Annotated in this window: 57 protein-coding genes (2 of these 57 running past the window's edge); 29 read left to right on the top strand and 28 right to left on the bottom strand. The window is 65.1% G+C overall.

The window, feature by feature from the left end; all coding sequences use genetic code 11:
- The 6 genes from HCO70_RS23870 to rpsD form a co-directional block, all read left to right on the top strand.
- A protein-coding gene (locus HCO70_RS23870) for a glycosyl transferase family protein (protein WP_172300420.1) crosses the window boundary here: on the top strand, positions 1–262 show its final stretch. It extends 701 nt beyond the left edge of the window; 262 of the gene's 963 nt are visible here — the last part of the coding sequence; its start codon lies off the left edge, out of view; it ends in the stop codon at positions 260–262.
- 12 nt (positions 263–274) lie between these two features.
- Complete coding sequence (gene cysG / locus HCO70_RS23875) at positions 275–1,657, top strand: siroheme synthase CysG (protein WP_172300421.1); 1,383 nt, start codon at positions 275–277, stop codon at positions 1,655–1,657.
- A 195-nt stretch (positions 1,658–1,852) separates the two neighbouring features.
- The gene (locus HCO70_RS23880; RefSeq protein ID WP_172300422.1) at positions 1,853–3,196 is read left to right on the top strand and encodes an FAD-binding oxidoreductase; all 1,344 of its coding nucleotides are present in this window, start codon (positions 1,853–1,855) and stop codon (positions 3,194–3,196) included.
- Between the two features lie 215 nt (positions 3,197–3,411).
- Positions 3,412–4,320 carry a lipid A-modifier LpxR family protein gene (locus HCO70_RS23885; RefSeq protein ID WP_172300423.1) on the top strand — a complete coding sequence of 303 codons (909 nt, stop codon included), beginning with the start codon at positions 3,412–3,414 and terminating at the stop codon, positions 4,318–4,320.
- Positions 4,321–4,408: 88 nt separating this feature from the next.
- Positions 4,409–5,479, top strand: coding sequence for a Hint domain-containing protein (locus tag HCO70_RS23890; RefSeq protein WP_172300424.1), 1,071 nt, complete (start codon positions 4,409–4,411; stop codon positions 5,477–5,479).
- 186 nt (positions 5,480–5,665) lie between these two features.
- Positions 5,666–6,286: a 30S ribosomal protein S4 gene (rpsD, locus tag HCO70_RS23895; protein ID WP_172300425.1), complete on the top strand. Its 621-nt coding sequence runs from the start codon at positions 5,666–5,668 to the stop codon at positions 6,284–6,286.
- A 132-nt stretch (positions 6,287–6,418) separates the two neighbouring features.
- Here the strand turns inward: rpsD and HCO70_RS23900 are convergent, their stop codons facing one another.
- The 3 genes from HCO70_RS23900 to HCO70_RS23910 form a co-directional block, all read right to left on the bottom strand.
- Positions 6,419–7,171: an AraC family transcriptional regulator gene (locus HCO70_RS23900; RefSeq protein WP_172300426.1), complete on the bottom strand. Its 753-nt coding sequence runs from the start codon at positions 7,169–7,171 to the stop codon at positions 6,419–6,421.
- A gap of 95 nt (positions 7,172–7,266) precedes the next feature.
- On the bottom strand, positions 7,267–7,569 hold the full coding sequence (locus tag HCO70_RS23905; RefSeq protein ID WP_172300427.1) for a putative quinol monooxygenase: 303 nt from the start codon (positions 7,567–7,569) through the stop codon (positions 7,267–7,269).
- 13 nt (positions 7,570–7,582) lie between these two features.
- Positions 7,583–8,188, bottom strand: a complete 606-nt coding sequence (locus HCO70_RS23910; RefSeq protein ID WP_172300428.1) for a bifunctional 2-polyprenyl-6-hydroxyphenol methylase/3-demethylubiquinol 3-O-methyltransferase UbiG — start codon at positions 8,186–8,188, stop codon at positions 7,583–7,585.
- Between the two features lie 148 nt (positions 8,189–8,336).
- On the opposite strand from HCO70_RS23910, the gene hisC reads away from it, so the two are divergent.
- Genes hisC through HCO70_RS23925 form a run of 3 tightly spaced genes read left to right on the top strand, consistent with a single transcriptional unit; the run spans position 8,337 to position 11,352 of the window.
- A complete protein-coding gene (gene hisC, locus HCO70_RS23915) occupies positions 8,337–9,422 on the top strand; it encodes a histidinol-phosphate transaminase (RefSeq protein WP_172300429.1) in 1,086 nt (361 codons plus the stop codon).
- A complete protein-coding gene (locus HCO70_RS23920) occupies positions 9,419–10,339 on the top strand; it encodes a prephenate/arogenate dehydrogenase family protein (RefSeq protein WP_172300430.1) in 921 nt (306 codons plus the stop codon). Before hisC ends, HCO70_RS23920 begins: the two co-directional genes overlap by 4 nt.
- Entirely contained in the window at positions 10,336–11,352 is a 1,017-nt protein-coding gene (locus HCO70_RS23925; RefSeq protein WP_253913462.1) for an extensin family protein, read from the top strand. The genes HCO70_RS23920 and HCO70_RS23925 overlap by 4 nt, the downstream gene beginning before the upstream one ends.
- Before the next feature lie 30 nt (positions 11,353–11,382).
- Here HCO70_RS23925 and HCO70_RS23930 read toward each other — a convergent pair whose 3' ends face one another.
- Complete coding sequence (locus tag HCO70_RS23930; RefSeq protein ID WP_172300431.1) at positions 11,383–11,961, bottom strand: L,D-transpeptidase; 579 nt, start codon at positions 11,959–11,961, stop codon at positions 11,383–11,385.
- A gap of 162 nt (positions 11,962–12,123) precedes the next feature.
- On the opposite strand from HCO70_RS23930, the gene HCO70_RS23935 reads away from it, so the two are divergent.
- Together HCO70_RS23935 and HCO70_RS23940 are read left to right on the top strand one after the other, a co-directional pair.
- Positions 12,124–12,705, top strand: a complete 582-nt coding sequence (locus HCO70_RS23935) for a TetR/AcrR family transcriptional regulator (protein ID WP_172300432.1) — start codon at positions 12,124–12,126, stop codon at positions 12,703–12,705.
- Entirely contained in the window at positions 12,702–13,151 is a 450-nt protein-coding gene (locus HCO70_RS23940) for a hypothetical protein (protein ID WP_172300433.1), read from the top strand. The genes HCO70_RS23935 and HCO70_RS23940 overlap by 4 nt, the downstream gene beginning before the upstream one ends.
- Positions 13,152–13,350: 199 nt before the next feature.
- On the opposite strand, the gene pnp is transcribed toward HCO70_RS23940, so the two are convergent.
- Positions 13,351–15,492, bottom strand: a complete 2,142-nt coding sequence (pnp, locus tag HCO70_RS23945; RefSeq protein ID WP_172300434.1) for a polyribonucleotide nucleotidyltransferase — start codon at positions 15,490–15,492, stop codon at positions 13,351–13,353.
- 319 nt (positions 15,493–15,811) lie between these two features.
- On the opposite strand from pnp, the gene HCO70_RS23950 reads away from it, so the two are divergent.
- Positions 15,812–17,674 carry a phosphatase PAP2 family protein gene (locus HCO70_RS23950; protein WP_172300435.1) on the top strand — a complete coding sequence of 621 codons (1,863 nt, stop codon included), beginning with the start codon at positions 15,812–15,814 and terminating at the stop codon, positions 17,672–17,674.
- Between the two features lie 71 nt (positions 17,675–17,745).
- On the opposite strand, the gene rpsO is transcribed toward HCO70_RS23950, so the two are convergent.
- Positions 17,746–18,015, bottom strand: coding sequence for a 30S ribosomal protein S15 (gene rpsO, locus HCO70_RS23955; RefSeq protein ID WP_172300436.1), 270 nt, complete (start codon positions 18,013–18,015; stop codon positions 17,746–17,748).
- Positions 18,016–18,400: 385 nt separating this feature from the next.
- On the opposite strand from rpsO, the gene HCO70_RS23960 reads away from it, so the two are divergent.
- A complete protein-coding gene (locus tag HCO70_RS23960; RefSeq protein WP_172300437.1) occupies positions 18,401–18,973 on the top strand; it encodes a hypothetical protein in 573 nt (190 codons plus the stop codon).
- On the opposite strand, the gene HCO70_RS23965 is transcribed toward HCO70_RS23960, so the two are convergent.
- Genes HCO70_RS23965 through rbfA form a run of 4 tightly spaced genes read right to left on the bottom strand, consistent with a single transcriptional unit; the run spans position 18,970 to position 21,615 of the window.
- Complete coding sequence (locus tag HCO70_RS23965) at positions 18,970–19,479, bottom strand: DUF1643 domain-containing protein (protein WP_172300438.1); 510 nt, start codon at positions 19,477–19,479, stop codon at positions 18,970–18,972. The two genes, HCO70_RS23960 and HCO70_RS23965, sit on opposite strands and share 4 nt — an antisense overlap.
- A 40-nt stretch (positions 19,480–19,519) precedes the next feature.
- Positions 19,520–20,425 carry a tRNA pseudouridine(55) synthase TruB gene (truB, locus tag HCO70_RS23970; protein WP_172300439.1) on the bottom strand — a complete coding sequence of 302 codons (906 nt, stop codon included), beginning with the start codon at positions 20,423–20,425 and terminating at the stop codon, positions 19,520–19,522.
- A 53-nt stretch (positions 20,426–20,478) separates the two neighbouring features.
- On the bottom strand, positions 20,479–21,213 hold the full coding sequence (locus HCO70_RS23975) for a phosphodiester glycosidase family protein (protein WP_172300440.1): 735 nt from the start codon (positions 21,211–21,213) through the stop codon (positions 20,479–20,481).
- Positions 21,214–21,216: 3 nt separating this feature from the next.
- Complete coding sequence (gene rbfA, locus HCO70_RS23980) at positions 21,217–21,615, bottom strand: 30S ribosome-binding factor RbfA (RefSeq protein WP_172300441.1); 399 nt, start codon at positions 21,613–21,615, stop codon at positions 21,217–21,219.
- 101 nt (positions 21,616–21,716) lie between these two features.
- On the opposite strand from rbfA, the gene dapB reads away from it, so the two are divergent.
- Positions 21,717–22,529, top strand: coding sequence for a 4-hydroxy-tetrahydrodipicolinate reductase (gene dapB / locus HCO70_RS23985; protein WP_172300442.1), 813 nt, complete (start codon positions 21,717–21,719; stop codon positions 22,527–22,529).
- Positions 22,530–22,576: 47 nt separating this feature from the next.
- Here dapB and HCO70_RS23990 read toward each other — a convergent pair whose 3' ends face one another.
- Positions 22,577–22,756: a DUF1674 domain-containing protein gene (locus HCO70_RS23990; protein WP_172300443.1), complete on the bottom strand. Its 180-nt coding sequence runs from the start codon at positions 22,754–22,756 to the stop codon at positions 22,577–22,579.
- A gap of 76 nt (positions 22,757–22,832) precedes the next feature.
- Here HCO70_RS23990 and HCO70_RS23995 point away from each other — a divergent pair, with 76 nt between their 5' ends.
- The 6 genes from HCO70_RS23995 (at position 22,833) to HCO70_RS24020 (ending at position 29,623) form a co-directional block, all read left to right on the top strand.
- Positions 22,833–24,101, top strand: a complete 1,269-nt coding sequence (locus HCO70_RS23995) for an RsmB/NOP family class I SAM-dependent RNA methyltransferase (RefSeq protein ID WP_172300444.1) — start codon at positions 22,833–22,835, stop codon at positions 24,099–24,101.
- Between the two features lie 127 nt (positions 24,102–24,228).
- Positions 24,229–25,941: a heparinase II/III family protein gene (locus HCO70_RS24000; RefSeq protein ID WP_172300480.1), complete on the top strand. Its 1,713-nt coding sequence runs from the start codon at positions 24,229–24,231 to the stop codon at positions 25,939–25,941.
- Between the two features lie 10 nt (positions 25,942–25,951).
- Entirely contained in the window at positions 25,952–27,541 is a 1,590-nt protein-coding gene (gene purH / locus HCO70_RS24005) for a bifunctional phosphoribosylaminoimidazolecarboxamide formyltransferase/IMP cyclohydrolase (protein ID WP_172300445.1), read from the top strand.
- Between the two features lie 228 nt (positions 27,542–27,769).
- Positions 27,770–28,240: a signal peptidase II gene (lspA, locus tag HCO70_RS24010; RefSeq protein WP_172300446.1), complete on the top strand. Its 471-nt coding sequence runs from the start codon at positions 27,770–27,772 to the stop codon at positions 28,238–28,240.
- A 54-nt stretch (positions 28,241–28,294) separates the two neighbouring features.
- On the top strand, positions 28,295–28,819 hold the full coding sequence (locus HCO70_RS24015; RefSeq protein WP_172300447.1) for a DUF3035 domain-containing protein: 525 nt from the start codon (positions 28,295–28,297) through the stop codon (positions 28,817–28,819).
- 57 nt (positions 28,820–28,876) lie between these two features.
- The gene (locus HCO70_RS24020) at positions 28,877–29,623 is read left to right on the top strand and encodes an alpha/beta fold hydrolase (protein WP_172300448.1); all 747 of its coding nucleotides are present in this window, start codon (positions 28,877–28,879) and stop codon (positions 29,621–29,623) included.
- Positions 29,624–29,698: 75 nt separating this feature from the next.
- Here HCO70_RS24020 and HCO70_RS24025 read toward each other — a convergent pair whose 3' ends face one another.
- From HCO70_RS24025 to HCO70_RS24040, 4 genes are all read right to left on the bottom strand, one after another.
- Positions 29,699–30,775, bottom strand: coding sequence for a 5-(carboxyamino)imidazole ribonucleotide synthase (locus HCO70_RS24025; RefSeq protein ID WP_172300449.1), 1,077 nt, complete (start codon positions 30,773–30,775; stop codon positions 29,699–29,701).
- Positions 30,772–31,530 carry an NAD(P)-binding domain-containing protein gene (locus HCO70_RS24030; RefSeq protein ID WP_172300450.1) on the bottom strand — a complete coding sequence of 253 codons (759 nt, stop codon included), beginning with the start codon at positions 31,528–31,530 and terminating at the stop codon, positions 30,772–30,774. The genes HCO70_RS24025 and HCO70_RS24030 overlap by 4 nt, the downstream gene beginning before the upstream one ends.
- Positions 31,530–32,003 (bottom strand): 5-(carboxyamino)imidazole ribonucleotide mutase, encoded by a 474-nt coding sequence (purE, locus tag HCO70_RS24035; RefSeq protein WP_172300451.1) that lies wholly within the window; start codon positions 32,001–32,003, stop codon positions 31,530–31,532. Before purE ends, HCO70_RS24030 begins: the two co-directional genes overlap by 1 nt.
- A 67-nt stretch (positions 32,004–32,070) precedes the next feature.
- Positions 32,071–32,907, bottom strand: a complete 837-nt coding sequence (locus HCO70_RS24040) for a DMT family transporter (RefSeq protein WP_253913463.1) — start codon at positions 32,905–32,907, stop codon at positions 32,071–32,073.
- A gap of 126 nt (positions 32,908–33,033) precedes the next feature.
- Here HCO70_RS24040 and HCO70_RS24045 point away from each other — a divergent pair, with 126 nt between their 5' ends.
- Positions 33,034–33,507 carry an Lrp/AsnC family transcriptional regulator gene (locus HCO70_RS24045; RefSeq protein WP_172300453.1) on the top strand — a complete coding sequence of 158 codons (474 nt, stop codon included), beginning with the start codon at positions 33,034–33,036 and terminating at the stop codon, positions 33,505–33,507.
- A gap of 5 nt (positions 33,508–33,512) precedes the next feature.
- Here HCO70_RS24045 and HCO70_RS24050 read toward each other — a convergent pair whose 3' ends face one another.
- Positions 33,513–33,731: a YdcH family protein gene (locus tag HCO70_RS24050; protein WP_371742324.1), complete on the bottom strand. Its 219-nt coding sequence runs from the start codon at positions 33,729–33,731 to the stop codon at positions 33,513–33,515.
- Positions 33,732–33,906: 175 nt separating this feature from the next.
- Between HCO70_RS24050 and HCO70_RS24055 the strand changes: the two genes are divergently transcribed.
- From HCO70_RS24055 to HCO70_RS24065, 3 genes are read left to right on the top strand one after another with little or no spacing between them, the layout of a single operon-like run.
- On the top strand, positions 33,907–34,320 hold the full coding sequence (locus tag HCO70_RS24055; protein WP_172300454.1) for an Hsp20 family protein: 414 nt from the start codon (positions 33,907–33,909) through the stop codon (positions 34,318–34,320).
- Between the two features lie 15 nt (positions 34,321–34,335).
- Entirely contained in the window at positions 34,336–34,563 is a 228-nt protein-coding gene (locus tag HCO70_RS24060) for a DUF1150 family protein (RefSeq protein WP_172300455.1), read from the top strand.
- Positions 34,564–35,433: a PhzF family phenazine biosynthesis protein gene (locus HCO70_RS24065; protein ID WP_172300456.1), complete on the top strand. Its 870-nt coding sequence runs from the start codon at positions 34,564–34,566 to the stop codon at positions 35,431–35,433.
- 12 nt (positions 35,434–35,445) lie between these two features.
- Here the strand turns inward: HCO70_RS24065 and HCO70_RS24070 are convergent, their stop codons facing one another.
- From HCO70_RS24070 to HCO70_RS24080, 3 genes are all read right to left on the bottom strand, one after another.
- Positions 35,446–36,408, bottom strand: a complete 963-nt coding sequence (locus HCO70_RS24070; RefSeq protein WP_172300482.1) for a phosphoribosylaminoimidazolesuccinocarboxamide synthase — start codon at positions 36,406–36,408, stop codon at positions 35,446–35,448.
- 105 nt (positions 36,409–36,513) lie between these two features.
- Positions 36,514–37,101 (bottom strand): glutathione S-transferase family protein, encoded by a 588-nt coding sequence (locus HCO70_RS24075; protein ID WP_216665603.1) that lies wholly within the window; start codon positions 37,099–37,101, stop codon positions 36,514–36,516.
- A 210-nt stretch (positions 37,102–37,311) separates the two neighbouring features.
- Positions 37,312–39,018 (bottom strand): bifunctional sulfate adenylyltransferase/adenylylsulfate kinase, encoded by a 1,707-nt coding sequence (locus tag HCO70_RS24080; RefSeq protein ID WP_172300457.1) that lies wholly within the window; start codon positions 39,016–39,018, stop codon positions 37,312–37,314.
- Positions 39,019–39,275: 257 nt separating this feature from the next.
- On the opposite strand from HCO70_RS24080, the gene HCO70_RS24085 reads away from it, so the two are divergent.
- Positions 39,276–39,854, top strand: coding sequence for a GNAT family N-acetyltransferase (locus tag HCO70_RS24085; protein WP_172300458.1), 579 nt, complete (start codon positions 39,276–39,278; stop codon positions 39,852–39,854).
- Here the strand turns inward: HCO70_RS24085 and trxB are convergent, their stop codons facing one another.
- The gene (gene trxB, locus HCO70_RS24090) at positions 39,855–40,850 is read right to left on the bottom strand and encodes a thioredoxin-disulfide reductase (RefSeq protein ID WP_172300459.1); all 996 of its coding nucleotides are present in this window, start codon (positions 40,848–40,850) and stop codon (positions 39,855–39,857) included.
- A 191-nt stretch (positions 40,851–41,041) separates the two neighbouring features.
- On the opposite strand from trxB, the gene HCO70_RS24095 reads away from it, so the two are divergent.
- Positions 41,042–41,542: an Lrp/AsnC family transcriptional regulator gene (locus HCO70_RS24095; protein WP_172300460.1), complete on the top strand. Its 501-nt coding sequence runs from the start codon at positions 41,042–41,044 to the stop codon at positions 41,540–41,542.
- Between the two features lie 8 nt (positions 41,543–41,550).
- Here HCO70_RS24095 and HCO70_RS24100 read toward each other — a convergent pair whose 3' ends face one another.
- From HCO70_RS24100 to lgt, 7 genes are all read right to left on the bottom strand, one after another.
- Positions 41,551–42,894 (bottom strand): TrkH family potassium uptake protein, encoded by a 1,344-nt coding sequence (locus HCO70_RS24100; RefSeq protein ID WP_172300461.1) that lies wholly within the window; start codon positions 42,892–42,894, stop codon positions 41,551–41,553.
- A gap of 13 nt (positions 42,895–42,907) precedes the next feature.
- Complete coding sequence (locus tag HCO70_RS24105; protein WP_172300462.1) at positions 42,908–43,570, bottom strand: TrkA family potassium uptake protein; 663 nt, start codon at positions 43,568–43,570, stop codon at positions 42,908–42,910.
- A gap of 110 nt (positions 43,571–43,680) precedes the next feature.
- On the bottom strand, positions 43,681–44,475 hold the full coding sequence (locus tag HCO70_RS24110; RefSeq protein ID WP_172300463.1) for a Hint domain-containing protein: 795 nt from the start codon (positions 44,473–44,475) through the stop codon (positions 43,681–43,683).
- 172 nt (positions 44,476–44,647) lie between these two features.
- Complete coding sequence (locus HCO70_RS25030) at positions 44,648–44,773, bottom strand: hypothetical protein (protein ID WP_256373029.1); 126 nt, start codon at positions 44,771–44,773, stop codon at positions 44,648–44,650.
- A gap of 201 nt (positions 44,774–44,974) precedes the next feature.
- The gene (pgeF, locus tag HCO70_RS24115) at positions 44,975–45,733 is read right to left on the bottom strand and encodes a peptidoglycan editing factor PgeF (RefSeq protein ID WP_172300464.1); all 759 of its coding nucleotides are present in this window, start codon (positions 45,731–45,733) and stop codon (positions 44,975–44,977) included.
- The gene (locus HCO70_RS24120; protein WP_172300465.1) at positions 45,730–46,794 is read right to left on the bottom strand and encodes a class I SAM-dependent methyltransferase; all 1,065 of its coding nucleotides are present in this window, start codon (positions 46,792–46,794) and stop codon (positions 45,730–45,732) included. Before HCO70_RS24120 ends, pgeF begins: the two co-directional genes overlap by 4 nt.
- Complete coding sequence (gene lgt, locus HCO70_RS24125) at positions 46,791–47,675, bottom strand: prolipoprotein diacylglyceryl transferase (protein WP_172300466.1); 885 nt, start codon at positions 47,673–47,675, stop codon at positions 46,791–46,793. Before lgt ends, HCO70_RS24120 begins: the two co-directional genes overlap by 4 nt.
- 93 nt (positions 47,676–47,768) lie before the next feature.
- On the opposite strand from lgt, the gene HCO70_RS24130 reads away from it, so the two are divergent.
- On the top strand, positions 47,769–48,017 hold the full coding sequence (locus HCO70_RS24130) for an accessory factor UbiK family protein (protein ID WP_172300467.1): 249 nt from the start codon (positions 47,769–47,771) through the stop codon (positions 48,015–48,017).
- A gap of 725 nt (positions 48,018–48,742) precedes the next feature.
- The gene (locus HCO70_RS24135) at positions 48,743–49,882 is read left to right on the top strand and encodes a type II secretion system protein GspD (RefSeq protein WP_216665604.1); all 1,140 of its coding nucleotides are present in this window, start codon (positions 48,743–48,745) and stop codon (positions 49,880–49,882) included.
- A 224-nt stretch (positions 49,883–50,106) separates the two neighbouring features.
- Here the strand turns inward: HCO70_RS24135 and HCO70_RS24140 are convergent, their stop codons facing one another.
- A complete protein-coding gene (locus HCO70_RS24140) occupies positions 50,107–52,170 on the bottom strand; it encodes an ATP-binding protein (RefSeq protein ID WP_172300469.1) in 2,064 nt (687 codons plus the stop codon).
- A gap of 1,047 nt (positions 52,171–53,217) precedes the next feature.
- Between HCO70_RS24140 and HCO70_RS24145 the strand changes: the two genes are divergently transcribed.
- On the top strand, positions 53,218–54,878 hold the 5' portion of the coding sequence (locus HCO70_RS24145) for an amidohydrolase family protein (RefSeq protein ID WP_172300470.1). 13 nt of this gene lie beyond the right edge of the window; 1,661 of the gene's 1,674 nt are visible here — the first part of the coding sequence; its start codon is at positions 53,218–53,220; its stop codon lies beyond the right edge, outside the window.

Raw genomic sequence — 54,878 nt, forward strand, 5'->3', positions numbered from 1 at the left:
ACATGCCTCCGCCTTCGGCCTGCGCAACGGCACGCCGTGGGAAGACAGCTTCGCCGACCTCATCGACGAAACCCGCCGTCTCAACGACGGCGAAACCGACCCCGCGCGCCTGACGGCCCTCTGGTCCGGCGCCCTGACCGACCCCTTCGCCGAAACCGTCGTCACCGGCACCGCCGCGCTCGCCCTCGCGACCCTCGGCGCCGGCAACCCGGACGAACTCGCCACCCACCTCTGGACCAGCCGCAACCGCGCCGCCGCCTGAAGGAGACCGCCGATGCACGCCTTCCCGATGTTCCTCCGCACCTCCGGTCGCACCGTCGTCATCGCCGGCGGTGGCGAGCAGGCCGCGCAGAAGGCGCGGCTGATCCTGAAGACCGATGCGCGCCTGATCCTCGCCGCCCCGCGTCTCGACCCCGAACTCGCGGCACTGGTCGCCGGGGGCCGCGTCGCGCACCTGCCGGGTGATATCGGGGCAGAGGTCTTTGCCACCGCGGCCTTCGCCTTCATCGCAACCGGCGACCCGGCCGAAGACGAACGCCTCCACGCCCTCGCCCAATCCGTCCGCTGCCCCGTCAATGTCGTGGACCGCCCCGACCTCTGCGACCTGACCACGCCCTCCATCGTCGACCGCGATCCGGTGGTCGTCGCCATCGGCACGGAAGGTACCGCACCGGTCCTCGCGCGGCAGATCAAGACGCGAGTCGAGACGATGCTGCCGCCGGGCATCGGCGGGCTAGCCGCTCTGGCAGGAAGGCTTCGCTGCGCGGTCGCGGAACAACTCCCTGCATCCACGCGCCGCGCCTTCTGGGCCTGGGTGTTCAACGGTGCCCCGGCCCGGCATCATGCCGCCGGGGCAGAGCGCGAGGCGGCTCAGCTGATCAAGTCCGCCATCACCGAGGCGCGCGTGCCCGAAGGTGCAGGCGAGGGGCATATCGCGCTGGTCGGCGCCGGGCCCGGCGCGCGCGATCTGCTGACCCTGCGCGCCGTGCAGCGCCTGCAGGAAGCGGACGTGATCTTTTACGACCGGCTCGTCGATCCGGATGTGCTGGAGCTCGCCCGGCGCGATGCCGAACGCGTCTATGTCGGCAAGCAGGTCGGCGCATGCGCCTGGCCGCAGGAACGGATCTGCCGCCTGATCGTCGCCGAAGCGCGGAAAGGCCGCCGCGTCGTGCGGCTGAAATCCGGCGACCCGTCGATCTTCGGCCGCGCGACGGAAGAGCTGGAGGCGGCCCGCTCCGCCGGCATCCCGGTGGAAATTGTCCCCGGCATCACAGCGGCCAGCGCCGCGGCGGCCAGCCTCGGGCGCAGCCTCTCCGAACGGGGAGAGACCGATGCGGTGGTGCTGGTGACCGGCACCTGCCGTCCCGGCGATCCGCCGCCGGACTGGGCGCATCACATGCGCCCCGGAACGACGCTTGCGATCTACATGGGTGTCCGGTCCGCGGCCCGGATATCAGCCGAGCTGCAGGCACGCGGCGCGGCGGCGGGCACACCCGTAGACGCGGCGGTCGAGGTGTCGACAGCTCGGGAACGTGTGATCCGGTGCGACCTGGCCGGGCTGCCGGGTGCTCTGAAGCAGAACGTGGTGACCGGTGCGGCGCTGATCATGGTGCGGCTTCCGAAGAACGGAGCGGGCCAGGCCGAATTGGCCGCCTGATCTGAACGCGGCCGCTTTGTCTGGCGGGTTGTGTACTCACTTTTTTGCTGAAGGAAGTTCCAGCGCCCAATTATTGGCCAGTGCCAGGGTGTCCTCGGGACCGATGGTCGCGCCCCCTGTCGCTCGCTCCGCCGTCACGCTACGGAGGGTGGCCCAGCCCTCCGCCCGGCGATTCCCTCCAGCAGAGCGACTTCCATGCAATTCCCGATCCATATCGCCACGCCCGTTGCCCATCCCGGGCCGCATCCCGACAGCGCCGATGTGGTGGTGATCGGCGCCGGTGTGGCCGGTGTGTCGGCTGCGCTGTTCCTGAACCGGCGCGGGCTGAAGGTGGTGCTGCTCGAAAAGGGCCGGGTCGCGGGCGAGCAATCCTCGCGCAACTGGGGCTGGATCCGGCAGCAGGGGCGCGACCCCGACGAACTGCCGATCATGGTCGAGGCGCGGCGGTTGTGGCTGCAGCTGGCCGAGGAAAGCGGCGAGGACATGGGGCTGGCGCCGGGTGGCGTCACCTATCTCGCGACATCCGACAAGGAGATGGCCCAGTTCGAGGACTGGATCCAGTACGCCCGCGCCAACGATGTCGACAGCCACATGATGACCACCGCCGAGGTGGACGACTTGGTTCCCGGCATGGCGACCCGCTACAAGGGGGCGCTGCGGACACCGTCCGACATGCGGGGCGAGCCATGGCTGGCCGTCCCGGCGCTGGCGCGGCTGGCCGCGCGCGAGGGCGTGACGGTGGTCGAGCACTGCGCGGCGCGGACCCTCGATATCTCGGGCGGCAAGGTCGCTGGCGTGGTGACCGAGCAGGGGCGCATCGCCGCGCCGCAGGTGCTTCTGACCGGCGGGGCGTGGTCCTCGCTGTTCCTGCGGGCGCATGGGGTGGCGATGCCGCAGCTCTCCGTGCGGGCAACCGTGGCCGCGACGGAACAGTTGCCCACCGTGCATGAAGGTGGCGTCGCGGACGACAAGATCGCCTTCCGCCGCCGCAACGACGGCGGCTATTCCATCGCGGCCGGTGGATTCCACGACCTCTATATCGGGCCGGATGCGTTCCGGAACGTGTTCAAATATCTTCATGTCCTGGGTGAACATCCGTTCAGCACCCGGTATCACCTGAAATCGCCTGCCGCCTACCCGGATGCCTGGGGTACGCCGCGGCGCTGGGACGGCGACAGGGAAAGTCCATTCGAGCGGATGCGCATCCTGAACCCGGCGCCCAGCAAGGTTGCGCTGAAGAAGTTCACCGGCGGGTTCTCGCGTCTGTTCCCCGAGTTCGGCGAGATCCGGCTGCGGACCGCCTGGGCCGGGATGATCGACCTGATGCCCGATACGGTTCCGGTCCTCGACCGGGCCGAGGCGCTTCCGGGCCTCTGGATCGGGACTGGTCTGTCGGGCCACGGCTTCGGCATCGGTCCCGGTATCGGCCGGGTACTGGCCGACCTGATCGCGGGCAATGCGCCGGGCCACGACCTGACGCGGTTCCGGCTGGCGCGCTTCAGCGACGGCACGCCGATCCGCCCCGGCCCGGCCCTTTGACGCGCCAGCCTTGCAGGCGTCCCCGACCATAGGTTAGCGCTAACACTCCTGAAATCAATGACTTGACCCCCCGTCCCCATGGGGACGCCCTCCCAGTTGCCCGAATGTGTCCCCCCGGACACGACCGAAGAATGTGCCGTCCCCCACCTATGGCCTGCCCGCTTTTCCCCCTATAACCAGTCCTTGGGGCGACTATTTTCATTTTCGGGGGACCTATGTTCCGAGCCATACTCGTGGCCCTTCTCGCCATTCACCTGCTGCCGCAACCCACCCTTGCCGGCGACCGAGTCTCCATCGGCTGGGGCCGCCTGTTCAACAACGACTTCCTCGGCGACGGCAAGGACCGCTGGCGCTCCGGCTCCTACTCCATCAGCAAGGTCTACGGCCCCGGCTGGACCGGCGAGCTGCCGACCGGCATCGGCCAGATGATCGAGCTTCGTTTCCGCGGCCAGACCATCCAGCCCGCCAACCTGTCCTCGCCCGATCCCGACGACCGCCGTTACGCCGGCACCCTGTCCTTCGGGCTGCATACCCATTTCAGCTATGAAGCCCTCGAAATCAGCCTCGGCGGCGATCTCGTCTTCACCGGCCCGCAGACCGGCGTCGGCCGGTTCCACGACAACGCCCACGAATTCTTCGGCACGACCCGGCTGGAAGTCCTGGACGACCAGATCCCCAACCATCTGTATCCGACCGCCCTGGCGGAAGTCGGGCGCACGTTCGACGTATCGCCGACCGTTACCTTCCGCCCCTTCATCGAAGCCCAAGGCGGCGTCGAAAGCCTGGTGCGCATCGGCGCCGACTGGCATTTCGGCGCCGTTGGCCTGAACGATTTCTACATGCGCGACGTCGCGACCGGCCATCGCTATCGCGCGACGCGAGGGTCCGAGACCGGCTTTGCCGCTGTGCTCGGCGCGGATATTGCCTATGTCGATTACTCCGCGTTCCTGCCCGCCTCTGATGGTTACGAATTGACCGATGCACGTTACCGGCTTCGCGCGGGCGTTCAGTGGCAGGGCAAGCGGGCCGGGATCTTCTATGGCCTGACCTATCTGAGCGAAGAGTTCGAGGCGCAGCCAGAAGGCCAGGTGGTGGGCTCGCTGCGTCTGAACTACAGCTTCTGACTGGATTTCGAACCGCCTCACCGCTTAACAGCCTGTGGATAAGCTGCTAGTCTGCCGCCAATAACAAAAGAAACGGCAGGCGGTGGGCATGAAAACGGGCATTCGCGGTACGTTCGTACTTTCCTGGACTCAGACCGAGTTGGACGGTCTGGCGGCTGCACCGCCGGATGCACTGGCCGTGGGAGCGAGTTGGCTCTGGCATGGTTCGCCGGCGCGGGTGGACGGGCCTGACGACATCCTTGTCCTTGGCCTGGCAGAAGAGACAGAGGAACTACGCCGTCATGCGGGCAAGGCAGTGCGGCGCTTTCTGGGACGCAACATGGAACTGTCCCGAGCGGACAGACCGGCCGCGCCGAAAGAACCGGGGCTGGAACGAAGCTTCTCCGTCACCGATGGGCGGCGGCGCTACACTACCGCGTTGATCGAGCGTGACGAGGGGTTGCCACTGTGCCTTTTTCTGGATGACCTGCCGCCGAGCGGACGTGAGTTGTGGGTGACAGATGTTACCGGTGGCGCAAGTACCCCGCACTTTCGTGGCGACCTGTCGCCGTCAGTGATTTGCTTCACTCCCGATACGGTAATCGCCACGCCGGGTGGTCCGCGGCTGGTGGCGGAACTGGCCGAAGGCGACCTCGTGCAGACGAAGGACGACGGTGCGCAGCCTGTGCGCTGGGTTGGCCGTCGGCGCGTGAGTGGCGCGCGGCTGTATACGATGCCGGAGCTGCGACCGGTTCGGATTCGGGCCGGTGCCGTGGGGATGGATGTGCCGGATGCGGATCTGATCGTCTCACCGCAGCACCGGATGCTGATCCGCGGGGCGGTGGCGCGCGACCTGTTCAGTGCCGACGAGGTGCTTGTTGCGGCTAAGGACATGGTCAACGACCATTCGATCCTTGTTGATCGGCAATTGCGCGAGGTGACCTATGTGCACCTGTTGCTCGACCGGCATTCGATCCTGTTCGCGAACGGGCTGGAAACCGAGAGCTTTCATCCGGCGACGATGGATCTGACGGCGATGGATGCACTTCAGCGGGACGAACTGGCGGACCGGGTTCCCGGGGTGGCGACGGACCCCAGCGTTTATGGTGCCTATGCGCGGCGGATGCTGAGCCGGTCCGAGGCGGCGATCCTGGACTACGCGGTTCGCGGTCCCCATTGACTCCCGCAGATCAGGCAGTATAAGCGCCGCTCGTCCCGGCCCGAAGGCCGGGTCATTCATTTGGTGTTGGTGGCCCCCGCGAGGGGATGCCTGTCTCCCGCCGGGGTCCGGAGGATCGTCGATACGGGAAAGGACAACGCCCTTCATAGTCTCCGCCAGGGGACGCTTTGAGAAGGAGATCAGACGGTGACCAAACGCACCTCTGCCAAGTACAAGATCGACCGCCGTATGGGCGAAAACATCTGGGGCCGTCCCAAGTCGCCGGTGAACCGCCGCGAATACGGCCCGGGCCAGCACGGCCAGCGCCGCAAGGGCAAGCTTTCGGATTTCGGCACGCAGCTGCGGGCCAAGCAGAAGCTGAAGGGCTATTACGGCGACCTCACCGAGAAGCAGTTCCGCCGCATCTACGCCGAGGCCGAGCGGGTCAAGGGCGACACCGGTGAGAACCTCATCGGCCTGCTGGAGCGCCGCCTGGATGCGGTGATCTACCGCGCCAAGTTCGTGCCGACCGTTTTCGCCGCCCGTCAGTTCGTGAACCACGGCCATATCCTGGTGAACGGCAAGCGGGTGAACATCCCGTCCTACCGCGTCAAGGAAGGCGACGTGATCGAGGTGCGGGAGAAGTCGAAGCAGCTGGCCATCGTGCTTGAGGCCGTGCAGCTGCCGGAGCGTGACGTGCCGGACTATATCGAGGCCGACCATTCCAAGATGACCGCCACCTTCGTGCGGACCCCGGGGCTGGGCGATGTGCCTTACCCGGTGCTGATGGAACCGAACCTCGTCATCGAATTCTACGCGCAGAACTGATCGGTTCTGGAGCCGGAGATTTGTGGCCGTCCCGGGTGGGGCGGCCCTTTGTTTTTGGGGCGTCCCCATGGGGACGAGGGGCTAAGTCATTGATTTAAAGCATGTTAGCGCAAACGTAGGTCTGCGGACAGGTCACGGGCGGAACGAGGCGCGGTAGTCGCTGGGGCTTTGCCCGGTGAAGTCCCGGAAGGCGGTATTGAACGCCGAGAGCGAGCCGTAGCCGACGGCATAGGCGATCTCGGCGATCTGCGCGTCGGAGCCGGCCAGCGCCTCGATGGCGCGGATCATCCGGAGGCGGCGCAGGGCCATGCGCCAGGGCATGCCGAGTTCCTCGGCGAAGCGGCGGGACAGGGTGCGCGGCGTCAGCGCGACCTCGCGGGCGATTGCATCGAAGGACGGGTCGTCGGCGATCCGCGCCTCTGTCAGTTCCAGGGCGCTGGTCAGGGCGGCCGAGGATGGGGCGGGCATCGCCGTCGGGCTGGGCATTCGCGCCAGCCGCCAGGCGACCGTTGCGAGAGTGGTGAAGATCTGCGCCGCGTAGGGCGGCAGCGCCGCATCCGCATCGTCCCATGCGCGGCATTCGAGGATCAGTTCGCGGGCCAGCGGCGTCATCTCGAAGACCGACAGCGGCGCTGGCGGTGGCTCGGTAAAGCCCGGGTCGAACAGGACGGAACAGGCGGTAAGCGGCTGCGGCAGGGACACGGTGATCGGGTGGTCCGCCGCAATCAGCGCTGCGCGGGCCGGGGGCAACGACCAGCGCTTGCCCTCCGCCTCGAGCCGCATCGCGCCCGCCGAGGCGTAAAGCAGGTAATGCCGGGCGACGCGGAATTCCTGCGGCGGGGCCGGATCGAATTGCTGGGCGAGGCAGTAGGCTTCGGCGGGCATGATATTAGAAGATACGTTCGGTGTGCCAAAGTGAGAAGGGCGGTGCCGGCCCGACGAGACATGCCGCCGGGCGGGCGCGATGGCGCGGATGAGCGCTATTTCACATCCTCGATCAATTCCGCGCTGTAGCGACGTGACGAGGGTGGCTGCGTCATCATCGGGCGCAGCAGTTTGCCGGAGTCGGCGAAGCCGGGCGAGGCGACGTATGCGCCGAAGGCATCGGCGCTGTCCCATTCGTGGACGACACCGACATGGGTTCCGCTGTCCGGGTCGCAATGCGGGCGGAAGGTGCGGCAGCCCGGCATGGCACGGACAGTGGTAGCTTCGCCTTGCAGGGCAGAGAGCGCCGTGTCGCGGTTTTCCGGCGCGACGTGGAAATCGACGAGTGCGATGAACATGGGAAGGGTCCTTTCAGAGAGGTTTGTGGAAGATGAAACCGAGGCTGGTGCGCGACGGCGGGCCAGCCGGAAACCGGTAGAGGGTTTGGAGGATCAGCCCGGCCGAGGCGGCCCAGGCTGTTATGCGGCCCGATGCGTACCAGCGATGGTTCCAGCGCAGCCGGATCAGCCACTGGCACCAGTGCGGGCGGCTGGCGACAAGGTATAGTCGGCCCCCGGGCAGGAGGTGGGCCGCGAGCTGGCGGAACGCTTGGGCAGGGTCCGCGCAGTGTTCGATCAGGTGGCCGGCGAGGAGCGTGTCGAAAGGATGTGCCGGGTTCAGGTGTTCCAGAGGCTGAGCAATTGACTCTGTGGGGCCGGGGAACCGCAACGCGGCGCGGTCCAGCATTTCGTGCGACGGATCGGCAATCGTCAGGCTGCGCGGGACGTGACCGGCGGCGAGGAAGGCCGCCGCCATGTCGCCGCAGCCGCAGCCGATATCGGCGACGTGGCCGGGGTCGGGCGCCGGATGCGCCGCAAAGAATCGCCGGTAGGCCGCCGGATATCCCAGCGCGTGAATGCGGCCCTGCCACCAGGGCGCGGCGGCATCGTATCGGGCGGTGAGGGCGATCTGTTCCATGGCCGGAAATCTGCCTGACCGGGCCGCGTCCGTCCCCCGACGGTCCGCCAAAAACCTGCGACGACAGGACATTCCGAGAGGGCCGCTTTACGTCTGGTCCTCTCGCCCCCGCCCCGCTAAGACGGCCGGAGCCAAGGAGACCTGACCCATGACCGGCATTGTGCCGCAGCCCGGCATTATGGATATCGAGCTTTATGTCGGTGGCGCGTCCTCCATCGCCGGACGCGAAGACATCGTGAAGCTGTCCTCGAACGAAAACCCGTTCGGGCCAAGCCCCGCAGCCATCGAGGCGCTGCGGAAGGCCGCGCACCGCATGCATCGTTATCCTTCGACCGATCACGCAAGCCTGCGGCAGGCCATCGGCGAGGTGCACGGGCTGAGGCCGGACCTGATCGTCTGCGGCGTCGGGTCGGACGAGATCATCTATCTGCTGTGCCAGGCCTATGCCGGGCCGGGGGACGAAGTGCTGTATTCCGAGCACGGTTTCTCGATGTACAAGATTTCCGCGCTGTCCGCGGGCGCGACACCGGTTGTCGCAAAGGAGCGCGAGCGGCGGGTCGACGTGGATGCGCTGCTGGCGGCCTGCACGGAGAAGACGCGGCTGATCTTCATCACGAATCCGGGCAATCCGACCTCGACCTTGTTGAGCAGCGCGGAGCTGAAACGGCTGGCGGAGGGCGTGCCGGACACGGCGCTGCTGGTCCTCGACAGCGCCTATTCGGAATTCGCGGACGGCTATGACGGCGGCGTCTCTGTCGTCGATGCCCATGCGAACGCGGTGATGATGCGTACGTTTTCCAAGGCCTATGGGCTGGGCGGGATGCGGGTCGGCTGGGCCTATGCGCAGCGCGCGGTGATCGACGTGCTGAACCGCGTGCGCGGGCCGTTCAACCTGTCGGTTCCGGCGCTGGAGGCAGCGGAGGCCGCTGTGCACGACCGCGAGTTCGTGGACAAGTACATCGCCGAGAACGCACGCCTGCGGACCTGGCTGCGCGAGGCGCTGGAGTTGCGCGGCGTGCCGTCCGACCCGGCCCATGCGAATTTCATCCTTGCCCGGTTCGCCGACGAGGAAGAAGCCGCCGCCTGCGATGCCTGGCTGAAGGAGGCGGGGATCATCGTGCGGCGCGTGGCCGGCTACGGGTTTCCGGAGTGCCTGCGGATCACCGTGGGAGACGAGGCGTCCTGCCGCCGGGTGGCGCATGCGATCGGCGAGTTCAAGGAAAGCCGGGCATGAGCGCGGTCTATGACCGCGTCGCCCTGATCGGGCTGGGGCTGATCGCGGGCTCGATGGGGCTGGCGATGCGCCAGCACGGGCTGGCCGGAGAGATCGTCGGCACCGCGCGGTCGGCGGAGACGCGGGACGTGGCCGTGGGTCTGGGCCTGTGCGACCGGGTGACGGAGACGGCGGCCGAGGCGGTGAAAGATGCCGATCTGGTCGTGCTGGCGGTGCCGGTGGGCGCGATGGAAGATGTCGCCCGCGAGATCGGCCCGTATCTAAAGCCGGGGGCGACGGTGACCGACGTCGGCTCGGTCAAAAAGCACGTGATCGACGCGGTGTCGCCGTATCTGCCCGAGGGGGTGGATTTCGTGGCCGGGCACCCGCTGGCCGGGACCGAGCATTCGGGGCCGCATGCCGGGTTCGCGACGCTGTTCGTGAACCGCTGGTGCCTGCTGATCCCGACTGAAGGCGCGCGGCCCGAGGCGGTGGCGCGGCTGCGCGCGCTGTGGGAAGGCATGGGCGCGAAGGTCGACGAGATGGACCCGGAGCACCACGATCTGGTGCTTGCGGTGACCAGCCACGCGCCGCACCTGATCGCCTATACGATGGTCGGCGTGGCCGACGATCTGCGGCGGGTGACGGATACCGAGGTGATCAACTATTCGGCCGCGGGGTTCCGGGATTTCACCCGGATCGCGGCGTCGGATCCGACGATGTGGCGCGACGTTTTCCTGACGAACAAGGACGCGACGCTGGAGATTCTGGGGCGTTTCACCGAAGAGTTGTTCGCGCTGCAGCGGGCGATTCGCACGGGTGACGGGCAGCAGCTTTTCGACTACTTTACACGTACCCGCGCGATACGACGCGGGATTATCGAAGCGGGGCAGGACACCGAAGCCCCAGATTTCGGACGAGGGACAACGCGGGAATGAAATTCGGACAGCTGTCGATATTCGTGATTTTCCAGGCACTTGCCGTGCCTGCGATGGCCGAGGCCCCACAGATTTCGATACTGCCGGAGACGCGACCAGGGCCCGAAACGGAGGCCGTTTCGGTTGAGGTGGTCGTCGAGGAACCCGCTGAAACGGTGGATCTGGCGCAGGTGGTTCCGATGCTCCGGCCGGAGGTTCCCGAGTTGGAAGCGCCGGTCGAGGTGACGATGAGCAACAAATCGCCGCTTGCGATCACGGCGCTGGCCGTTTCGATGGTGCCGATGCCTCGTCCGCATCTGGTTCGGCGGGTCGTGACGCGGCCGCCGCAGCAGGCCGCGCCGGAGCCGGAAGCACCTGAGAAGATCGTTCCTGCCTCGGCCAGCGTGCGCCGTGTCGCGCCGCCTCCGGCGGTACCGGCCCCTGCCGAGCGGCCCAAAGGGCTGAAGGCGCTGTTCCGGGCGCCGGACAAGCCGGCGGGCTATCCGAAGAAGGGATCCGTTTGCGGCGATCCGGCTATTCGCGGGCAGGAACTGCCGCCGATCCCGGCGAAGCTGCGCGGCTGCGGGTTGCAGAACCCGGTGCAGATTACCTCTGTCGACGGCATTGCGCTGTCCACGCCGGCAACTGTCAGTTGCCACACCGCCGTCGCGTTGCGCAGTTGGGTGACGCGCACCGTCAAGCCGGCTGTCGGAAACACCGGTGGCGGTCTGACCGGGCTGCGGGTGGCGGCGAGCTATTCCTGCCGGACCCGGAATAACGTGCCGGGGGCCAAGATCTCGGAGCATGGGCGCGGGAACGCGATCGACATCTCGGGCCTGATCCTGAAGGACGGGACCGTGATGAGCATTTTGCGAGGCTGGCGCGACAATGTCGGTGGTCCGATCCTGCGGAAGATCCACGCGCAGGCTTGTGGGACCTTCGGGACAGTCCTTGGCCCGCAATCTGACCGATATCACCAGGATCACCTGCACCTCGACGTGGCAAAGCACGGTTACGGGCCCTACTGCCGGTAACCGCGCCTTTACCGAGTCTGCGTTTTCCCGTCAGGCCGACGGCAGTTTCGGATGCAGTACGACGCGGCTGCCCGTCGGCACACGCTCGTACAGATGCGCGACGTGCGAATTGATCAGCCGCACGCAGCCGTTGGAGATCGACTGCATCACCGTCCAGGGCTCCGGCGTGCCATGGATGCGCAGCGCGGTGTCATAACCGTTCTCGTTGTAGAGATAGAGTGCGCGGGCGCCGAGCGGATTGGTCGGCCCGCCGGGCATGCCGTCTTCGAAACTGGCATATGACGGATTGCGCTCGATCATCGAGGGCGTGGGCTTCCATGTTGGCCATTCGACCTTGCGGCCGACGGTGAACTCGCCCGGTTCGTAGAGGTTGTCCTTTGCGACGCCGACGACATAGCGGATCGCCTTGCCCTTCTCCTGCATCAGGTAGAGGTGATAGGTGTTCGGGTCGACATGCACCTCGCCCGGCGCCCAGTCATTGGACACGCGGATGATGACCGGCATGTGTTCCTGCGGCATCGTGTAGGTGCGCTGCGCGATGGCCGGTGCGGCGGCCATGCCGGTGATCGTGGCGGCGCCTGTGGCAATGAAATGTCGTCTGGTCAGCATGTCGTTCCCTTCCGTTTTTTCCAGTCTGGCGGATCCGGCTTTCCCCGCGCCGGAACCGACCTTCCGACTGTCTGAACGCGGAACGTCGCGATCCGGTTCAATTTTTCCGGTGAAGACTGTGCGAGCTTGTAGCAGAATGATCATTCTGGTATCGTGTGCGACATGCCCAGACCGAAGTCGCATACGCAAGAAGACCTGACCGAACGCGCGCTGAAAACGTTCTGGCGCGCGGGCTACGAGGCGACGTCGATGGACGATCTGGTGACAGCGACGGGCGTCAGCCGGCACGGGATTTATTCCGCTTTCGGCGGCAAGAGAGAGCTCTTTCTGGCCTGCTTCCCGCGCTACCGGGAACTGGTCGTCCGCCCGGCCTTTTCTGCCGTCGAGGAACCGGGTGCGGGGCTGGCAGAGATCGCCGGGTATTTCGAGCACCAGATCTCGGCGGCGGAGGCGCAGGGACTGCCGGGGCCGGGTTGCTTCGTCGCCAACTCGGCGACGGAAGTGGCGCCGCATGACGCGGAGGTACTGGCAGCGGTGGCCGCGCATAACGGACGGCTGCAGCGCGGGTTTGCAGAGGCGCTGCGGACCGCGGGCGAGCCGGAGGGCGAGGTGGAGGCGGTGGCAGCGACCGTCGTGACCTTCGCAACGGGGCTCTGGAGCCTGTCCCGTGTGGTGGAGGATGCAGACGTGCTGCGCCGGTCGGTGGCAACCTTCATGGATATGCTAAAAGGAAGAGTTCGATGAGCCTGCAGGCGACAGATCCGGTACCGGCGGTTTACCGACCGCTATGGCTGGCGATGGCTCTGAACTTCGTCTGGATCAATGTTTCGGAGGTGTTCCGGTATTTCGTCTTCGTCATGCCGATGATGCGGGAGGCGTTTCCTTCGGTGCCGGATGTGGCGCCGATGAGCGTGCCTGTGTTCCTGGTCTGGGGGCTGTGGGATGCGCTGCTGGTGGCGGTAGTGACGTTTCTGATCTGGGTCGTACTCATGCGGTTCGGGACCGGGCTGCGCGTGGCGCTGGCAGCGGCGACTGTGGTCTGGGCGGCGATCTTCGAAATCTTCTGGCTGGCGGCATTCAACATGAACATGGCGACGGTTCAGGTGATGGCGGTGGCGCTGCCGCTCGCCTGGGTGGAACTGGCTGTGGCGGCATTGATCGTGCGGTGGAGTTTGCGGCGGGGAGAGTGACAGAGGGCGAAGCGGCGTCGCCATCGTCTCTCGGACCGATGGCGCGACGATGGCAACCTCTGCCCGGGCCGCTACGCGGCTGTTCCAGGCTGGCGCGCTCTGTTCGGAAATCTGTGCGCTTGCCCCTCAAAATTGGAAACAAACAAAAAGGCCCCGGCATCGCTGCCGGGGCCTTTCCGATACCCGAAGGCAAAGCGGCTTAGTCTGCCGCTTCTTCCTTCTTCTCTTCCTTGAGCTCTTCGCCGGTCGACTGGTCGACCATCTTCATGGCGAGACGGACCTTGCCGCGGTCGTCGAAGCCGAGCAGCTTCACGTAGACTTCCTGGCCTTCCTTCAGAACGTCCGAAGGATGGTTCAGGCGGCGGTTCTCGATCTGGCTGACATGTACCAGGCCGTCGCGCTTGCCGAAGAAGTTCACGAAGGCGCCGAAGTCGACGATCTTCACGACCTTGCCCTTGTAGATCTTGCCTTCCTCGGGCTCCGCCACGATCGAGTAGATCATGTCGTAGGCCTTCTGGATGCTCTCGCCGTTCGGCGAGGCGATCTTGATCACGCCGTCGTCGTTGATGTCGACCTTGGCACCGGAGACTTCCACGATCTCGCGGATCACCTTGCCGCCCGAGCCGATCACTTCGCGGATCTTGTCGGTGGGCACGGTCATGGTCTCGATGCGTGGGGCATGGACGGAGAATTCACCGGCCTCGGTCAGGGCCTTGCCCATTTCGCCGAGGATGTGCATCCGGCCGTCTTTCGCCTGCGCGAGAGCCTGTTTCATGATCTCGGGCGTGATGCCCGCGACCTTGATGTCCATCTGCAGCGAGGTGATGCCGTTCTCGGTACCTGCGACCTTGAAGTCCATGTCGCCGAGGTGATCCTCGTCACCGAGGATGTCGGTGAGAACGGCGTACTGGCCGTCATCCTCGAGGATCAGGCCCATGGCGACGCCGGCAACCGGCGATTTCAGCGGAACGCCCGCGTCCATCATCGACAGCGAGGAGCCGCAGACCGTGGCCATGGAGGACGAGCCGTTGGACTCGGTGATCTCCGACACCAGGCGGATCGTGTAGGGGAAGTCGGTGGCGGCGGGCAGGACAGCCTGCAGCGCGCGCCAGGCGAGCTTGCCGTGGCCGATTTCACGGCGGCCCGGGCTGCCGACACGACCGACTTCACCGACCGAGTAGGGCGGGAAATTGTAGTGCAGCAGGAAGTTCGAGCGGAAGTTGCCGTGCAGGGCGTCGATGATCTGCTCGTCCTCGCCGGTGCCGAGGGTGGTCACGACGAGGCCCTGGGTTTCACCGCGGGTGAACAGGGCGGACCCGTGGGTCCGCGGCAGCAGGCCGGTTTCGCAGACGATCGGGCGGACGGTTTCCTTGTCGCGCCCGTCGATGCGGGCACCGCCCTTGATGATGTCGCCGCGCAGGATCGAGCTTTCCAGCTTCTTGAAGGCGGAGCCGAGGTTGGCGTCTTCCTTCTCTTCGTCGCTGAGCGACGCCAGCACGGCCTCGCGGGCCGCGTCGATGGCGTTGGTGCGTTCCTGCTTGTCGCGGATCGCGAAGGCGGCGCGCATCTGTTCTTCACCGGCGGATTTCACCTTGTCGTACAGCGCCGAGTAGTCGGGCGGCTGGAAGTCGAAGGGTTCCTTGGCAGAGTCCTCGGCAAGCGAGATGATCAGGTCGATCACCGGCTGGATCTGCTCGTGCGCGAAGACAACGGCGCCCAGCATTTCGTCTTCCGACAGCTCGTAGGCTTCGGATTCGACCATCATCACGGCGTCCTTGGTGCCGGCGACGACGAGGTCGAGGCGCTGGTCGGGGTTGTTGCGCAGCTCCTGCATATCCTCGACCTCGGGGTTGAGGATGTATTCGCCGTCCTCGAAACCGACGCGGCAGCCGGCGATCGGGCCCATGAAGGGCGCGCCGGAGATGGTGAGCGCGGCCGAGGCGGCGATCATCGCGACGATGTCGGGGTCGTTGACGAGGTCATGGGACAGAACGGTGCACATGACGAGCACTTCGTTCTTGAAGCCCGGAACGAACAGCGGCCGGATCGGCCGGTCGATCAGGCGGGCGGTCAGGGTTTCCTTTTCGGTCGGCCGCGCCTCGCGCTTGAAGAAGCCGCCCGGAACCTTGCCGGCCGCGTAGTATTTTTCCTGGTAGTGGACGGTGAGCGGGAAGAAATCCTGCCCTTCCTTGGCCTTCTTCGCGAAGGTCACGTTGGCCATGACGGAGGTTTCGCCCAGAGTGGCGATGACCGAGCCGTCGGCCTGGCGGGCAACCTTGCCCGTTTCCAGTGTGAGCGTCTCCTCGCCCCACTGCATGCTTTTCTTCGTAATGTTGAACATATTCGTATCCTGTGAGGGAGCGCTCCCGGGCGTATCCCGGGTCTCCCGATTGATTGGCGGCCCCATGCCGCCGACCCCTTTCATCCTTTTCGCGTGCCGGGGTCCGGTGCACGCCGTCTCAGATTGGGGGGCCTTACACGGGATTGGCCGGTTTTGGAAACGGTTTTTCGTGTGTTTCACTTGTTATCCGCATCGATCCGCAGGCCAAAAGCGCGGTGACCGCGCGTCGCGTCACATTCTCTTCGCAAAAGGTTTGTGTGGGCGATAACCGGGAACCTGACTCTGGGCTGGACCGATACTTCCCGCAGATGAGGATGACATGTCCCGGACCCTGAAGACCCGCGCCGCCGCCGCGCTAAGCCTGTCACTTTTAGCCACCACCGCATTGTCCGCGCCCGAGGGCGTTGGTGCGTTCACCGTGCCGCTGCCCGAAGTGGCCTATCCGCTACCGGTGGTCGACAATTACATGCATCAGACCGGCAAGACCGCCGATGGCGCCGAACTGAACAAGTATGACCGGTCCGAGAACCCGATCATCGCAATCCTGTCCGGGTTCGACGAGATCTGGAACCTGGGCGACGAGGCCTGGCGCAGCGGCGGGGCCAACGGGTCGGGGACCAAGGAATACGGCATGGCGCATATCGTCGACCCCGAGGTCTGGGCGGCGAACATGGCCTATGTGGTGAAGGTCACCAACGAGCGCGACTCGATCCAGGCGCTGCGCGCCTATCTGGACGACCGCCGCCACAAGGGAGTGTCGGTACTGGACGGGTTCGGTCCGCTTCAGGCGCTGTACGTGGCGAATTCGGGGGCCTCGACCTCTATCAATCTGGCCAGCGACCCGATGGAGGTGCTGCCCGGCAAGATCGACGAGGCCGGAAAGGGCCCGGGGCTGGAGACTTCGCCGCTGGGCGATTTCGTGCGGTTCATGGATGCGATGCGCGGGCCGGAGGGAACGACGTCGCCGTCCAAGTATTTCTACTCTTCGCCGCGCCCTTGGCGGATGACCGATACCGGCGAGGTGGTGGTGACCGGTACCGAAACGGTACGCGGAACCGAGATCAACGCATATGAGTCGAATGTCGTGATCGTGCCCGCCCTGCTGAACGCGCGGGAAACGCGGGGGCGGCACAAGGATGCGGGCTATCCGTCCGGGCATACCAATGCCGGGTATATCTCGGCCATCGCCTATGCCTATGCGGCCCCGGAGCGGTTTTCCGAGATGCTGACGCGGGCGTCGGAGCTGGGCGAAAGCCGGATCCTTGCCGGGATGCACTCGCCGCTGGACGTGATCGGTGGCCGGGTGATGGCGACGGCGGTGATGGCGGCTTATCTCAACGACCCGCGTTTTGCCGAGCTGAAGGCCGCAGCCTATGACAACGTGCATGACGTGTTCGAGGCGGGTCTGCCGGAGGGCGAGACGCTGATCGGTTTCGCGCAGTCGGGCGAGAATGACTCCTGGGCGGACGATGGCGCGAACAAGGCGATGTATCGGTTCCGGATGACTTATGGCCTGCCGCAGGATGCCGACAATGCGGGCGCTGAGATGATCGTGCCGAAAGGCGCCGAGGTGCTTCTGGAAACGCGGCTGCCCTATCTGGATACAGAGCAGCGGCGCGTGGTTCTTTTCACCACGGGGATCGACAGCGGTTATCCGGTGCTGGATGCCTCGAACGGCTGGGGACGGATCGACCTGGTCAGTGCTGCCGATGGATATGGCGCGTTTCCGGGCGACGTGATGGTGACGATGGATGCGGCCAAGGGCGGTTTCCATGCGGCCGACAGCTGGGACAACAATATCTCGGGGCCCGGCATGCTGACCAAGGCGGGGTCGGGTTCGCTGACGCTTAGCGGCGAGAACAGATTTGCCGGGGGCGTGATGCTGCAGGAAGGCGAGCTGTTCGCGGCGGTACCTGCGGCCCTGGCGGGCGGCGACCTTACCATCGAGGGCGGCACGCTGAAGGTATCCGCGGAGGGTGTCGATCTGGACGAGCTGAAAATGGTTTCTAGCACGCTGATCGTCGATCTGAGCGGTGCCGAGGAAGGTGCGTTGATCGAGGCGGTGCGCGCCGGGTCGATCGATGGTGCCTTTGACAACGTGACCGATGCCGAGGGCAATGTGCTGAATGCCACGGTGGATGGCGGCGTGGTGTCGGTGACGGTTCCGGCCCAGGCCGGGTGAACCGGTAGCACCCCCCGGAATGACAAAGGGCCGCGAGAGCGGCCCTTTTCGTTGACGAATGCGCGTGACGCTTAGCGGCGAATGCCGAGGCGCTGGATCAGGTCCTGGTAGCGCTTCTCGTCCTTTTGCTTGACGTAGTCGAGCAGCTTCCGGCGCTGGGCGACGAGCTTCAGGAGGCCACGGCGGGAGTGGTTGTCCTTCTTGTGGGTCTTGAAGTGCTCGGTCAGCGTGGAAATGCGGCTGGTCAGGATGGCAACCTGGACTTCCGGCGAACCGGTGTCGCCGTCCTTGGTGCCGTATTCCTTCATCAGCGCGGTTTTTTCTTCCTGCGTGATCGACATCGGGGTCTCCTTTTCAGGTTGATGGCGCAAGCCGGGATGTCGTCCAGCAGGGCCCGTGGAGATGTGCCGCCCCGGACCGTCCGGGGCAGAGCGCGCCGTATAGGCGATTGCAGCGCGGAAGAAAAGCCTGATTCCGCGGGGCGGATTGCAGGGGTTTACCTAAAGACGTACAGGATTTTTCCAGCTTCCGTTCAGAAATCGCTGGTAAGACACCCGGCGGGGGTTTCGAGTAGGGACGATTCAGGGTGCAGTCATGCTGATGGGGCTTCTGCCGCTTGCGGCGGTGCCGCTATTTATGCGGAAGCGGATTGGTGCGGAAACGACGGGCGGGCCGGTTGCAGCCACATGCCCTGACATATCCAGTGCAGAGGTAACGGACGGCACGATGCACCGTTTCCGCGCGGAATCGGGCGAGGCGGAGCTTGCGGGATTCCGGGTCGGCCGGGATAGGGTGACAATCGACCTGTCCACCGCTGACGGCGAGATCGTGTTCGACACAATGGCGGACGACGGGCGCGCGACACTGGCTTTCTCCATGGGCGAGGAGGAGGTGCTGACGCTACATTTCCCGGGGCTGGACGAGGTGCCTGCAGCGGATATCACGCTGATCCTCGCGGATGACACGACGGGCGGCAGCTATCGGCTGTCGCTGACGGATGCGCTGGAGCAGTTCGGCGATCCGGCGGAGGAGCCGGAGGAGTCCACGGCGGACGATCCTGCACCGATCGGGCCGCTGGCGGAGGAGGTGACGGATTTCGCCGCCGGGCGTGACATCCTTTGCCTGACGCTGACAGCGGCGGACCTGGCGAAGGGCCCGCCGTGGGTCGAGGTGGCTGCACTGGCGAATGGGGCGGGTGCAATGGTTCGGGTCAACAACCGGGTGGTCGCGGTTCTGCGCGATGCGCCGTGTGCTACAGCGGCGGATGTGCGGCTCGCCCCGGACGAACCGGTGGCCTAGACCGCCCAGAGCTCCGGCTGGACCGAATAGCCGATGTAGAGCGGGTGCTTCGGCTGCCCTGCCTTGGTCAGCCCGAGGTGATAGAGCGGCAGGTTCGTATCGCGAAGCAGCGCCTCGACCCGGTGGCCGCGATCCAGATGCGCGCCGTGGCTGCCCCAGGCGCAGACGATCTGATCGGCCCAGGGGGCGCTTTCGGCGATGGCCCGATCGTTGGCGGGACCGACGGGATCGGGCGCGGCGCGCATCACCTTGGGGTCGGTGGCGCGGTAGGCGAAGATGTTGGTTACCCGGAACGCGCCGAAGCCCAGCGCGCGGGCGCGGCGTTCGCAGCGTTCGACCGTCGGGTCGTTCTGGATCTCGGTCGCGGTCGAGGGGTTCAGCATCACGAACAGAGCCTTGCGCCCTGCCGGGTCCCATGTGCGGGTCAGCAGGTAGCGGAACTGCTCGCAATCGGAATAGACGGCGGTGGAGGCGGCGTCGCCCTTCTGGTGGTCCCGTGTGATCATGTCCGGGTTCTGGCCGCTGGCGTCGCCGGGCGCAAGGCGGTCACTGGTTGAAGACACGGCTGGGGTGCAGTTCACCGGCGCGGTAGATGCCGACAGCGACGGCGCGGCCTTCGTAGGAGGCCCAGGCCTCGTCGCCATATTCCGCGTCGGAGGTCAGGACCATGCCGGGGTTGCCGTTCCGGAGCTTTGCCGCGCCCTCGGGCGTGCAGCGCAGTTCGGGCAGGTCGGCGAGGCCCTCCTCGAGCGGGCGCAGGTACTGGTCAAGCTCTTCAGATTTCGCGAGTTCGTCCAGCAGGTCGAGCGATACGCCTTCCTCTGCCTCGAACGGGCCGGACCAGACGCGGCGGAGTTCGACGACATGGCCGTGGCAGCCCAGCGCCGCGCCAAGGTCGCGGGCGATGGAGCGGACATAGCCGCCCTTGCCGCAGGTCATTTCCAGCACGGCGTGGTCGGCATCGGGGCGTTCCACCAGTTCCAGTTCTTCGACAAAGAGGGGGCGGGCGGCGAGTTCCATTTCCTCGCCATCGCGGGCGCGCTTGTAGGCACGTTCGCCGTCGATCTTCACGGCGGAGAATTGAGGCGGGACCTGCATGATGTCGCCGGTGAAGGACGGCAGGGCGGCGCGGATCTGGTCATCGGTCGGACGTTCGCCGGATTCCGCGATGACCTCGCCCTCGGCATCGTCGGTATTGGTCGCCTGGCCGAGGCGGACGGTGAAGCGATAGGCTTTCATCGCGTCGGTGATATAGGGCACGGTCTTTGTCGCTTCGCCCAGAGCTACGGCGAGGACGCCGGTCGCCTCGGGATCCAGCGTGCCGGCATGGCCGGCCTTCTTCGCGTCGAAGGCCCAGCGGACCTTGTTGACAACGGCGGTCGAGGTGATGCCAGCCGGCTTGTCCACCACCAGCCAGCCGGAAATGTCGCGGCCCTTGCGTCTGCGTCCCATGTCGGTCTCCGGAAAATTTAGGCGCGGGGGCTAGCCCGGGCACGGGGTGCCTGTCAACCGGCGGGTTCTACGGTGCCGAGGATAGGACCCATCGGGACGCCCATGTCCCAGCGGTCGAGCTGCGGCGCGTAAAGGCGCGAGACGTCGCCGTCGAGGAACAGCGCGTTCGGCGTGCCGGCCACGTCGCGGAAGAAGCGGGCGAAGTGGTGAAAATTCACCGGCACGTCGGAGATGGCGAGGATCGCCTCGGTCCCGCCGGGGCGAACGCCGACGCCGTTGCGGATGTAGAAGCTGTCGCTGTCGGCGCGGAATTTCGGGTGCAGCTTGCCGTCGATCACCAGCATCGGACCCGATTGCGTGGCGTAGCGGCAGGGTGGCGGGTTGTCGGCGTAGGCGTGGCTTTCGATCACCTGCGCGGTGCCGTCGCCGACACAGAACACGCCGTTCGGGAGCAGGCCGAAATTGCCGGGGCCGTCGGAGGTGACGAGCCGACCTTCCTGCATACCGTTCTCGACATAGAGACCGACAGGGGACCGGTCATGGTGGAACATGCCAGCGTTCATCGCGATGCCGACGTGCTTGCCTTCGCGACCAAGTGCTTCCTCAACGCGGCCGAAGGTGCCGAAGGGAGCGGCGTCGGGGTCGCGGAGCCAGAGGCGCAGTTCCTCTGACGCAAGGTCGACGCGGCACCAGGTGATGGGCGCGCCGTCGAAATCGGTGGTTTCGCAGGTGGCGGCCGCTGCCGGACTCGCGGCGAGCAGCAACAGCGCGATCAGCAAGGCCCGCACGTGTCAGTCCTCGTCGAGATCGCGGCGCACGTCGTCCTGATTCAGCAGGCGGCGTGTTTCGTCCATTCGGTCGAAGCTTTCGTCGATGACGAAGCGCAGCTCCGGCGAGAATTTCAGGGTCAGGCCCTTGTTCACGGCGCGGCGCAGTTCGCTGCGGTTGCGGCGCAGGGCATCGAGCGCCTCGTCGCGGTGACCGCCGCCGAGCGGCATCACATAGGCGGTGGCGACGCGCAGGTCGGGGGAGGTGCGGACCTCTCCCACCGTGATCGACATGCGGTTGAGGTCGGGATCGTGGATCTCGCCCCGGTTCAGCACATCGGAAAGCGTGCGGCGGATCAGTTCGCCCACGCGCAGCTGGCGCTGAGAGGGCTCTCGCCCGTGATCTGTCGCATGTCGTGCCATGGCCGCCGAAATAGGCCTGAAACGGGCGCCATGCAACCGGGGCTTTGCGTTGTGCGTGCCGGTTCTGTATGGCGATGGGGCTTTGGCACAGGAGAAATCGGATGAGCAACACGCCGGGGATCGTTATCACGGGGGCATCGGGCCGGATGGGGCAGATGCTGGCGAAGACGGTTCTGGCCTCGGACGGCGCGCGGCTTGTCGGAGCGGTCGAGCGCGAGGGGCATGACTGGGTCGGTCAGGACCTGGGTACCGCGATGGGCGGCGCGCCCTGCGGCATCACGGTGACGGACGATCCGCTGGAGGCTTTTGCCAAGGCGCAGGGCGTGCTGGATTTCACCGCGCCGGAGGCGAGCGTGCGATTTGCCGGGATCGCGGCGCAGGCGCGGGCGGTGCATGTGATCGGGACGACCGGGTTCGAGGCGACACATCTGGAGAAGATCCGGGCCGCCGCGCGGCATGCGGTGATCGTGCGGGCGGGAAACATGTCGCTGGGCGTGAACCTGCTGACCAAGCTGACGCGGATGGTGGCGGCGGCGCTGGACGAGGATTTCGACATCGAGATCGTCGAGGCGCATCATGGCCGCAAGGTCGATGCGCCGTCGGGGACGGCGCTGATGCTGGGCGAGGCGGCCGCCGAGGGGCGCGGCGTATCGCTTGAGGATGTGGCCGACCGCGGGCGCGACGGGATCACCGGCGCGCGGAAGCGTGGGGATATCGGATTTGCTGCGATCCGGGGCGGGGACATCGTGGGCGAGCACGATGTGATTTTCGCCGGGGCCGGGGAGCGGATCGTGCTGCGGCACGTGGCGAGCGACCGGTCGCTGTTCGCCAAGGGGGCGCTGAAGGCGGTGCTTTGGGGGCAGGACAAGAAGCCAGGCGAATACGACATGCTGGACGTTCTGGGGCTGTCCTGAGCCCGCGTCCTGCGGTTTCCTGACGTATAAGCGCTGGCGCGACCGCATCAGAAGTCGATCGCGAGGCCCTTCTTTTCCCAGTCGCCATAACGCACTGGTTCCGGGCCATCACGGCCGCCGAGTTCGGTGGGCATGTCCAGCGCCTTGGCTTTCCTGCGCCGCTCTTCCGCCTCGGCGAGGGCGCGCTGCGCTTCGGGCGGAAGCTCTGGTTTAGGGTCGTCGGGCATCGCGGGCACTCCTTGCCGGGGCTTGTCCGTTGATATACGGCGCGCGGATGATTGTGCAATGTCAGGGAGCCACGTGATGGCGAAACCGGGACTGGCGCCGCGCCGCTCGGCGCTCTGGCTGATCGGGCGGGTGACGGAGGATGGCAAGCTTCTGTCGGAACTGCTGCCCGGCGCGGTGGAGCGGCTGGCGCCGGAGGACCGGGCGCGGGCGCAGCGGCTGGCGATTGAGACGCTGCGCTGGATGGACCGGGCCGACCGGCTTCTGGGGCCGCATTTGCGGCGGAAGCCGAAGCCCGCGGCGATGAATGCCCTGCGGATGGCCGTGGTGGAGATGGCCGTGGACGGTGCCGCCGCGCATGGCGTGGTTGATGCCGCCGTCAGCCTGATGCGCGCGGACCGCAAGACCGAGGGTATGGCCGGGCTGGTCAATGCCGTTCTGCGCAAGGTGGATGTGGAGAAGTGGGCGTCATTGCCGGTGCCACGGCTGCCGAAATGGCTGCGCGGGCCGCTGATCGACGGCTACGGCAAAGCCGCGGTCGAGGGGTTCGAGGCGGCGCATGCGGCGGGAGCGCCGCTGGACCTGACGCCGAAGGGTGACGATGCGGATGCTCTGGCCACGGCCGTTTGCGGCACCGTGCTGCCGACCGGCAGCGTTCGGGTCGCGGGCCGCGTGCAGGTGACGGCCCTTCCGGGATACGAAAGCGGCGACTGGTGGGTGCAGGACGCGGCAGCGGCGGTGCCTGCGAAGGTGCTGGCGGCGCAATCGGGCGAGCGGGTGCTGGACCTGTGCGCGGCGCCGGGGGGCAAGACGCTGCAGCTTGCGGCGGCGGGCGCGCAGGTGACGGCGCTGGATATTTCCGAAGGACGGATGGCGCGGGTGTCGGAGAACCTTGCGCGCACCGGGCTGAGCGCGGAGGTGGTGGTCGCCGACGCGCTGACATGGGAGGCGCCAGAGCCGTTCGACGCGGTTCTGCTGGACGCGCCCTGTTCGGCGACGGGCACGATCCGGCGGCACCCGGACCTGCCCCATGCCAAGGACGGGTCGGAGTTTCCCGGGCTTTTCGATCTGCAGGCGCGGATGATCGACCGGGCGCTGGCGATGCTGAAGCCGGGCGGGCGGCTGATCTACTGCACCTGTTCGCTGCTGCCCGACGAGGGCGAGGTGCAGGTGGAGGAGGCGCTGGCGCGCCATGACGGGCTGTCGCTCGACCCCGGGGCGCTGGTGCTGCCCGGTATCGAGCCGGGCTGGATCGACGAGATCGGCCTGCGTCTGCGCCCGGATTTCTGGCCGGAGGCGGGCGGCATGGATGGCTTCTTTGTCGCGGCGCTGCGGAAAGCCGCCTGAGCCCTTTTTTGCCGCATGACAGGCCGTGGCCGGCCCCCTATGATCCGGCCAAAGCAATAAGCGGCCGTGTGGGGCGGAGCGGGCCTTGTCGGAAAAAACCAGCCTGTCCGAGCGCTGGGTGCTCTGGATGAACCGGTACGAGGCGCGCCGGGCTGCTTTCGCGCGCCCGGCGGCAGGATTTGTTTCGCAACCCGAACCCCGCTCTATCGGGCGCTATGCGCGGGGCAAGCAGCTTTGCGCCGGCAACTTCCTGATCGCGGGGCGCGTGGCCGAATCGCCGGGCGGGTCGATCTGGGACCTGGGCGAGCACGGCGCGGAATTCGACGACGAGATTCACGGATTTGCCTGGCTCGACGATCTGGCGGCGCTGGGCGATGCGCGGGCGCGGGTTCTTGCGCAGACCTGGACCCGGGAGTGGCTTGAGCGGTACGGGCGCGGCAAGGGTCCGGGCTGGACCCCGGACACAACGGGCCGGCGGCTTATCCGCTGGATCAATCACGCGATCTTTCTGCTGCAGGGCGAGGGGAGCGCGATATCCGACGCGTTCTACCGCTCTCTTGGGCAGCAGACGATCTTTCTCAGCCGCCGCTGGAAGGCGACGCGGCATGGCGTGCCACGGTTCGAGGCGCTGACCGGGCTGGTCTATGCCGGGCTGTCGCTGATCGGGATGGAGCGGCTGGTGGAGCCGGCGGTGAAGGCGCTGGCGAAGGAGTGCAAGGCCAATATCGACCGTGACGGTGGTATCCGGACGCGCAATCCCGAAGAACTGCTGGAGGTGTTCACGCTGCTGACCTGGGCGGCGCATGCGCTGTCGGAGGCGGGGATGCTGCCCTCTGCGGATCATATCGATGCGATCGAGCGGATCGCGCCGACGCTGCGGGCGCTGCGTCATGCCGATGGCGGTCTGGCGAGATTCCATGGCGGCGGTCGTGGCCTGGAAGGGAGGCTAGACGCGGCGCTTGCGGGTTCTGGCGTGCGCGCCGCGCCGCGGCCGGGGCTGGCAATGGGGTTCCTGCGCCTGCAGGCAGCGCGCACGACGCTGATCCTCGATGCGGCGGTGCCGCCGGAGGGTGCGGCCTCGATCCACGCGCATGCCTCGACGCTGGCCTTCGAGCTGACTTCGGGACGGAGACCACTGATCGTGAGCTGCGGTGACGGTCGCCAGTTCGGGCCGGAATGGGCGCGGGCGGGGCGGGCCTCCGCCTCGCATTCCGACCTGTCGATCCAGGGCTATTCCTCGTCGCGTTTCGGGCGGCCCGGCAAATCCGAGGAGCCGGGGCGCGAGCAGCTGACCGACCGGCCGCATTCGGTGAAGCTGCAGATCGGGACCGAAACGACGCGTGCCGGTGTGGTGGCGGGGCATGACGGCTATGTGGCGACGCACGGGCTGACCCATATCCGGCAGCTTGAACTGTCCGACGACGGGCGCGGTGTTGCGGGCGAGGACATGCTCGCCGCCATCGAGGAAGGTCACAAGCGCGCCTTCGACCAGGTGATGAACAAGGTGATGCTGAAGGGCATTCCATTCCAGATCCGGTTCCACCTGCATCCGGACGCCGACGCCGAGGTGGACCTTGGCGGATCGGCGGTGTCGCTGGTGCTGAAAAGCGGCGAGGTCTGGATCTTCCGCCACGACGGGCGGGCCGAAATGACGGTGGAACCCAGCGTTTATCTGGAAAAGGGCCGCCTGAAGCCGCGCGCGACAAAACAGATTGTTCTATCTTCCCGGGCGATACGTTATGCGAGCCGCGTTCGCTGGACGCTCGCCAAGGCGCAGGATACGCCGACGCATCTTCGCGACTTCGAGCGCGACGACAGCGAAATGGTGGAAGAACTCTGAGGAGACCTGCATGACCGACCTTTCTCCCGTGCGCCGCGCGCTGATTTCCGTTTCCGACAAGTCCGGGCTGCTGGAGCTGGCCCAGGGGCTGGCGCGTCATGGGGTCGAGCTTCTGTCGACCGGCGGAACCGCCGGGATGCTGCGCGACGCGGGGCTGACGGTGGTGGACGTGGCCGAGGTCACCGGGTTTCCCGAGATGATGGACGGGCGGGTCAAGACGCTGCATCCGAAGGTGCATGGCGGGCTTCTGGCGCTGCGTGACAAGGATGATCATGTCGCGGCGATGGAGGAGCACGGGATTCCGGCGATCGATCTGCTGGTGTCGAACCTCTATCCGTTCGAGGCGACGCTGGCGAAGACCGACGACTATGACACGCTGGTCGAGAATATCGACATCGGCGGGCCGGCGATGACGCGGGCAGCGGCGAAGAACCATGCGTTCGTGACAGTACTGACCGATCCGGCGGATTACGCGGCGATGCTGGCCGAACTGGACGCGACCGGCGGGCAGACGCGGCTGGCCTTCCGGCAGAAGCTGGCGCAGGCGGCCTTTGCGCGGACGGCGGCTTATGACGCGGCGGTGTCGAACTGGATGGCCGGGGCGGTGGGCGTCGCCGTGCCGCGCAGCCGCGCGTTCGGCGGCACGCTGGCGCAGACGCTGCGCTATGGCGAGAACCCGCATCAGGAGGCGGCGTTCTACCGCGATGGCTCCGGCCGGCCCGGTGTGGCGACGGCGAAGCAGTGGCAGGGCAAGGAGCTGTCCTACAACAACATCAACGACACCGATGCGGCGTTCGAGCTGGTCAGTGAGTTCGCGCCCGAGGACGGGCCGGCCTGCGCGATCATCAAGCACGCGAACCCCTGCGGCGTGGCGCTGGGCGGGACGCTGGTGGAGGCATACCGGAAAGCGTTCGACTGCGACCGGACCTCTGCCTTCGGCGGGATCGTGGCGCTGAACCAGCGGCTCGACAAGGCGACGGCGGAGGAGATCGTGAAGATCTTCACCGAAGTGGTGATCGCGCCCGGTGCGGACGAGGACGCGATCGAGGTCTTCGCGGCGAAAAAGAACCTGCGGCTGCTGACCACCGAGGGGCTGGCCGATCCGCGCGCGGCGATCACCGCGTTCAAGCAGGTCGCCGGCGGGTTCCTGGTGCAGGACAAGGATCACGGCCAGATCGACGCTCATTCCCTGCGGGTGGTGACCGAAGTGGCGCCGACCGAGGCGCAGGTGGCCGACATGCGTTTTGCCTGGAAGGTGGCCAAGCACGTGAAATCGAATGCCATCGTCTACGTTAAGGACGGCGCAACGGTCGGCGTCGGCGCCGGGCAGATGAGCCGGGTCGATTCGGCGCTGATCGCGGCGAAGAAGGCCGAGCGCATGGCCGAGGTGCTGGGGCTGGCCGAGACGCCGACCAAGGGATCGGTCGTGGCATCGGATGCGTTCTTTCCCTTTGCCGACGGGCTGATGGAAGCCGCCGGCGCCGGGGCCGCGGCGGTGATCCAGCCGGGCGGATCGGTGCGAGACGACGAGGTGATCGCGGCGGCGGACGAGGCCGGGCTGGCGATGGTCTTTACCGGGATGCGGCATTTCCGGCACTGAGCGGGTCTGGGGGCTCTGCCCCCGTCGCCTGCGGCGACTCCCCCGGGATATTTCCGACCAGAAGAAGCGGGTGGACCGGGGGATGCGGCAAGGGCCTTTCGCCGTGACCAGGGTCACGGTGGCGGGAAGGCTGGCCGCGCCGAAGGCTGCCGATGCCCGCGGTGACGGGTTTCGTTCCGGCGGATACCGGGCTAGAGCCTGCGGCAACGACAAAGCGAGCGGGGTTGGATGCGCAGTTTCTGGATCACGGCGGCGATCGTCTTCGTTCTCGACCAGGCGACGAAGATGCTGGTGCTGTACGGCCTGCATCTGGACGACCGCCAGGTTGTCGAGGTGTTGCCGCCGCTGCTGACATTCCAGATGGCGTGGAATTACGGGATCAATTTCGGCCTGTTTTCGGGCAGCGGCGCCGTGATGCGCTGGGTCCTGATCGCGGTCGCGCTGGCGATCTCGGCCTGGGTGGTCTGGTGGATGCGGCGCGAAAGCCGGATGGCAGCGCGGATCTCGGGCGGGCTGTTGGTGGGCGGGGCGCTGGGCAACGTGATCGACCGGCTGGTTTATGGAGCGGTGGCGGATTTCCTGAACATGTCCTGCTGCGGCATCGACAACCCGTTCAGCTTTAACGTGGCCGATGTCGCGATTTTCCTTGGCGCGGTTGGGCTTATCCTGTTCACAGCTGAAAAGAAGAAGACCCCGTGACCTTGCGCGCCCGATGCGATACACAAGCCGAAAGACTGGGTTGAGGTGCAGTTGATGCGGGGCATGTCTGGCAAAATCGTGCTGGTTCTGGCGGTGGCGCTGGCCCTGTCGGCCTGCAGCAGCGACAAGTCGCCCAAGCTTCTGAACATCAAGTCCACGACCGACGGTCCGGACGAGTTCGCCATCGTTCCTCCGAAGCCGCTGCAGGCGCCGGAGAGCTTTGCCGCGCTGCCGCCGCCGACGCCGGGCGGGACTAACCGCACCGATGTGTTTCCGGAAGCGGATGCGATCGTGGCGCTGGGCGGACGGCCCGAGGCGCTGCAGGCGATCCCGGCGGCGGATGCCGGGCTGGTCAATGTCGCGCGGCGTTACGGCACCGACCCGGTGATCCGGTCGCGGCTGGCGCAAGAAGACCTGAACTTCCGGCGCCGCAAGGATGGTCGCATCCTTGAGCGGCTGTTCAACGTGAACGTCTATTTCCGCGCTTACGAGCGCCAGTCGCTGGACCAGTACGCCGAGCTTGAGCGGTTCCGCCGGATCGGCGTTCGCACGCCGGCGGCGCCGCCGGCAGGGTACTGACGCGAAGTCACGAAATCCTGCATGGAAGGCCACGAGCGCGCCGGTTAGCCTGAGCGCATGCGCTGGGTGCTTGTCCTGCTATGCCTTGTCGCGCCGCTGCGGGCGGCGGCACAGGAGTGCGTCGTGCTGATCCACGGGCTGGCGCGGAGTGCCAACAGCATGCTGGCCATGCAGGAGGCGCTGGCGGCAAACGGCTATCGCGTGGTCAACCTGGACTATCCGTCGACGGAGAAGCGGGTCGAGGCGCTGGCAGAGTCCGCCGTCGCCCCGGCAGTAGCGGCCTGCGGCGACGCGCGAGTCAATTTTGTCACCCATTCGATGGGGGGCATCCTGCTGCGGCTCTGGCTGGAAGAGAACAGCATCGAGAACATGGGCCGCGCGGTGATGCTGGCGCCGCCGAACCAGGGGTCGGAACTGGTCGATGCGTTCGGGGAACTGCCGCCCTTCGAATGGATCAACGGGCCTGCCGGGCAGGAGCTGGGTACCGATGACGACAGCCTGCCAAACCGGCTGGCGCGGCCGGATTTCGAGCTGGGGATCATCGCGGGGACGCGGTCGCTGAACCCGATCTATTCAAGCGTGATCGAGGGGCGGGACGATGGCAAGGTTTCGGTCGCGTCGACTCGGGTGGCGGGGATGGCCGATCACCTGACGCTGCCGGTGACGCATACCTTCATGATGATGAACCCGCTGGTGATCGCGCAGACCGTCGCGTTTCTGGAGACCGGGGCATTCCGGGCGGAGATGGGCTTTGGAGAAGCGCTGGAGGTGGTCATGGGCAACGGGATGCTGCCCGGGCAGTAGAGCGGGTCGGCGTTGCGCGGGTGGCGGGTGCGGAAGCCTCCGGCGGGGATATTTCAGACCAGAAGAAGGACCGGATCAGGCACTGTGCCCGATGTAGTGGTTCACGTGGCCCATCTTGCGGCCGGGGCGGGATTCCGCCTTGCCGTAGAGGTGGATCGCGGCCCTCGGGTCCTTCGCCAGCTCGGGGATGCGGGCGATGTCGTCACCGATCAGGTTTTCCATGCGGATGTCGGAATGGCGGCTGCCGTCGCCCAGCGGCCAGCCGGCAACGGCGCGGATATGCTGTTCGAACTGGTCGACCATGCAGCCGTTCTGCGTCCAGTGGCCGGAATTGTGGACGCGTGGCGCGATTTCGTTGACCAGCAGGCCGGCGCCGGTGACGAAAAGTTCGACGCCGAGGACGCCGACATAGTCGAGGGCCGTGAGGATCTTTCCGGCGAGCAGGATCGCGTCGGTGCGCTGGGCGACGGTGATCTTTGCCGGGACCTCGGTGGTGTCGAGGATGCCGTCCTTGTGGACGTTTTCGCCGGGATCGAAGGCGGCGACTTCTCCGCTCAGGCCGCGGGCGGCGATGACGCTGATCTCGGCGCCGAAGGTGACGAAGCCTTCGAGGATGGCGGGGGCGTCCTTCATCTCGGCCAGCGCGTGGTTGGCATCGGCGGGTGCGTTGAGTCGCGCCTGGCCCTTGCCGTCATAGCCGAAACGGCGGGTTTTCAGGATCGAGGGCGTGCCGATGGTGCCGATGGCGGCGGCGAGGTCGCCGGCATTGTCGACCGCCGCGAAGGGGGCGGTGGCGAGGCCAAGCTCGTGCAGGAAGGTCTTTTCGGTCAGCCGGTCCTGGCTGACGGCCAGCGCGTTGCGGCCGGGGCGGATGGGCCTGTGTTGTTCCAGGAGGTCGAGGGCGGCGGTGGGGATGTTCTCGAACTCGTAGGTGATGACGTCGACGGAGGCGGCGAAGGCTGCGAGCGCGGCCTCGTCATCGTAGGGCGCGGTTGTGACACGGTGGGCGACATCGGCCGCGGGCGGGTTGGCGCCGGGCTCGTATATGTGCGTTTTCAAGCCGAGGCGTGCGGCGGCGACGGAGAGCATGCGGCCGAGCTGGCCGCCGCCGAGGATGCCGATGGTGGCGCCGGGGGCGAGTGCCTGAGTCATTCGGGGGCGAGCCTTTTGCCGATCGCTGCGAGCGTGTCGAGCAGGGTTTCGTGGGTGCCGGCGGCGCGGAGCGCGTCGGTCATCTGCAGGCTAAGCGTGCCCTCGGTCGCGAGCGCGTCGCGTTCCGCGGCGAGGCGGCCGGCGCCGCCCTTCTGCATCGCGTCGAGGAAACCGCCGAGGAGCTGCGTGGTGTAGAACTCGGCTGCGGCGGGGTCGCCGGTTTCCTGGCCCAGCCAGTGAGACGCGGTGGACATCAGGTCGAGCACGCCGGGAACGAAGGCGCAGATGGCAAAATGGGCGTTCAGCGCGTGTTCGCTGTCGGTCTTCACCACGGGGTTTTCCGGGGCGAAGAGCGTGGCGAGCAGTTTGTCGTTGCCGAAGGCGGCGAGCGGGCAACCGCCGGACTGGAGATAGGCGAGCGGGATCGTCTGCACCATGTCGGTGGCGGGGGCGCAGAGGCGCAGCAGGTCGGCGGTGGAGATACCGGCCATGACCGAGACGATCTGCTGATCTTCGCGGAAAGTGAGCGGTTCCAGCGCTTCCTCGGCATGCTGCGGGCGGGTGCAGAGAAAGATGATCTCTGAGGCGTCGACGACCTCCTGTGCCTCGGCGACGGTGACGCCGAGTTCGGCGTGGAGTTCGGCCGAAATGTGCTCGCTGCGGCGGGTGACGGCGATCTGGTGACCCTTGGCGGCGAGATGCCGGACCATGGGCGCGGCGATGGCGCCGGTCCCGATGAAGCCGATACGGCTCATTATTCGGGGGATTCCGGGATCGAGGCGGAGAGCGCTTCGCGCCAGGCGTCGACGCGGGCGGCAATCTGCGGGTCGGATGTGGCAAGGATCTGTGCAGCCATGAGGCCCGCATTCGCGGCGCCGCCGATGGCCATTGTGGCAACCGGGAAGCCGCGCGGCATCTGGACGATGGAATAGAGCGAGTCCACGCCGGCAAGCGCCTTGGTCTGGACCGGGACGCCGATCACAGGAACGCGCGTCTTCGATGCCATCATGCCGGGGAGATGCGCGGCGCCGCCAGCGCCTGCGATGATCGCCTTGAGCCCGCGCGATGCGGCGGTCTTGCCGTAGTCCCACAGCCGGTCGGGCGTGCGATGGGCCGAGACGATGCGCGCCTCGTAAGGGATTTCCAGCTCGTCGAGGATATCGGCGGCCAGTTTCATGGTGGGCCAGTCGCTTTGACTGCCCATGATGATGCCCACCTGAATATCCATTCGCTGCCTGTCCCCTGTTGCCGGAGCGGGCACTATAACCAGCGGAGAGGCCGATGCAATCGGCGGGCTAACGCGCCGGGCGATGCAGGGCGATGCCGCCCATCACCAGCGCGATCCCGCCGAGATCGGCGGGGCCGGGGATCTGGGCGAGGACGATGACGGCGACCACGGTGGCGGTGGCGGGAAGCATCGCCAGCAGCAGGGCGAAACTGGCACGGGGCAGACGCGCCATGGCGAGCTGGTCGCAGATATAGGGGATCACCGAGGAGCAGATTCCGACGCCGATTCCGGCGGCGACAAGTACTGGGCTTTCCAGGAGCGTGCGGGCTGTGGCGATGCCAAGGGGCAGGAGCGCGAGAGCGGCGACGGCCATGGCGGCGCCGAGGCGTTCGATGCCGCCGGCGGCGCCGGACTGCGCGGCGCGGTGGCCAAGCACGACGTAGAGCGTGAAAAGCGCGGCGTTGAGAGCTGACCAGGCGAGGCCGGGCAGATTGCCGGACCATGCGGGCCCGATCAGCAGGAACACACCCGCGACTGTCAGTGCGAGGGCGGCGAGGTTGCGGCGGGTGCGTAGACCGTAGAGTGCGAGGCCGATGGTGCCGGTGAACTCCATCGCCGCGACGAGGCTCATAGGCAGGCGTTCGAGCGCCAGGTAGAAGCTGGTGTTCATCGCGGCGAGGGTAAGGCCGAGGACGATCAGCAGGCGGCGGGTGGCAATGTCGGCGCGGGCGAAGCTGCGCCGAGGTCGGGTGACGGGGGCGAAGACGGCGGCGGCGGAGGCGACGCGCAGGAAGGCGGTGCCAAGGGGACCGGCGGCGGGAAACAGCAGCACGGCGAAGGACGGGCCGAGATAGTGGAAGACGGCGCTGACGGCGAACCATGCATGCGGCGGAAGTGCATGCACGGACGGGAACTTAATGCGGTTCGTCGGGTTGATCATGAATGGTGAATTTGCAGGCGAACCGGTTTCCTGTATATGGATAAGCGTGGCTCGTTTCGCCGATTGACCTTGGCTTCGAAGGTAAGACTGATGAACAAGTTTATGATTGAAGGTCCAAGAATAGATCACCTGGATCGCGCGATTCTGACGTCGCTTGCGGAGAACGCGCGGGTGCCGACGGCCGAGCTTGCGCGCCGGGTCGGGATGTCACCGCCGAGTGTGGCGGAGCGGGTGCGGCGGCTGGAGGAATCCGGAGCGATTACAGGATATTCTGCGACGCTGGCGCCAGAGGTGCTGGGCTATCCGATTTCAGCATGGTTGCGAATCCGGCCGATGCCCGGAGAGCTGGCACGGGTGACGGAGATTCTTCGCGACACGCCGGAGATCTCTCAATGCGACCGGGTGACCGGCGAAGACTGCTTTCTGGCGCGTGCGCATCTGCAATCGGTTGCCGATCTGGAACGGGTCATCGACAGGTTCATTCCCTATGCGATGACGAATACAGCCATCATACAATCGTCCCCGGTGGAACCGCGGCTGCCGCCGCTGCCGGGGACGGACTAGGCCATTCAGGCGATGATGTCCGGCAGCAGGCGGTCTTCGAGCCTGCTGATCTTGTCCTTCAGACTGAGTTTCTGCCGTTTCAACCGGCTTAACCGCAACTGATCGGCGCGTTGCGTTTCCTGCAGGGCGGCGATGGCGTCGTCGAGGTCGCGGTGTTCGCGGCGGAGCACCTCGAGTTCGACCCTGAGCACATCACTGGTCTCCATCATACCGGAATCATTCATGTGCAGCCCCATGAGTCGTTTCGTAAAGCGGTATGGCAGATTACATCGGAATGGCTGTTTCACCAAATCCCGAAGCAATGCATGCAAGGCTTGCGGGCGGTCGCGGCTGCCCCCATATTCAAGAAGGCTGCCGATACCGGGGCCGAATGCTGTGTCGCTTATGAAGGGCAAGGCTATGACCAAAGTAACATTGGGTTCGCACCCCTTTCTTTTGGGGTTCGAGCAGCTGGAAAGACTGATGGAGCGGACTGCGAAGTCCGAGAGTAATGGGTATCCACCGTTCAACATCGAGCAGACCAGCGAAAATTCCTATCGGATCACTCTCGCCGTCGCGGGATTTGCAGAAGATGACCTGTCATTGACTGTCGAGGACCGGCAGTTGGTGATCCGTGGTCGCCAGAGCGAGGAGGAAGACGGGCGTGTCTTTCTGCATCGTGGAATCGCGGCCCGTCAGTTTCAGCGCAGCTTCGTTCTGGCCGAAGGGGTAGAGGTCAACGGGGCGGAGCTGAAAAATGGTCTTTTGCATATCGATCTGTCGAGGGCCGAGCCGGAAAAAGTAGTGAAGACCATCGCGATCAAGCGAAGCTGAGTTGGGGATGACTCGATGAATACGAAGTACGATTTTGGGCCGGAGACGGAGAATAACATCGTCTATGTCCGTCCCGTTTCCGTAGCTGACCTGCCACAGGAAGTGCGGGAGCAGGCCGGTGGCATGGAAACCCTGTTTGCCGTCCACAATGCGGAGGGAGAGCGGCTGGCACTGGTCCGCGACCGGAAGCTTGCCTTTGTCCTTGCGCGCCAGAACGACCTGGCGCCTGTGAACGTGCACTAGATGCCGCTCGAATTCGACTGGGTGGATGCGTTTTCACCCAGGCCCTTCGGCGGTAACGGGTGCGCGGTTGTGCATGGTGCCGAGGGGTTGAGCGGCGAGACCTGCATGGCATTTGTCCGTGAGACGGGGCTGGTGGAGTGTACCTTCCTTGGCCCGTCGGAGCTTGCAGATATGAAGGTTCGCTATTTCATGGCGGACCAGGAAATACCGTTCGCCGGACATCCGACCCTGGCGACCGTGGCGTCGATGGTCGATCGTGGCCTCGTTGCAGAGAAGGGCATCACGCTGGAGACCGCGGCCGGGCTAATTCCGATAGCGCTGGAATTCAGCGCCAATAGTGGGCCGACAATCACCATGACCCAGAACACGCCGGAATTCGGTGCCGGCGTGCCGCTTGCGCTGGTGGCGGATCTGGGCGGGCTGGAGATCGAGGATATCCTTGGCCTGCCGCGCGTGGTGTCGACCGGGTTGCCGTTCTGCATCGTGGTGCTGAAGGACAAGGATGCGCTGCGTAGAGTGAAGCTGAACCTGCCGCTGGTCGAGAAATTCCGCAAGGAAACCGGGGTGCTGGAACCGTTCTGGGTGACGCTGGGCGGTGCGACGGAGGCGGGCTGTACCTTTTCGCGCCTTGTGCTGGCGCCGCCGCTGCCGCCGGAGGACCCGTTCACCGGCTCGGCGACCGGTGCGATGGCTGCGTATCTCTGGTCCGAAGGGCTGATCGAGGAACCGGTCTTCGTCGCCGAGCAGGGCCACTGGATGGGCCGGCCCGGGCAGGCGCAGGTCGAGGTTCTGGGACCGCGCGACGCGATTACCGGGGTTCGCGTCGGCGGTCAGGCGCATGTCCTGATGCGGGGGTCTCTGAGCCTTTAACGGCCAGAGCTCTCAGCCGGGCGTGAAATAGGACGCCAGGTTCTGCCGGATGCGCGACAGCGGCGTTTCGCCGGACAGGTCGGGCTCGAACCCCTGCCCGGTGATGGCCTGATAGGCGTCGATATAGGTACGCGACGCCGTTTCGATAAGTTCGGCCGGGATCTCGGGGATGGGATCGTTGTACGGGTCGCAGCGGGCATCGACCCAGGCACGGATGACGTCCTTGTCGAGAGACGGCGGGCGCGCGCCACGTTCGAAGGCGTCCTGATACCCGTCGGCCAGCCAGAAGCGGGAACTGTCGGGCGTGTGGATCTCGTCGGCGAGAAGGATTTTTCCGGCGTCATCGGTCCCGAATTCGTACTTTGTGTCGACAAGTATCAGGCCGCGTTTCGCGGCCATTTCCTGCCCGCGCCGGAACAGCGCCAGGGCGGCGGTGGAGACGGTGTTCCACTGATCCTCGGTCAGCAGGCCGCGCGTGACGATTTCATCGGCGGTGAGCGGTTCGTCATGACCGCCGTCGAAGGCCTTGGTTGTCGGGGTGATGATGGCTTCGGACAGTTTCGCGTTATCGCGAAGCCCGTCGTGGAAGCTGTGGCCGTACATCACCCGCTCGCCCTTGCGATATCGCGTCAGGATCGAGGTGCTGGTGGTCCCTGCGAGGTACCCGCGCACGATGATCTCGATGGGCAGAACCTGCAGCTTGCGTCCGATCACGACGTTGGGGTCGGGGTATTCCAGCACGTGGTTCGCGCAGATGTCGGCGGTGTTCTCGAACCAGTATCGCGCCATCTGGGTCAGGACCTGCCCCTTGAACGGGATCGCGGCGAGGATGCGGTCGAAAGCCGAAACCCTGTCGGTGGTGATCAGGATGCGCCGGTTGTCGGGCAGGTCGTAGCAGTCGCGGACCTTGCCGTAATAGGGATTGGGCAGTTCGGGGATGTGGGCGTGCTCGAGGACGCGAAGGGTCGGGGTCATGTGCTGTTGTGCCGGAGAGAAGCTGCGGTTGAGACTGGCTAGCACAGTCATGAACCGATGTCCGCAGGCACCAAGCCGCGGACGGGCTGTTTGCCGCCGCGAAGATCAGGCTTGCTGGCTCGCTGTGAAGACCGCGAGCTGATCCGCGAAGGCACGTTTGAAGGCAGGCCGCGCCTCGCCGCGGGCGACATAGGCGGAGAGGTTGGGATAATCGTTCAGAAAGCCGGAACTGCCCAGCCGGCGCAGGACGCCGATCATGACGAGGTCCCCGACGCTGAAGGCTTCGTCGAGCCAGTCGGCGCCGCCGAGCCGGTCCGAGAGTTCGGTCAGACGCTTGCGGATCCGGCCCTCGAGCATCGGAAGGCGATGTTCGGTCCAGCTTTTGTCGTGTTCGAGGAGCAGGGCGGTTTCGCGCTCGAGGATCGGTGGCTCCACCGTGTTCTGTGCGGCGAACATCCAGGTGATGGCGCGTGCGCGGGCGTTCGGATCCTCCGGCAGGAGGCCGGGGTGATTTTCCGCGATGTGAAAGACGATGGCCGCGGATTCGAAGAGGACGAGATCGCCTTCTTCATAGGTCGGGATCTGGCCGAAAGGATGCAGGGCGATGTGCGCGGATTCCTTCATCTCAGCGAAGGAAACGAGGCGCACCTCGTAGGGCTGGCCAACTTCCTCCAGCGCCCAACGGACGCGCATGTCGCGGGCCTGCCCCGGCCGCGATCCGGTGACGCCTCGAAGGCGGTGATGGTTATGGTCATCCGGAGGCCCCTGCAGAGAAAGTGTTTTCCTGCGAATGTTTTATGCCGCTGGCGACGGCCGTCAAATGCGGAAGGAAGGCCGAGGCGGGTATCAATGAAGAAGGGCGGACCAGACGGCCCGCCCCTGTTCGTTCAGCTCAAGAATAGATCAGGCCGCGATCAGGCCCATCGATTCGAGCTTCAGGATCACCTGATGCGCGCAGTTGTCGACATCGGTGTTCTCTGTGTCGAGGCGCAGTTCCGGTTTTTCCGGCACGTCGTAAGGGTCGGAGATGCCGGTGAACTCCTTGATCTTGCCTTCGCGGGCAAGCTTGTAGAGGCCCTTGCGGTCGCGGCGTTCGCATTCCTCGATCGAGGTTGCGACGTGGATTTCGACGAAGGCACCATGCGCCTCGATATCCTCGCGCACTGCGCGGCGGGTGTTCGCATAGGGCGCGATGGGCGCGCAGATGGCGATGCCGCCGTTCTTGGTGATCTCGGACGCGACGAAGCCGATGCGGCGGATGTTGAGGTCGCGGTGTTCCTTCGAGAAGCCGAGTTCCGACGACAGGTTCTTCCGCACGATATCACCGTCGAGCAGCGTTACCGGACGCCCGCCCATTTCCATCAGCTTTACCATGACGGCGTTGGCGATGGTCGACTTGCCGGACCCGGAGAAGCCGGTGAAGAACACGGTGAAGCCCTGCTGCGAGCGTGGCGGGCGTGTGCGGCGCAGTTCGGTGACAACTTCGGGAAAGGAGAACCATTCCGGGATCTCCAGCCCTTCGGCCAGACGGCGGCGCAGTTCGGTGCCGGAGATGTTCAGGACGGTGACGCCATCCTCGATCTCGTCGGCGGGTTCGTACTGGGCGCGTTCCTGCACATAGACCATGTGCTTGAACGGGACCATCTCGATACCGATCTCCTGCTCGTGCTTCTTGAACAGTTCCTGCGCGTCGTAGGGGCCGTAGAAATCGTCGCCGGCCGAGTTCTTGCCGGGGCCGGCATGGTCACGGCCGACGATGAAGTGGGTGCAGCCGTGATTCTTGCGGATCAGGCCGTGCCAGACAGCCTCGCGCGGGCCGGCCATGCGCATGGCGAGGTTCAGCAGGCTCATCGAGGTGGTGGAGGACGGGTATTTGTCCAGCACAGCCTCGTAGCAGCGGACGCGGGTGAAGTGATCGACGTCGCCGGGTTTGGTCATGCCGACGATGGGGTGGATCAGCAGGTTGGCCTGAGCTTCTTTCGCGGCGCGGAACGTCAGCTCCTGGTGCGCGCGGTGCAGCGGGTTGCGCGTCTGGAACGCGACAACGCGGTGCCAGCCCAGCTTGCGGAAATAGGCACGCAGCTCGTTCGGGGTGTCGCGGCGGGCGCGGAAATCGTAATGCACCGGCTGCTGGATGCCCGTGACCGGGCCGCCGAGATAGACTGAACCGGCAGCGTTGTGCAGGTAATAGACGGCCGGGTGTGCATCGTCATCGGCGCCGAAGACCTTTTCGGCCTCTTTCGGCTTGTCGGGCGTCCACTTGTCGGTGACCGTCATCGTGCCGAGGATCACGCCTTCCTGATCGCGAAGCGCGATGTCCTGGCCCAGCTCGATGGTCTCGGCGAATTTCTCGGACACGTCGAGCGTGATCGGCATCGGCCAGAGCGTGCCGTCGGCAAGGCGCATGTCGTCGACGACGCTGTTGTAGTCTTCTTCGCTGAGGAAGCCCTTGAGCGGGTTGAACCCGCCGTTCATCAGAAGCTCCAGATCGCAGATCTGGCGCGGGGTGAGATCCCAGCTTGTCAGGTCGGCGGCTTCGACCTTGAGCTTCTGGGCGCTGTCATAGGAGACGTACAGCTCCGGAATGGGAGCCAGGTTCTTCAGTTGCATCCTGAGCCTACTCAATAATTGCAGTTCTAAGGGGCGGCGGAAATGCCGGGAGGTCGCGGGCCGTCTAGACCCGGAAGCAGGGGAAAGTCTAGGTGCTGAGCGGAAGATTGCCCGAAAAGGTCCGGCATTGCGGGAAATCCACCTCAATGGGGACTTCTGTTCGGGATTGGTGGGGAATTCCAGAACGTGCGCTATCGGGAAAAAGCCTGTTAGAAGGACAGAATTGAAAGCGCCGACGTCGCGAGGAGTATTGGGATATGAAGGATTTATCGTTCCGGCCGGCTTTGCCCGGCGATGCGGAAGCGCTGGTGGATATCGTGATGATGGCCGGTGAGGGCCTGCCGGACATGGCCTGGGCCGGGATGGCGGAGCCGGGGCAGACGGCGCGTGATGTCGGGCTGCAGCGCGCAGCGCGCGAGTCGGGCAGTTTCAGCTATCGAAATGCCTTGCTGGCAGAACGGGGCGGCCGGGTCCTTGGCGGCATGGTCGGTTACGCGCTGCCGGAGGAGGCGGTGGAGATCGGGCCGGATTTCCCGCCCGAGTTCGTGCCATTGCAGGAGCTGGAGAACCTGGCGCCGAAAACGTGGTACCTGAACATCCTAGGGGTCTATCCGGACCTGCGCGGGCAGGGGATCGGCGGCGCTTTCCTGGAACGTGCCGGCGAGATGGCACGAGAGGACGGGCTGGACGGCGTGTCGATCATCGCTTTCGCGGCGAACGAGGGGGCGGTGCGGCTTTATCGCCGGTCCGGATTCGACGAAAAAGCCCGGCGACCGATGTCGGTGCCGGGCTGGGAATTTGACGGGACCGATGCGATCCTGCTGATCAGGCGCTGATCATTCGGCCGGGGCGCCGACCTCGGCCACCGGTTCCTCGGGCGCGACCTCGACGTCTTCCTGTTCGGCCAGCCAGCGTTCCGCCTCGAGCGCGGCCATGCAGCCCATGCCAGCCGACGTGACGGCCTGCCGGTACTTGTGGTCGGTCAGATCGCCCGCGGCGAAGACGCCGGGGATCGAGGTGGCGGTCGAGTCGGGCTTGGTGACGACGTAGCCGCCCATGTGGGTTTCGAGCTGGTCCTTGACCAGTTCAGACGCGGGTGCGTGGCCAATGGCGACGAAGAAGCCGGCACAAGGAACTTCCTTGATCTCGCCGGTCTGCGTGTTCTTCACGCGCACGCCTTCGACACCGCGCGGGTTGTCGCCGCCGATGACTTCCTCGGGTGTGTGGTTCCACAGAACCTCTACCTTCGGGTTGTTGAATAGGCGGTGCTGCAGGATCTTCTCGGCGCGCAATTCGTCGCGGCGGTGGATCAGCGTGACCTTGGAGGCGAAATTGGTCAGAAACAACGCCTCTTCCACGGCGGTGTTGCCGCCGCCGATTACGACGACTTCCTTGCCGCGATAGAAGAACCCGTCGCAGGTTGCGCAGGCCGAGACGCCGAAGCCCTTGAAGGTTTCCTCGGACGGCAGGCCGAGCCATTTCGCCTGTGCGCCAGTCGCGAGGATGACGGCGTCGGCGCTGTAGACGGTGCCGCTGTCGGATTGCGCGGTGAACGGGCGTTTCGACAGGTCGATGGAGGAGATGTGGTCGGCGATGATCTCTGTTCCGACGGCGCGCGCATGCGCTTCCATGCGGACCATAAGATCGGGCCCTTGAACTTCGGTGTCGCCGGGCCAGTTTTCCACCTCGGTGGTGATGGTGAGCTGGCCACCGGGTTGGATGCCCTGGATCAGCACGGGTTCGAGCATCGCCCGCGATGCGTAGACAGCCGCAGTGTAACCTGCCGGGCCGGACCCGATGATCAGGACCTTCGAATGCTTGGTGTCAGCCATGTCTCATCCCCCTGGCACGAAATCGGATTTGTTTCCGGTCACGATATAGCTATGGGCGGGCGTGATCGAAACCCCTGCGACGACAAGGCCGGGTTTCTGCAGGTGCATTAAGGAAGTTGCGCGTTTTTGAAATAATATTGCGGATGCCACCTGCTTTCGGTACAGATTGAAAAAACGACGCTCAGGATGCTATGCCAGGATCGAAACTAGACCCCATCGACCGCCAGATTCTTGCGGAGCTTCAGAACGATGGCCGGATGACCAATGTCGAGCTGGCCAAGCGGGTGGGTATTTCCGCGCCGCCCTGCCTGCGCCGTGTGCGGACGCTGGAGGAGCAGGGCTATATCCGCGGCTACCATGCGGAGGTGGATGCGCGGCAACTGGGATTCGAGGTGCAGGTCTTTGCCTCGGTCGGATTGCAGAGCCAGGCTGAAGTCGACCTGTCGGCGTTCGAGGCGCGCTGCCGTGAATGGCCGCTGGTCCGCGAATGCCACATGCTGAACGGCGAGGTCGATTTCATCCTGAAATGCGTGGCGCCGGATCTGTCGACGTTCCAGACCTTCCTGACGGAACAGCTGACGGCGGCGGACAACGTGATCTCGGTGAAGACTTCACTGGTGATCCGTGGCGCCAAGGACGAGCCCGGAGTCCCCTTCGACGTGCTCGAAGAACGACTGAACCGGACGGCCTGAGCCCGCGTTCAGCCCAGGTGCACCTGCCCCTCGGGATAACGGACCCGGGGTGTGGTGCGGGTCGCCAGGAAGAACCCCAGTGTCAGCGGACCGACCCGGCCCAGGAACATGATCACGATGATCACGGCCCGCCCGAATTCCGTGAGCTCCCCGGTATAGCCGCGTGACAGGCCAACCGTGCCGAAGGCGGAGGCGACCTCGAAACAGATATCGAGGAAATTGCCGTCATGCGAGGCGGCCATCAGGAAGATGCCCACGAAAATCACGATGCTGCTGATCGCCGTAAGGGCCATGACCTTCAGCACCTGCTCCAGCCCGATGCTGCGCCCGAACAGGTGAAGCTGTGTCTGGCGGCGGAAGAAGGCGATCGTAGCGAGGATTCCGACGGTGATCGTCGTCACCTTGATACCGCCGGCGGTGGAGGTCGAGCCGCCGCCGATCATCATCAGAGAAATGAACATCAGCGCGGTGCTGTCGTGCAGGGCGCCGATATCGGTGGTGTTGAAGCCGGCCGTTCGGGTGGTGACGCCCTGAAACCAACTGACGGTAAGCCGGGCGGCGATGCTGTCGTACTGCGCCAGCGTGCCGGGGTTGTGCCATTCCAGCGCGGCAAAATTGGCGACCGACAGCGGGATCAGGATAGCGGTGCCAGTGATCATGATCTTTGTGTGCAGCGACCACGCGCGCCAGGGGCGGCGCATCAGCAGATCGTCCAGCACGACATAGCCGATGCCGCCGATGATGAAGAGCGCGGGGATCACGATGTTCACCACCGGGTCCGTGGCGAAGGAGACTAGGCCGTCGGGGAAGGTCGAGAATCCGGCGTTGTTGAAGGCGGAGATCGAGTGAAACACGGATTCCCACCAGCCGCGCCAGATGCCGAAGCGAGGGACGAAGCTGATGCAGAGCAGCAGCGCGCCCGCGATTTCGCAGGTCAGCACGACCTTGATGATGGTACGCACCAGTCTCGTGATCCTGTAGACGGAGCTCTGGTTCAGGTCCTCGCGCAGATAGAGCTCTCCAGTAATGCCGATGGGCAGGCCAAGGGCGGCGAGGATGACGACGGCGAAAGTCATCAGGCCGAGGCCGCCAAGCTGGATCAATATCGCGATGACGACCTGCCCGAACACGGTCAGGTCGGAGCCGGTGTCGATGACGACAAGGCCGGTCACGGTGACGGCGGAGGTGGCGGTGAACAGCGCGTCCGACAGGGTGATCGGGACGGTGCGCGAGATCGGCAACATCAGGGCGGCCGTTCCGATCAGGATCAGGGCTCCGTAGAGCAGCGCCAGGATCAGCGGCGGCGGAACCTGCGCGAATTTGCGGATCAGGAAGGGGCGCTTGCGCGGCATCGGGAAGGGGTGCCTAGAGGTCGTCGCCGAACTGGCGCAGCTCGGTCCGTTTGCCGAGCAGGATCAGCTTGTCACCGCCCTTCAGCACGGGTGCGGCGCCATCGCAGACGTGGAACTCGGTCCCGCGCATCAGGCCCAGCAATCGCACGTCGTGGTCGGTGCCAAGACCAAGCGCCTCTATGTCCTGCCCGTCCAGCCGCTCCGGCAGAACGACGTTCACCACGCTGTAGCCATTGCCGAGACTGACATAATCCTGAACTGCCGGGTTGTTCAGCATCTGCGCAGTGTGGCGACCCATTTCCTGTTCCGGCAGGATCACACGGTCGGCGCCGAGCTTGGCGAGGATGCGGTGATGGGTCCGGTTCGTCGCTTTCACCCAAATCGTCGGAATCCCCAGCATCTTGACGTTCATCGTCGTGAGTATGCTGGCCTCGATATCATGGCCTATGGCGATAAGCGCGACATCGTAGCGGTCGATCCCAGCCTCGCGCAGGGCGGCTTCGTCGGTTGTATCGAGGATCGCGGTAGAGGACAGGACCGATGCCATGTTCGCGGCCAGCCGTTCGTCCAGGTCGATGCCGATGACGTGGTTTCCGAAGCGGACAAGCTCTGCCGCGACCGTGCTGCCGAAGGCGCCGAGCCCGATGACAGCGAAGCTTCTGGTTTCCTTGGCCATGCCGGATTACCTCCTCTCGGCCAGATGCGGCGGACGCTGCATCGCGGCATCGCGGGAGTCAAGCATGCTCGTCTGAGCGGTACTTCCCGCCCCCGGGCGGGAAGAAGAAATCAGCCGCCGAAGGCGTCTTCGTATTCTTCCTTGGACAGGCGTGGGGCGACCATCGGACCGAAGTCGTTGACCGAGGTCAGATGCGGGAAGAATGACATGAACAGCCGCATCCCGTCGGCGCCGATGCGGCGCATCAGATCCGTGCCGGGGTGGAAGCTTTCCACTTCGAGGCCGTTGGTCCGGACGATGTGGTGATCGCGGAACGCCAGGTGGTAGGTGCTGACCGGCGAGGCGGGAGCGACGCGGATCACGGACTGGCCGTCCTCGAATGCGGTGATCGGGGTCAGCGCGGCCTCTGCCTGCATGATCTCACGCAGCTTGGTGTGGCGGTGCAGCAGGCGTGCATGCGGCGCCAGCATAAGGTCGGGCATCGGCCGGGCGGGGCCGAAGCTGTCCACCGGAATACGGAACAGGCGCGACGGGGTCTGGCCGGGCTGCTGGTTGGGCAGCAGTGTGATGGTGCCGATCCACAGCAGCGGCTGGTAGCCGCCGTCGCGGGTTTCGACCTTGGTGCCGGGCAGCAGGTCCTCGACGGCGACGGGTCCGTCCTCTGTCGCGATGATTGTGCCGCGGGCGAAGGCGCAGAAGGCCCCCTCGAAAATCGGGTGCGCCGGAGCGCGCTTAATGACTTCGGCCAGGGAATTGTCGGGCAGCAGGGCAAGCGCCTCGAAACGGCGCATCGGGAAGCTGACCTGCGGAGAGACCTTGGGGCGGCGTGCGGTCCAGGGTTGCTGGCCAAGCTGAGCCACAGGACGGGCGATGGCAGGAGGCCCGGGCCGGTGGGGATATGTCATTCCTTCATCCTTCGTTCGTTCCGCATCTGCCTCGGCCCCCACCGAACAAAGCATCCACGAGCGTTGACCCGTGTGCAGATCACGGGCCTGGCAGTCACGGGTTCGCTTGAACCCCTGATATTTTCAAAACCTGAGGTGCCGGCGGACGCGGATGCGCCTTGCGGTCAGCAGTTCAGGCACTCGCCGCGCGCAGAACCGGTTTGGCGTTGCGCTTGGCAATGAAGGCTTCCCGGTTCGCGCCGCGAGCCCATGGCATCTTGAATTCGGCTTTTGCCGCTTCCTTGACGACCGTGGTCATCCAACGTTTCTGACGCGCCATTCCGTTGCTCCTTCTTCCCTTCAGATGATGACGGTTCGTTTCCAAACAAGCCGCAATCACGATTGGATGAGATTACTATCGGCGCCTTTTAGGGCCGTAGAATGACCCGCAAGGGGTTTTTTGCGGCCCCTCCGGGCCCGGAATGTGGCGAAAGCTAACCTGCTCGAACCGGAGGTTGAGTCACAATCTGATAATCGAAATCAACCTGCCGTAGTCTGCTTCGCGGCGATGCTGACTGCGACGGTAGGAGTAAAACCGCGCTTCATCTGAATAAGTGCAGTGACCTGTGCGCTCCGCCTGCCCGACGCCGGCGGCGCGCAACCGGTGCAGGCCGTATCCGGACAGGTCGAACTGGAACCTGTCGCCGGTGCCGGAAACGAAGAATCTGGCATTTTCGGGGTCGGACGTCAGGAAAGTCGCGCGAAACTCCGGACCGACCTCGTAGGCGGCCTGACTGATCGAAGGGCCAATGACGGCAGAGATCGAGTCGCGCGCTGCACCGAGTCGCTCCATGGCGTCGACAGTCGCCTCGAGCACGCCGTCGAGCGCACCGCGCCAGCCGGCATGGGCGGCCCCGACCACGCCCGCCCTTGTGTCGGCGAAAAGCACCGGCTGGCAATCGGCGGCCAGCACCGCGAGGGCAAGTCCCGGTGTCGCGGTGACAAGCCCGTCGGCGCGGGGCCGCTCGGCCGGATTAACGGTCTCGGCCACGACGACATCGGCGGAATGAACCTGGTTCACATTTACCAGAGCCTCGACACCGACTCCCATCGCCGCGGCGGCCCGTGTGCGGTTGATCGCCACCGCCTCTGCCTGATCAGAAGAGCCCTGCCCGCAGTTCAGCCCCGCGAACACGCCGGAAGAGGCGCCACCCTTGCGGGTAAAAAACCCGTGGGTAACGCCGCTCAGCAGGGGCGAGGTCAAAAATTCCAGCGTCATCCTTGCAAACCCGGTGGCGCGGAGGTTTCAGTCGAGTGGAAGGCGATTGTCTTGAACAGGCTCCCCATTTCATCGGGATGGGTCAAGCGGCGATGTGCGGCAATGTGGGCTTCAAGTGCCTTCCCCTGCAGATTGCGGGCGAGAGCCTGCGCACGAGGCGTGATTCCGAGGCGTTCGAGGAAGACGCCCTGTGGTGTCATGGCCGTATGAGCGAGGCCCGTGGCGGCCTTCGCCAGCGCCTCGAAATCGACATGCGCGGTCAGGTCCGCATCGCCAGGGCTTGCCAGCGGATTCTCGCTTTGATGGCCGCGCAACGCCTGCAGCGTGTCGCCCAGCGAACGCCAGTCGCCGTAGTCGATGACCAGAGCCGCCCCGCCGTGACCCGCGACGCGTGACGCGATGGCCTGCATCACCGCGCGGGCCGGGGCGCAGGTTTCGACGAGGTCGCCGGGCCGGGTGTCGCCCAGCCGGTGATCCAGTTCGGCGATCGGGGCTGGAGTGCTGAGTGCAAGGGCGAGCTGGCCGTCGATCAGCGCCACCTGCCGTTCGCGCCAGCCGCCTTCGTCGCGGACGAACTGGCGGATCGGGAGGGCATCGAAGAACTCGTTGGCGATCAGGAACAGCGGTGCGTCCGGCAGGTTGTCGGCACTGCCGCACCAGGTGATTTCATAGGTTTCGAGTGTCTGTTTCTGCCGCTCGCGCAGGGTCGGCGACGCCTCGACAAGATGCACGCGTGCCGCGGCGTGAAAGCCGGGGACGTCACGGGTGGCGCGCAGCAGGTCGGCCATCAGCGTCCCGCGGCCCGGGCCCAGTTCCGCGAGCGTGAATGGCGTCGGCGCTCCCTGGTCCAGCCAGGCCTGTGCCAGGGCCAGGCCGATCAGTTCTCCGAACATCTGGCTGATTTCCGGCGCCGTCGTGAAGTCGCCACCCGCGCCGAAGGGGTCGCGGGTGCTGTAATAGCCGTGTTCCGGGTGCAGCAGGCAATCGGTCATATATTCGGCAATCGTGATCGGGCCGGTGGCGCCGATCCTGCGGATCAGGCTTTCCGCCAGCGGCGTCATGCCCGCCGGCGCGCCCAGATCAGGATTCCGAGGCCGACGAGAATCATCGGGAAGGACAGGAGCTGGCCCATCTTCAGGCCGTACTCGCCCAGATGCACGACATAGCCCAGCGGGTTCTCGGCGGTGATATATTGCTCGTCCGCCTGCCGGAAGAACTCCACGAAGAACCGGGCGATGCCGTAACCGGCGATGAAGGCGCCGGTAAGCGCCCAAGGCGTCTTGAACCAGCCGCGCGCCAGGGCGAGCCAGAGCAGAATCCCACCCAGCACGAGACCTTCGAGTCCCGCCTCGTAGAGCTGGGAAGGATGACGGGCGCAGAGCCTCTCGACACCCGGACAATCCTGCGCTGCGGGCCCGGGAAAGATCACGCCCCAAGGCACTGACGTCGGCAGGCCCCACAGTTCGGCATTGATGAAGTTCGCGATACGGCCAAGCATGATGCCGGGCGGGGTCGCCACGGCCAGCATGTCCGCTACGCTGCCGACAGTCGCACCGATGCGGCGGGAGAACCATGTCATCACTACCGTCACCCCGAGGAATCCCCCGTGGAACGACATGCCGCCGTGCCAGATCATCAGGATTTCCAAGGGGTTCTGTAAGTAGTAGGCCGGCTGGTAGAACAGCACGAAGCCCAGCCGGCCACCGAGAATGATCCCCAGGATCAGCCAGGTCATGAAGTCGTCAAGCTGATCCGGCGTCATCGGCGGCGTTTCGGCACGCCACAGCACCGGACGCTTCAGCATGGCCGCCGCCATCCGCCAGCCGATGAGGATGCCGACGATGTAGGACATCGCGTACCATCGCAGGGCGAATGTGAAATTCCCGATCTCGATCGAGAAGATCTCGGGCGAAATGTCGGGGAAAGGGATCGCGGCTAGCATGGGATCTCCTTGTCCACGCTGCCCGGGCGAAGTCAACCTTGTCCGTGGCGCCGCGACGGCCCATATATGGGGCAAGCGTAACGGAGCAATGGCATGCAGACCCGCAACAAGATTTTCGACGATCTCGGCCAGCTGATGACCAACGCCATGGGTGTGGCGCAGGGCGCGAAGGATGAGGCCGAAACCGCGATGAAGGGCTGGGTCGACCGCTGGATGGCCGACCGCGATTTCGTCACCCGCGAGGAGTTTGACGCGGTCCGCGCGATGGCGCAGAAGGCACGCGAAGAGAACGAGGCGCTTAAGGCCAGGATCGAGGCGCTGGAGTCCTCCAGCAAGGGTTGAACGGCGCGCAGCTCTTCAGATTTGTCTACTCTTCTGCTCCGGCGATCTGGAACCGGTTCGCTTTGGCAGTGTGGCTTGGCTGTCTCGGCAGTAAGTTTGAAAAGCCCCCGCGCGATCTGAACAGCCACTATTTGATGGGCCCGATCTGGCTGGTTCGGATTGACAATCGAGACATTGCTGGGCCCGGTCCAACGGGCTGATGGTTTCAGTGCCTGACGGGACGTCGTCGCGCTCCGCCGACGCACCCATGACCACAACGCGTCCGGTGCCGAATACGGCTAATCCGGTTTCAGGCCCAAACTGCATGATTTCTCCAAGAATACTCCAGTTCGCCTGCACGATCTGGGGACGACATCATGTTAAGACACGCTCCAATTCTGGGCCGGGTCTGCCGGTCAGTGCCGTGTGGAAGTTCACGCAAAACACATTCGTAATTTGCCGCAGGTCGCGCGCCTGAATTCTGTCGCGCGCTGCGAGACGTGAAATGCCAAACGCAGACCGGAAGATCGAACAGAGATGGCGCGACGGAAGGCGAACCTGAACCGATGCAATGGTGCACCCCAACTAAAAAGGCGGGAGCTTTCGGTGACATATGGCGCGCCACGGGTCACGTCAGGACCGCGGGGTCCGGTGAATTGACCCGCAGGCTAGATCATCCGGCCCGACATCATCCGGCCACACCACGACAATGCGGTTTCGGGATTCCGGCCGCCGCCCTGTTCCTGATGCTTGCCTGCCTGGTGGCGGGCTGTGCTGGCAAGGATTCCCACGTTCCGGCGGCGGAGATCCTGGACGAATACCGGAAGCGCAATGCGGCGTTGCCCACCGTGACGCATACGTCGGATGCAAGGTTGCTTTCCGGTGGCTTCTCGCCGGGGATCAAGGGGGAAACCATCGCACTTGACGGTGACAGCTCCGACGGACAGACGGCCTACGAGGTGCGGCTTGCCTCGATGTCAGCGACCGACGCTGTGGAAATGTTGCAGACAATGTTCCAGGCCGAACAGGACGACGGAACATTTTCGGCCGGCGCCAAGTCGGCATCGAATGCGGTGTTCATCAGGGGCGAGGCGCAGCTGGTCGACCAGGCGCTTCGTATCCTGCGGAACTCGGACGATGCGGTGCGGCACGTTTTCATCGAAGCGCTGGTCATCGAGTTCAACAAGGAGCGCGTCAGCGACTTTGGCTCGCAGGTTTCCGGCGGGGCTTCCGGCACCTTTGCCGACATCTTTCTGGACATCGCCTCGCCGGGGAACAACCTGGCATTCTACTACGACAGTCTGATCTCGAATGACGAGACCAGTTTCTCGCTCGCGCTTGATCTGCTTGAGGAATATGCAATCGCCCGCGTTGTCAGCCGCCCCTACCTGGCGACGGTCAGCGGCCGGCAGGCCAAGCTGGAGATTGCCGAAGACCGTTTCGTCTACGGCGAATTCGACGGCGAGACGCTGGTCAACGATGTCAGCAGTGGAGTGACTGTCGAGATCCTGCCCGTTGTCACGAACGGCGGTGACATTCTCGTCGAGTTCACCGTCACCGAGTCACGCTTCCTGTCCGTCGAAGACGACGTTTCCGTCGTTCGCTCGCGTAACGAAGTACAGTCTGCGGCGACGGTGCCCAGCGGTCGCACCATCGCGATCGGCGGTCTGTCTCTGAGTTCGCGCGCCAGCTTTCGTGCAGGCTTGCCCGGCGCGGACCAATTTCCGCCTTTGACAGCGGTGTTGGGTCACAAGGCGACCGCGGCGGAAGATACCGAGATCATGATCCTGATCACGCCCCGAGTCTGGCATCCAGGCATGAACATCCCGGTGCCGAGCGAGAAAGCTATCCGCGAGGCAGCCGCGCTCGACCGCAAAAGCGGCTGAGGTTTCCCGGATCCCGGCCATTGCGGTGCGGAGGGCGCTTTTCGGGAAGGCCGGTTACTTTTTGAGATCTCCGGTCCGTTCAAGTGGCAGCTGGCTGGCGACGCGGGGCAACGGCCGGGATCGCTCCGGCGCGGAAATGAAGGCCGGTCTGCCGAACACATGGCATTTGAAGGGACCGCTATCGGCTGAGACCTGCATTTCATCACTCAGATGACCATGCATCATCACCGTTTCCCTTCAAACGGCGTCTGCTCGTACTGCACGGCCTTGAGCGTGAACGTGAATGTGCTGCCGATCCCGGGTGAGCTCTCTACACGGATGTCACCGCCCTGCGCACGGGCAAGTTCCCGCGAGACGGTGAGGCCGATGCCCGTGCCGCCATGTTTTCGGATATCCGTCGCGTCCAATTGGTGAAACGGGCGAAAGACGCTCGCCAGGTCCTCTGCCCTGATGCCGACGCCGCTATCTGAAACAGCGAATTCGACCGTCTCCCCGACCGGACGGGCGCTTATGCGGACATTGCCTGCATCGGTAAACTTGATCGCATTGCCAACCAGATTCAGCAGTATCTGCCTGGCGTGGGTGAACTCGGCCCAGACGTCTTCCGCTTCGCATTGCACCTCGAAGACCAGGTTCTTGTTTTCGGCCAGCGGCCGCATCTGCTCACTCACGGCATCGAGGAGTTCCCGGACCGTGCATGGTTGCAGGTTGGCTCGGAGCGTTCCGGCATCGATCGCCGCGTAGTCGAGCAGTTCGTCGATCAGGAACATGAGCCGGTCGCAGGAACGGGTCTGAAGTTCGACTTTCGAACTCAAAGTCGAAACCAGTTCGTCAAGCGACCGTTCCATCGCATCGGCGTCCCGGCGCGGGTCCCTGATCTTCTGTGCGAGCGCCCTGACCGGCTGCAGGTGGTCTGCGTTCTGCAGGAAGCGCGCGACGCCGTAGATGACCGTCATTGGTGTGCGCAACTCGTGGCTCAGCGTGCTCAGAAACCCGGTCTTGGCCCGGTTGGCTGCCTCGGCCTGCGCCTTCGCTTCGTTGAGTTCGGTCACATCGATACGCATGCAGACGACGTCGCCGCTTTCTGTGCGGAGGTCGACAGATTTGATAGATCTGCCGGTGGAGAACCTTCGTATATGCCCCTTCGTGTCCTTGCCGAAGGCCGCAAGCTGGTCCTGCACCCACTGCTCTTCTTCCCCTTCGGGCACGTCGACGAGGCGGCACTGCACCCCGGCACGAACGAGATCCTCATATCGTGCTCCCCGGCTGATATGGGACTCTATCGGCTGGTAGATGGTCACATATGCCACGTTGAAAGCGGTGAGACGGCCATCCGGGTCATACATGGCAAAGCCGCTGTCCATCGCCTGGATCGCATTCGCAAACCGCCGTTGCGCCAGGCGGCGGCTCTCTGACGAGTAGATCAGGTAGCCCAGCGTTCCCAGGATCAGAAGGCCGACCAGCCCCATCAGCCCGTAGTCGCGGAGATAGGTGGGCGACACCTTTGGCCAGCCGCCGGCCGTGGTCGCCATCATCACCCAGTCGCCACCCGAGAAATCGAATTCGAGCCGGACGGGATCGCGGTCTGCGATGGCGGGGTCGCCGTAGATGGCGCGGTCCACGGTTCCGTCCGGACCGACAGATGCGACGAACACGTCAAGGGTGTCCGCCGTGTCGTGAAGGCCGATATCCGCGAAGAAGGTTTCGATATCGAGGACCAGAGAGACGATGCCCCAGAGCGCCCCGGCCCCGTCGTTCCCGCTGTTTCGCAGAAACACGGGCTGGCGCATGATGATGCCCAGCCCGCCCTGCACCAGATCGACGGGTCCGGCCACCTGGGCCGATTTGGTTTCGACCGCTTCCATCACTTCCGGCAATTGCGAGGGCGTCGTGTTGTAGTCGAGCCCGATGGCCGCCTCATTGCCCTCACGCGGGTAAATGTACCGGATCACGAGGCCCGGAGCGGCGGCGACGTTCAGGACCGCCTTGTTGCCGCCAAACACCCCGGCCGCTGCCCGCTCGTAGGTAGCCTGATCCATCCCCGGATGGGAGGCGATGGAGAACGCCAGATCCTGGATCTTCAGGGTGCTTTCGACGACTGCCTCTTCGATCTCTTCGCGTATCTCGATCAGTTCGATCGTTGTGTCGAGTTTCAGATCCTGGAGGTAGTTCCGGTAGATCAGCCGCTCGATTTCCATCGACGCCAGGACGAGCATAGCGGTGGCGATCAACAGCGCTATCGCTGTGATGATTTTCGTCGATTTCGGGGAACGGAGGGCGCGCCCCATGGATCCTGCCGGAATCAACCGTTTCATACTCGTAAGCTTCGGCTTCTACTCATTAGCCTCCCCCAGTTGCGAAGGTTTCGCGTTTAAGGCGACGCTGTCAATTGATGCTAGCGCTGGAGCGACGCAGGGCGGGCTGGCCACATCAACATGTATGCAGTCAGGCAACAGCGCGCATGCTGCGGATCCGTTGAAACTTCGCTCTCTATTGCGTCGTCAACGCGACCTTGGTCGCGGACGTAGCCTCTGCCATTTCATGGATGCCAGACAGGGGGGGCTTCAAGCGACGTTTGACTTCGCAAAACGGAATCTTGTTCGCTGAAATTTGGCGTGGCAAGCACTGAAAAAATCTGTGGCGAGCCACAGTTGTGCGTTGACAGAAAAATCTTCAGTGACGCCGGAAGAGGGTCGAAGAGGCCGGAAGAGACCGGAAGGCGCGTGAAAACAGGGCGTTAGACGACGCGTGAGAGTGCTGTGCTCGTTGGCGCCAAAACTTCAGTAAACAGCCGACTTGGCGCGAAATAGCGTGGTTGCGGCCGAGGTGCCGAGGCGGCGAGGCACTGGGCCAGAACGCGAAGAAACCCCTTTTAAACTTGGTTTAAACGGCCCAAGAGGATCCTGTGAGGCCCCAAAATCGACGCATATGCCAAGTCTGAACATGCAACTGGCGTTGCAGGTTTGGTGATGCGGTTGCATGTTCGATGTAACTCACTGAAATGGCGGGAAGATGTGTGTAGCCGGTTGGGGCGATCTGAGCGCTCTAACTTGCAACCGATTTTCGCCGGTTCCAGCCATGCCGGCGTGCCACCCGGTGCTGCGCCCAGAACGGTGATTCGGTAAGAAAAGCTATTCGGATTGATAGCAGGCCACTGCCCATTTCTCGCCGAAGTCCTCCGAGAGATGGAGCATTTCAATATCGTTGTCGCGGATAACTGGATACTCGCGCCAAATGTCTCCTGCTGTACATTGATCCGCCCAAACTGCTGGTACCATTGCCGCTACATTGTGAACGCCTTGCCCGATGGTAGGCACAAAAGGAGTGGATTGGACATGAGCGATACAGCTATCAGCCGACGCGAATTCAACACAGGTGTCACAGCAACCGCGGCGATTGCAGGAACTGCCGGACGCGCGCTGGCGCAGGCGTCGGGCCCTTTCGATCTAGTCATCCTGAACGGCAGGGTCATGGATCCTGAGACCGGGTTCGACGAAGTTGCCCATGTCGGGATCAAGGACGGCCGGATCGCCGCGATCACCACAGATGAGATTACCGGAGAGCGCACGATCGATGCCGCGGACCACGTGGCTGCGCCCGGCTTCATCGACACGCATTTCCATTGGGTCCGCCCCATGGGCCACAAGCTCGCACTCCGGGATGGCCGCACGACGGTGATGGATCTTGAGATGGGCACGCTCGGGACCCTCGTCAACGACTGGTACGCCATGCGGGAAGGGACGACGCAGATCAACTATGGCTGCGCCTCCTCGCATGAGATGGCGCGCGCCTACGTCCTGGACGGGATCACCACCCTCGACTGCCCCGAGGCGCTGAACCACCGCGGGTCGGACAAGACCGGCTGGGCCCTGACCAGGCCCGACATCAATCAGGGCAATGATATCCTGCGGGTCATCGACGAAGGGCTGGCGGCCGGTGCGATCGCAATGGGCTCGACCTTGGGCTACATGCGCGACGGCGCCAGTGCCCGCGAGGTGTTCGAGCTTCAGAAGACAGCCGGAAACTATGGTCGCCCCTCGGCCTTCCACTTCCGCTACACGCCGGGCACCGACACGACGGAATCGAACGGCATCCAGGAGATGCTGGCGAATGCCGCGGCCCTCGGCGCGCCCGCCATCGCCTGCCACTTCAACAACCCCGGATACAATCTCGTGCACGAGTTGCTGACCAGGATGCGTGGGCAGGGAATGAACGTCTGGGGGGAGCTTTACCCTTATGCCGCGGGCTCGACCGCGCTGAACGCCGTATTCCTGGAGCCGGAAGTCTGGGTCGACCAGCTTGGCTATCGCTACGAGGACACGATCCAGGACGTACTGACTGGCGAGTGGTACACTGCGGAAAGCCGGGCCGAGATGATCGCGTCGGAACCCGCCCGTCTTGTCCTTGTCTACAAGATGCCCCCGGAGGCCATCGTCGACTGGCTGAAGATGCCGGATGTGGCGATCGCCTCGGACACCGTGCCGATCCTCGGGGACATTCCCTGGGACACGTCCTACGAGGACCTGCCCAACAGCCACCCGCGCGGCGCCGGCAGCTTCGCGAAGGCCCTGCGGCTGGGGCGCGAGAACGGAATCCCGCTGATGCAATCGGTGGCCCAGACCAGCTGGAACTCGGCCCGCCCGTTCAGCGAGATGGGTCTGAAGTCGATGCAGGAACGCGGCCGGATGCAGGAAGGCATGATCGCCGACATCACGGTTTTCGATCCCGAGACGGTGATGGACAACGCGACCTATGAGCAGGGCACGCTGCCCTCGACTGGGATCCCCTATGTCATCGTGAACGGCACGGTGGTGGTGGACGATTCCGAGGTGCTGAAGGACGTCAATCCGGGCCAGCCGATCCGGTTCGAGCCGCAGGAGAGCCTGTTGGAGCCGCTGGAGGTCAGCACCTGGACGCAGACTTTCTATGCCGTGCCGCAGGACTTCGGTGGTGGCGTGCCCGGTACCCAGCCGCAGTATGACCACCGCATCATCAG

It is taken from the genome of Pseudoruegeria sp. HB172150 (assembly GCF_013184805.1).
GTDB lineage: Bacteria > Pseudomonadota > Alphaproteobacteria > Rhodobacterales > Rhodobacteraceae > Psychromarinibacter.

Bases quoted from the DNA above. Each gene is read 5' to 3' on its own strand.
- cysG (WP_172300421.1), top strand. From the start codon at position 275: ATGCACGCCTTCCCGATGTTCCTCCGCACCTCCGGTCGCACCGTCGTC.
- HCO70_RS23880 (WP_172300422.1), top strand. From the start codon at position 1,853: ATGCAATTCCCGATCCATATCGCCACGCCCGTTGCCCATCCCGGGCCG.
- HCO70_RS23885 (WP_172300423.1), top strand. From the start codon at position 3,412: ATGTTCCGAGCCATACTCGTGGCCCTTCTCGCCATTCACCTGCTGCCG.
- HCO70_RS23890 (WP_172300424.1), top strand. From the start codon at position 4,409: ATGAAAACGGGCATTCGCGGTACGTTCGTACTTTCCTGGACTCAGACC.
- HCO70_RS23900 (WP_172300426.1), bottom strand. From the start codon at position 7,171: ATGCCCGCCGAAGCCTACTGCCTCGCCCAGCAATTCGATCCGGCCCCG.
- HCO70_RS23905 (WP_172300427.1), bottom strand. From the start codon at position 7,569: ATGTTCATCGCACTCGTCGATTTCCACGTCGCGCCGGAAAACCGCGAC.
- HCO70_RS23910 (WP_172300428.1), bottom strand. From the start codon at position 8,188: ATGGAACAGATCGCCCTCACCGCCCGATACGATGCCGCCGCGCCCTGG.
- hisC (WP_172300429.1), top strand. From the start codon at position 8,337: ATGACCGGCATTGTGCCGCAGCCCGGCATTATGGATATCGAGCTTTAT.
- HCO70_RS23920 (WP_172300430.1), top strand. From the start codon at position 9,419: ATGAGCGCGGTCTATGACCGCGTCGCCCTGATCGGGCTGGGGCTGATC.
- HCO70_RS23925 (WP_253913462.1), top strand. From the start codon at position 10,336: ATGAAATTCGGACAGCTGTCGATATTCGTGATTTTCCAGGCACTTGCC.
- HCO70_RS23930 (WP_172300431.1), bottom strand. From the start codon at position 11,961: ATGCTGACCAGACGACATTTCATTGCCACAGGCGCCGCCACGATCACC.
- HCO70_RS23935 (WP_172300432.1), top strand. From the start codon at position 12,124: ATGCCCAGACCGAAGTCGCATACGCAAGAAGACCTGACCGAACGCGCG.
- HCO70_RS23940 (WP_172300433.1), top strand. From the start codon at position 12,702: ATGAGCCTGCAGGCGACAGATCCGGTACCGGCGGTTTACCGACCGCTA.
- pnp (WP_172300434.1), bottom strand. From the start codon at position 15,492: ATGTTCAACATTACGAAGAAAAGCATGCAGTGGGGCGAGGAGACGCTC.
- HCO70_RS23950 (WP_172300435.1), top strand. From the start codon at position 15,812: ATGTCCCGGACCCTGAAGACCCGCGCCGCCGCCGCGCTAAGCCTGTCA.
- rpsO (WP_172300436.1), bottom strand. From the start codon at position 18,015: ATGTCGATCACGCAGGAAGAAAAAACCGCGCTGATGAAGGAATACGGC.
- HCO70_RS23960 (WP_172300437.1), top strand. From the start codon at position 18,401: ATGCACCGTTTCCGCGCGGAATCGGGCGAGGCGGAGCTTGCGGGATTC.
- HCO70_RS23965 (WP_172300438.1), bottom strand. From the start codon at position 19,479: ATGATCACACGGGACCACCAGAAGGGCGACGCCGCCTCCACCGCCGTC.
- truB (WP_172300439.1), bottom strand. From the start codon at position 20,425: ATGGGACGCAGACGCAAGGGCCGCGACATTTCCGGCTGGCTGGTGGTG.
- rbfA (WP_172300441.1), bottom strand. From the start codon at position 21,615: ATGGCACGACATGCGACAGATCACGGGCGAGAGCCCTCTCAGCGCCAG.
- dapB (WP_172300442.1), top strand. From the start codon at position 21,717: ATGAGCAACACGCCGGGGATCGTTATCACGGGGGCATCGGGCCGGATG.
- HCO70_RS23990 (WP_172300443.1), bottom strand. From the start codon at position 22,756: ATGCCCGACGACCCTAAACCAGAGCTTCCGCCCGAAGCGCAGCGCGCC.
- HCO70_RS23995 (WP_172300444.1), top strand. From the start codon at position 22,833: ATGGCGAAACCGGGACTGGCGCCGCGCCGCTCGGCGCTCTGGCTGATC.
- HCO70_RS24000 (WP_172300480.1), top strand. From the start codon at position 24,229: ATGAACCGGTACGAGGCGCGCCGGGCTGCTTTCGCGCGCCCGGCGGCA.
- purH (WP_172300445.1), top strand. From the start codon at position 25,952: ATGACCGACCTTTCTCCCGTGCGCCGCGCGCTGATTTCCGTTTCCGAC.
- lspA (WP_172300446.1), top strand. From the start codon at position 27,770: ATGCGCAGTTTCTGGATCACGGCGGCGATCGTCTTCGTTCTCGACCAG.
- HCO70_RS24015 (WP_172300447.1), top strand. From the start codon at position 28,295: ATGCGGGGCATGTCTGGCAAAATCGTGCTGGTTCTGGCGGTGGCGCTG.
- HCO70_RS24020 (WP_172300448.1), top strand. From the start codon at position 28,877: ATGCGCTGGGTGCTTGTCCTGCTATGCCTTGTCGCGCCGCTGCGGGCG.
- HCO70_RS24025 (WP_172300449.1), bottom strand. From the start codon at position 30,775: ATGACTCAGGCACTCGCCCCCGGCGCCACCATCGGCATCCTCGGCGGC.
- HCO70_RS24030 (WP_172300450.1), bottom strand. From the start codon at position 31,530: ATGAGCCGTATCGGCTTCATCGGGACCGGCGCCATCGCCGCGCCCATG.
- purE (WP_172300451.1), bottom strand. From the start codon at position 32,003: ATGGATATTCAGGTGGGCATCATCATGGGCAGTCAAAGCGACTGGCCC.
- HCO70_RS24045 (WP_172300453.1), top strand. From the start codon at position 33,034: ATGAACAAGTTTATGATTGAAGGTCCAAGAATAGATCACCTGGATCGC.
- HCO70_RS24050 (WP_371742324.1), bottom strand. From the start codon at position 33,731: ATGAATGATTCCGGTATGATGGAGACCAGTGATGTGCTCAGGGTCGAA.
- HCO70_RS24055 (WP_172300454.1), top strand. From the start codon at position 33,907: ATGACCAAAGTAACATTGGGTTCGCACCCCTTTCTTTTGGGGTTCGAG.
- HCO70_RS24060 (WP_172300455.1), top strand. From the start codon at position 34,336: ATGAATACGAAGTACGATTTTGGGCCGGAGACGGAGAATAACATCGTC.
- HCO70_RS24065 (WP_172300456.1), top strand. From the start codon at position 34,564: ATGCCGCTCGAATTCGACTGGGTGGATGCGTTTTCACCCAGGCCCTTC.
- HCO70_RS24070 (WP_172300482.1), bottom strand. From the start codon at position 36,408: ATGACCCCGACCCTTCGCGTCCTCGAGCACGCCCACATCCCCGAACTG.
- HCO70_RS24075 (WP_216665603.1), bottom strand. From the start codon at position 37,101: ATGCGCGTCCGTTGGGCGCTGGAGGAAGTTGGCCAGCCCTACGAGGTG.
- HCO70_RS24080 (WP_172300457.1), bottom strand. From the start codon at position 39,018: ATGCAACTGAAGAACCTGGCTCCCATTCCGGAGCTGTACGTCTCCTAT.
- HCO70_RS24085 (WP_172300458.1), top strand. From the start codon at position 39,276: ATGAAGGATTTATCGTTCCGGCCGGCTTTGCCCGGCGATGCGGAAGCG.
- trxB (WP_172300459.1), bottom strand. From the start codon at position 40,850: ATGGCTGACACCAAGCATTCGAAGGTCCTGATCATCGGGTCCGGCCCG.
- HCO70_RS24095 (WP_172300460.1), top strand. From the start codon at position 41,042: ATGCCAGGATCGAAACTAGACCCCATCGACCGCCAGATTCTTGCGGAG.
- HCO70_RS24100 (WP_172300461.1), bottom strand. From the start codon at position 42,894: ATGCCGCGCAAGCGCCCCTTCCTGATCCGCAAATTCGCGCAGGTTCCG.
- HCO70_RS24105 (WP_172300462.1), bottom strand. From the start codon at position 43,570: ATGGCCAAGGAAACCAGAAGCTTCGCTGTCATCGGGCTCGGCGCCTTC.
- HCO70_RS24110 (WP_172300463.1), bottom strand. From the start codon at position 44,475: ATGACATATCCCCACCGGCCCGGGCCTCCTGCCATCGCCCGTCCTGTG.
- HCO70_RS25030 (WP_256373029.1), bottom strand. From the start codon at position 44,773: ATGACCACGGTCGTCAAGGAAGCGGCAAAAGCCGAATTCAAGATGCCA.
- pgeF (WP_172300464.1), bottom strand. From the start codon at position 45,733: ATGACGCTGGAATTTTTGACCTCGCCCCTGCTGAGCGGCGTTACCCAC.
- HCO70_RS24120 (WP_172300465.1), bottom strand. From the start codon at position 46,794: ATGACGCCGCTGGCGGAAAGCCTGATCCGCAGGATCGGCGCCACCGGC.
- lgt (WP_172300466.1), bottom strand. From the start codon at position 47,675: ATGCTAGCCGCGATCCCTTTCCCCGACATTTCGCCCGAGATCTTCTCG.
- HCO70_RS24130 (WP_172300467.1), top strand. From the start codon at position 47,769: ATGCAGACCCGCAACAAGATTTTCGACGATCTCGGCCAGCTGATGACC.
- HCO70_RS24135 (WP_216665604.1), top strand. From the start codon at position 48,743: ATGCTTGCCTGCCTGGTGGCGGGCTGTGCTGGCAAGGATTCCCACGTT.
- HCO70_RS24140 (WP_172300469.1), bottom strand. From the start codon at position 52,170: ATGGGGCGCGCCCTCCGTTCCCCGAAATCGACGAAAATCATCACAGCG.